This is a genomic window from Phycisphaerales bacterium AB-hyl4 (assembly GCA_041821185.1).
Classification (GTDB): Bacteria; Planctomycetota; Phycisphaerae; order Phycisphaerales; family Phycisphaeraceae; genus Natronomicrosphaera; species Natronomicrosphaera hydrolytica.
Genome location: JBGUBD010000003.1, coordinates 115,344 through 173,014, shown reverse-complemented (window position 1 = coordinate 173,014; position 57,671 = coordinate 115,344). Strand labels below are relative to the sequence as shown.

45 protein-coding genes (2 of these 45 cut by a window edge) are annotated in these 57,671 nt (G+C 64.5%); 12 read left to right on the top strand and 33 right to left on the bottom strand.

What is annotated here, in order from left to right; genetic code table 11:
* A protein-coding gene (gene mnmA / locus ACERK3_05365; GenBank protein ID MFA9477721.1) for a tRNA 2-thiouridine(34) synthase MnmA crosses the window boundary here: on the bottom strand, positions 1 to 1,105 show its 5' portion. The gene continues 83 nt to the left of window position 1, outside the view; only the first 1,105 of its 1,188 coding nucleotides appear in the window; it begins with the start codon at positions 1,103 to 1,105; the stop codon falls past the left edge of the window.
* Between the two features lie 137 nt (positions 1,106 to 1,242).
* Between mnmA and ACERK3_05360 the strand changes: the two genes are divergently transcribed.
* On the top strand, positions 1,243 to 3,075 hold the full coding sequence (locus tag ACERK3_05360; GenBank protein MFA9477720.1) for a hypothetical protein: 1,833 nt from the start codon (positions 1,243 to 1,245) through the stop codon (positions 3,073 to 3,075).
* Positions 3,076 to 3,094: 19 nt separating this feature from the next.
* Here the strand turns inward: ACERK3_05360 and ACERK3_05355 are convergent, their stop codons facing one another.
* Entirely contained in the window at positions 3,095 to 4,135 is a 1,041-nt protein-coding gene (locus tag ACERK3_05355) for a M28 family peptidase (GenBank protein ID MFA9477719.1), read from the bottom strand.
* A 175-nt stretch (positions 4,136 to 4,310) separates the two neighbouring features.
* On the opposite strand from ACERK3_05355, the gene ACERK3_05350 reads away from it, so the two are divergent.
* The gene (locus ACERK3_05350) at positions 4,311 to 5,672 is read left to right on the top strand and encodes a glycine--tRNA ligase (protein MFA9477718.1); all 1,362 of its coding nucleotides are present in this window, start codon (positions 4,311 to 4,313) and stop codon (positions 5,670 to 5,672) included.
* 15 nt (positions 5,673 to 5,687) lie between these two features.
* Here ACERK3_05350 and ACERK3_05345 read toward each other — a convergent pair whose 3' ends face one another.
* From ACERK3_05345 to thrC, 4 genes are all read right to left on the bottom strand, one after another.
* Positions 5,688 to 6,245 carry a hypothetical protein gene (locus ACERK3_05345; protein MFA9477717.1) on the bottom strand — a complete coding sequence of 186 codons (558 nt, stop codon included), beginning with the start codon at positions 6,243 to 6,245 and terminating at the stop codon, positions 5,688 to 5,690.
* A gap of 105 nt (positions 6,246 to 6,350) precedes the next feature.
* Positions 6,351 to 7,046 (bottom strand): CPBP family intramembrane glutamic endopeptidase, encoded by a 696-nt coding sequence (locus ACERK3_05340; GenBank protein MFA9477716.1) that lies wholly within the window; start codon positions 7,044 to 7,046, stop codon positions 6,351 to 6,353.
* A gap of 29 nt (positions 7,047 to 7,075) precedes the next feature.
* A complete protein-coding gene (gene proS / locus ACERK3_05335; GenBank protein MFA9477715.1) occupies positions 7,076 to 8,605 on the bottom strand; it encodes a proline--tRNA ligase in 1,530 nt (509 codons plus the stop codon).
* 94 nt (positions 8,606 to 8,699) lie between these two features.
* Complete coding sequence (thrC, locus tag ACERK3_05330; GenBank protein MFA9477714.1) at positions 8,700 to 10,187, bottom strand: threonine synthase; 1,488 nt, start codon at positions 10,185 to 10,187, stop codon at positions 8,700 to 8,702.
* A gap of 308 nt (positions 10,188 to 10,495) precedes the next feature.
* Here thrC and ACERK3_05325 point away from each other — a divergent pair, with 308 nt between their 5' ends.
* A complete protein-coding gene (locus tag ACERK3_05325; GenBank protein MFA9477713.1) occupies positions 10,496 to 10,831 on the top strand; it encodes a hypothetical protein in 336 nt (111 codons plus the stop codon).
* On the opposite strand, the gene ACERK3_05320 is transcribed toward ACERK3_05325, so the two are convergent.
* Positions 10,783 to 12,159 carry a hypothetical protein gene (locus ACERK3_05320; GenBank protein MFA9477712.1) on the bottom strand — a complete coding sequence of 459 codons (1,377 nt, stop codon included), beginning with the start codon at positions 12,157 to 12,159 and terminating at the stop codon, positions 10,783 to 10,785. The genes ACERK3_05325 and ACERK3_05320 overlap by 49 nt on opposite strands.
* Before the next feature lie 71 nt (positions 12,160 to 12,230).
* Between ACERK3_05320 and ACERK3_05315 the strand changes: the two genes are divergently transcribed.
* Positions 12,231 to 12,761, top strand: coding sequence for an HIT domain-containing protein (locus ACERK3_05315; protein MFA9477711.1), 531 nt, complete (start codon positions 12,231 to 12,233; stop codon positions 12,759 to 12,761).
* Positions 12,762 to 12,823: 62 nt separating this feature from the next.
* Here the strand turns inward: ACERK3_05315 and ACERK3_05310 are convergent, their stop codons facing one another.
* Together ACERK3_05310 and ACERK3_05305 are read right to left on the bottom strand one after the other, a co-directional pair.
* The gene (locus tag ACERK3_05310; protein MFA9477710.1) at positions 12,824 to 13,573 is read right to left on the bottom strand and encodes a glucosamine-6-phosphate deaminase; all 750 of its coding nucleotides are present in this window, start codon (positions 13,571 to 13,573) and stop codon (positions 12,824 to 12,826) included.
* A 47-nt stretch (positions 13,574 to 13,620) separates the two neighbouring features.
* Positions 13,621 to 14,673 (bottom strand): LacI family DNA-binding transcriptional regulator, encoded by a 1,053-nt coding sequence (locus ACERK3_05305; GenBank protein ID MFA9477709.1) that lies wholly within the window; start codon positions 14,671 to 14,673, stop codon positions 13,621 to 13,623.
* Between the two features lie 98 nt (positions 14,674 to 14,771).
* On the opposite strand from ACERK3_05305, the gene ACERK3_05300 reads away from it, so the two are divergent.
* Entirely contained in the window at positions 14,772 to 15,725 is a 954-nt protein-coding gene (locus tag ACERK3_05300) for an N-acetylglucosamine-6-phosphate deacetylase (protein ID MFA9477708.1), read from the top strand.
* A gap of 15 nt (positions 15,726 to 15,740) precedes the next feature.
* On the opposite strand, the gene tadA is transcribed toward ACERK3_05300, so the two are convergent.
* Positions 15,741 to 16,331: a tRNA adenosine(34) deaminase TadA gene (tadA, locus tag ACERK3_05295; GenBank protein ID MFA9477707.1), complete on the bottom strand. Its 591-nt coding sequence runs from the start codon at positions 16,329 to 16,331 to the stop codon at positions 15,741 to 15,743.
* 32 nt (positions 16,332 to 16,363) lie between these two features.
* Here tadA and ACERK3_05290 point away from each other — a divergent pair, with 32 nt between their 5' ends.
* Entirely contained in the window at positions 16,364 to 17,005 is a 642-nt protein-coding gene (locus tag ACERK3_05290; GenBank protein ID MFA9477706.1) for a Fe(2+)-trafficking protein, read from the top strand.
* A 3-nt stretch (positions 17,006 to 17,008) separates the two neighbouring features.
* The gene (locus tag ACERK3_05285; GenBank protein MFA9477705.1) at positions 17,009 to 18,025 is read left to right on the top strand and encodes a Gfo/Idh/MocA family protein; all 1,017 of its coding nucleotides are present in this window, start codon (positions 17,009 to 17,011) and stop codon (positions 18,023 to 18,025) included.
* Positions 18,026 to 18,079: 54 nt separating this feature from the next.
* On the opposite strand, the gene ACERK3_05280 is transcribed toward ACERK3_05285, so the two are convergent.
* Both ACERK3_05280 and ACERK3_05275 read right to left on the bottom strand, forming a co-directional pair.
* Entirely contained in the window at positions 18,080 to 21,505 is a 3,426-nt protein-coding gene (locus ACERK3_05280; protein ID MFA9477704.1) for a hypothetical protein, read from the bottom strand.
* Between the two features lie 92 nt (positions 21,506 to 21,597).
* Positions 21,598 to 22,197: a DUF6655 family protein gene (locus ACERK3_05275; GenBank protein ID MFA9477703.1), complete on the bottom strand. Its 600-nt coding sequence runs from the start codon at positions 22,195 to 22,197 to the stop codon at positions 21,598 to 21,600.
* A 283-nt stretch (positions 22,198 to 22,480) separates the two neighbouring features.
* Here ACERK3_05275 and ACERK3_05270 point away from each other — a divergent pair, with 283 nt between their 5' ends.
* Complete coding sequence (locus ACERK3_05270) at positions 22,481 to 23,188, top strand: HAD family hydrolase (GenBank protein ID MFA9477702.1); 708 nt, start codon at positions 22,481 to 22,483, stop codon at positions 23,186 to 23,188.
* Here ACERK3_05270 and ACERK3_05265 read toward each other — a convergent pair.
* From ACERK3_05265 to obgE, 5 genes are all read right to left on the bottom strand, one after another.
* Positions 23,162 to 24,307, bottom strand: a complete 1,146-nt coding sequence (locus ACERK3_05265; GenBank protein ID MFA9477701.1) for a GTPase — start codon at positions 24,305 to 24,307, stop codon at positions 23,162 to 23,164. The genes ACERK3_05270 and ACERK3_05265 overlap by 27 nt on opposite strands.
* Positions 24,304 to 24,777, bottom strand: coding sequence for a hypothetical protein (locus tag ACERK3_05260; protein MFA9477700.1), 474 nt, complete (start codon positions 24,775 to 24,777; stop codon positions 24,304 to 24,306). Before ACERK3_05260 ends, ACERK3_05265 begins: the two co-directional genes overlap by 4 nt.
* 66 nt (positions 24,778 to 24,843) lie before the next feature.
* A complete protein-coding gene (locus ACERK3_05255; protein MFA9477699.1) occupies positions 24,844 to 25,311 on the bottom strand; it encodes a hypothetical protein in 468 nt (155 codons plus the stop codon).
* Between the two features lie 139 nt (positions 25,312 to 25,450).
* Positions 25,451 to 26,227 (bottom strand): type III pantothenate kinase, encoded by a 777-nt coding sequence (locus ACERK3_05250; protein ID MFA9477698.1) that lies wholly within the window; start codon positions 26,225 to 26,227, stop codon positions 25,451 to 25,453.
* 99 nt (positions 26,228 to 26,326) lie between these two features.
* Positions 26,327 to 27,379: a GTPase ObgE gene (obgE, locus tag ACERK3_05245; protein MFA9477697.1), complete on the bottom strand. Its 1,053-nt coding sequence runs from the start codon at positions 27,377 to 27,379 to the stop codon at positions 26,327 to 26,329.
* Positions 27,380 to 27,550: 171 nt separating this feature from the next.
* On the opposite strand from obgE, the gene alaS reads away from it, so the two are divergent.
* Entirely contained in the window at positions 27,551 to 30,373 is a 2,823-nt protein-coding gene (gene alaS / locus ACERK3_05240; GenBank protein MFA9477696.1) for an alanine--tRNA ligase, read from the top strand.
* Between the two features lie 47 nt (positions 30,374 to 30,420).
* Entirely contained in the window at positions 30,421 to 31,653 is a 1,233-nt protein-coding gene (locus ACERK3_05235) for an LL-diaminopimelate aminotransferase (protein MFA9477695.1), read from the top strand.
* Positions 31,654 to 31,702: 49 nt separating this feature from the next.
* On the opposite strand, the gene cyaB is transcribed toward ACERK3_05235, so the two are convergent.
* From cyaB to ACERK3_05220, 3 genes are all read right to left on the bottom strand, one after another.
* Positions 31,703 to 32,320: a class IV adenylate cyclase gene (cyaB, locus tag ACERK3_05230; GenBank protein ID MFA9477694.1), complete on the bottom strand. Its 618-nt coding sequence runs from the start codon at positions 32,318 to 32,320 to the stop codon at positions 31,703 to 31,705.
* 124 nt (positions 32,321 to 32,444) lie between these two features.
* Positions 32,445 to 32,945, bottom strand: coding sequence for a hypothetical protein (locus tag ACERK3_05225; GenBank protein MFA9477693.1), 501 nt, complete (start codon positions 32,943 to 32,945; stop codon positions 32,445 to 32,447).
* Complete coding sequence (locus ACERK3_05220) at positions 32,942 to 34,882, bottom strand: HEAT repeat domain-containing protein (protein ID MFA9477692.1); 1,941 nt, start codon at positions 34,880 to 34,882, stop codon at positions 32,942 to 32,944. The genes ACERK3_05225 and ACERK3_05220 overlap by 4 nt, the downstream gene beginning before the upstream one ends.
* Before the next feature lie 305 nt (positions 34,883 to 35,187).
* Here ACERK3_05220 and ACERK3_05215 point away from each other — a divergent pair, with 305 nt between their 5' ends.
* Positions 35,188 to 35,685 carry a DUF2617 family protein gene (locus ACERK3_05215; protein ID MFA9477691.1) on the top strand — a complete coding sequence of 166 codons (498 nt, stop codon included), beginning with the start codon at positions 35,188 to 35,190 and terminating at the stop codon, positions 35,683 to 35,685.
* 122 nt (positions 35,686 to 35,807) lie between these two features.
* On the opposite strand, the gene typA is transcribed toward ACERK3_05215, so the two are convergent.
* Entirely contained in the window at positions 35,808 to 37,694 is a 1,887-nt protein-coding gene (gene typA, locus ACERK3_05210) for a translational GTPase TypA (GenBank protein MFA9477690.1), read from the bottom strand.
* A 436-nt stretch (positions 37,695 to 38,130) separates the two neighbouring features.
* On the opposite strand from typA, the gene ilvB reads away from it, so the two are divergent.
* Positions 38,131 to 39,933 (top strand): biosynthetic-type acetolactate synthase large subunit, encoded by a 1,803-nt coding sequence (ilvB, locus tag ACERK3_05205; GenBank protein MFA9477689.1) that lies wholly within the window; start codon positions 38,131 to 38,133, stop codon positions 39,931 to 39,933.
* 56 nt (positions 39,934 to 39,989) lie between these two features.
* On the opposite strand, the gene ACERK3_05200 is transcribed toward ilvB, so the two are convergent.
* The 12 genes from ACERK3_05200 to ACERK3_05145 all read right to left on the bottom strand — a co-directional run.
* Positions 39,990 to 41,474 carry an efflux transporter outer membrane subunit gene (locus tag ACERK3_05200; GenBank protein ID MFA9477688.1) on the bottom strand — a complete coding sequence of 495 codons (1,485 nt, stop codon included), beginning with the start codon at positions 41,472 to 41,474 and terminating at the stop codon, positions 39,990 to 39,992.
* Complete coding sequence (locus ACERK3_05195; GenBank protein MFA9477687.1) at positions 41,471 to 44,608, bottom strand: efflux RND transporter permease subunit; 3,138 nt, start codon at positions 44,606 to 44,608, stop codon at positions 41,471 to 41,473. The genes ACERK3_05200 and ACERK3_05195 overlap by 4 nt, the downstream gene beginning before the upstream one ends.
* Positions 44,609 to 44,672: 64 nt before the next feature.
* A complete protein-coding gene (locus ACERK3_05190; protein ID MFA9477686.1) occupies positions 44,673 to 45,836 on the bottom strand; it encodes an efflux RND transporter periplasmic adaptor subunit in 1,164 nt (387 codons plus the stop codon).
* A gap of 73 nt (positions 45,837 to 45,909) precedes the next feature.
* A complete protein-coding gene (locus tag ACERK3_05185) occupies positions 45,910 to 48,249 on the bottom strand; it encodes a beta-ketoacyl synthase N-terminal-like domain-containing protein (protein ID MFA9477685.1) in 2,340 nt (779 codons plus the stop codon).
* 187 nt (positions 48,250 to 48,436) lie between these two features.
* Positions 48,437 to 49,423, bottom strand: a complete 987-nt coding sequence (locus tag ACERK3_05180; GenBank protein MFA9477684.1) for a lysophospholipid acyltransferase family protein — start codon at positions 49,421 to 49,423, stop codon at positions 48,437 to 48,439.
* Between the two features lie 33 nt (positions 49,424 to 49,456).
* Complete coding sequence (locus ACERK3_05175; protein MFA9477683.1) at positions 49,457 to 50,197, bottom strand: outer membrane lipoprotein carrier protein LolA; 741 nt, start codon at positions 50,195 to 50,197, stop codon at positions 49,457 to 49,459.
* Positions 50,198 to 50,235: 38 nt separating this feature from the next.
* Entirely contained in the window at positions 50,236 to 51,003 is a 768-nt protein-coding gene (locus tag ACERK3_05170) for a phosphopantetheine-binding protein (protein ID MFA9477682.1), read from the bottom strand.
* A 252-nt stretch (positions 51,004 to 51,255) separates the two neighbouring features.
* Entirely contained in the window at positions 51,256 to 52,227 is a 972-nt protein-coding gene (locus ACERK3_05165; protein ID MFA9477681.1) for an alpha/beta hydrolase, read from the bottom strand.
* Between the two features lie 133 nt (positions 52,228 to 52,360).
* Positions 52,361 to 53,116, bottom strand: coding sequence for a polysaccharide deacetylase family protein (locus tag ACERK3_05160; protein MFA9477680.1), 756 nt, complete (start codon positions 53,114 to 53,116; stop codon positions 52,361 to 52,363).
* Positions 53,113 to 55,662, bottom strand: a complete 2,550-nt coding sequence (locus tag ACERK3_05155) for an RND family transporter (GenBank protein MFA9477679.1) — start codon at positions 55,660 to 55,662, stop codon at positions 53,113 to 53,115. The genes ACERK3_05160 and ACERK3_05155 overlap by 4 nt, the downstream gene beginning before the upstream one ends.
* A 7-nt stretch (positions 55,663 to 55,669) precedes the next feature.
* A complete protein-coding gene (locus ACERK3_05150) occupies positions 55,670 to 56,428 on the bottom strand; it encodes a hypothetical protein (GenBank protein MFA9477678.1) in 759 nt (252 codons plus the stop codon).
* Positions 56,425 to 57,671, bottom strand: partial view of a class I adenylate-forming enzyme family protein gene (locus ACERK3_05145; GenBank protein MFA9477677.1) — the 3' portion only. The gene runs 232 nt beyond the window's last position; 1,247 of the gene's 1,479 nt are visible here — the last part of the coding sequence; the start codon falls outside the window, past its right edge — the gene reads right to left on this strand; the stop codon is at positions 56,425 to 56,427. Before ACERK3_05145 ends, ACERK3_05150 begins: the two co-directional genes overlap by 4 nt.

Genomic DNA, 57,671 nt, shown 5'->3' with positions numbered 1-57,671 from the left:
CGTCGACAGGCTCGGTAAACCGCACCTCCAGCACATCTTCACCACTTCCGGGGGTCGCTCGCACCTCCGCCGACACGGGTTGGCTGTTGTAACGCACCTTCGCCTCACAAGGGCGCCAGTCGGTCGGCACATCATCAATCAGCCAGTTCGTGTCGCGAGCGGTGCAGCCGGTCGCGAGCAGGTCATCCTTCTGGCCGACGGTGATGGTATTGCCCTGCGGGTCGCGGTGCGTCACGTAGATCGGATACCCCAGTGCAATGCCCAGCCCTCGCCGCTGGCCGATGGTGTAATGCTGGTGGCCCGGGTGCCTGCCCACCTTGTTACCCTCGGCATCAAGCACGTCGCCTTCCTCCACCAGGTCGGGCGAGCGCCGCCGAACGAGCCTTGCATAATCGTTGTCCGGCACGAAGCAGATCTCCTGGCTGTCCGGCTTATCGAACACCGGCAGATCAAACTCCTCCGCCAACTGTCGCACTGCCGACTTCTCCAGGTCCCCAATGGGCAGCATCATGTGGTCGATGCGGTCGCGTGGCGAGCCGAACAACACATAGCTCTGATCCTTGTGATGATCCACCCCGCGCAGCAGCCGTGCCCGCCCCCCCGATAAAGCGCGCCCAATCCGAGCATAATGCCCCGATGCGATGTAATCCGCATCAATCGACTGCGCATAGTCGTAAAGCTTGCCGAACTTCAACCAGTCATTACATCGCACACACGGGTTCGGCGTCCGCCCCGCGTTGTACTCATCGACGAAGTAGTTGATGATCCGCCCGAAGTCTTTCTTGAAATTGAGCACATAAAACGGAATGTCGAGCATCGCCGCGACAAGTCGAGCGTCGGACGCATCGTTCACCGAGCAGCAGCCCTGCCGATTGGCCTTGGGCTGCTTGGTCGGATCGCAAGCGCCTTCGAACATGTTGTCGTACCCCTCCGCCGCCTCGACCGAGTCGTCGGACCCGAGGCGCATGAAGCAGCCGACGACCTCGTAGCCCTCCCGCTTGAGCAGGGCTGCGGTCACGGAGCTGTCCACGCCGCCGGACATGGCGACGAGCACCTTGCCGCGTCTGGGCGAGCCGGGCCGGGGATTTGGGGTCGACGAAGCCATAGTCGACCATTTTAGCCGATTGACACAGCCGCGGGCAGATATGATGATCGCTTAGGTAGGATGGCACGGCGTGTTCTCATTTAGCCGCGGTGCTTGCACCGCGCGTTCGGGCTCATTTTCACACGAGGATCCACATCATGATGCGACAGTACCTGCTCTGCTTGACGGTGGCAGCCACGATGGTGCTCAGCCTCACAGCCAGCCCGCGCGCCTTCGCCAACGCGGACGCGGCACTTCGCCTCGTCTCCGCCGATGCGGACGTCGCGGTTGTCGTGCCCAGCCTCGCCTCGCTCAACGAGCAGGTCGCCGAGCTTCGGCAGGCACTCAACCTGCCGTTTGAAGAGATGGACGACATCGTCGGCATGATGTTCCGTCAAGCCGGCATGAGCGACGGCGTCGACAACTCAGGGCCCATGGTGCTCTCGATTTTCAACCTCGGTCAGGCCATCGACACCGGCGGTCGGCCGGGCATGACTCTGCTCATCCCCGTGCGCAACTACCAGTCGTTCGTAGGCAACTTTGACGGCAACCCGCGCGACGACGTCGCCGTGCTCACCATGGCCGGCGGCCAGACCGCCTTCTCCCGACAGCTCGACAACTTCGCTGTGCTCAGCGATCAGCGCGAGCTCGCCGAGGCCTACACCGCCGACGGCGACCCCGCCGTGCTGCGGGCCCACGCCGGCAGTGTCGGCAGCAAATACCTCGACGAAGCCAGCCTCGCCGTCTACCTCAACCTCGACGCCATCGGCCCGGCGCTGATCAACCTCATCGAACAGGTCCCCGACATGCTCGGCGACGACTTCGCCATGATGACCGAGTTCGGCATGGACGAAGCCACCGTTGAAGCGTCCCGCGCCATGCAACAGCTCTACGCCGACGGCTCGCGATCCATGATCGAAAGCGTGCAGTCGATCGTCTTCGCCTTTGACCTGACCGAACGCGGCCTTGGCATGACGCAGACCTTCCAACTGCGCGACAACTCGCCGCTGCGAGAACTGTTCCCCGGCACACCCAGCGACGCCGCGAGCGAACTCGCCCGCCTGCCCGACCGCCCGTTCCTGTTCGCCACCGCCGTCGACGACCGCCCCATCCGCTTCAACCGCATGATCAAAGCCTTGCTCGGCGTCATGCCCGAAGAGCAGCTTGCCATGTTCGGCCCCGTCGAGCAGTCGATCGCGTTGCTCGACCAGACCCACGCCTATGCCTCCGCCTTCTACGTGCCCGACCAGGCCGCCATGATGGGCGGCGGCCTGCTGAACATGCTCAGCACCTACCGCGTCGAAGACACCGACGCCTACCTCGCCGCGTGGCGTAACACCATCGAACAGATGGACGAGCAGGAAGTCGACCTGCCCGAAGGCGTCGACGGCCAGCCCGCAGGCACGGTAAGCTTCCGCGGCACGTATACCGACGATGCCCTCCAGATCGACGGTGTGCAGATCGCCCAGTACCAGATTCAGTTTGACATGCCCGCCGAGCTTATGCAGCAGATGGACAACCCCTTCGCCGCCGGCATGGGCGCGATGTCGTACGGCGGGTACATCGCCGGCAAGGGCGATCACATCATCATGACCACCACCACCGACCCGCAGATCATGCGTGCCGCCCTCCGTGCACTCGATCAGCCGACCGGCATCGGCGCCGCCGGCGCGATCGCCGACATTCGCGACCACGCGATGCCCCCCAACGCCGCCGCCGAAAGCTACGTCAGTCTGCAAGGCATGGCACAGATGGGCAACCTGCTGCTGATGATGTTCGGCGGCGAGCCGATCGAAGTGCCCGCCGACGTTCCGCCCATCGCCATGGGCCTCGGCGTTGAAGACGACGGCGTCGCGTTGCGACTGTTCGTGCCCACCGGCGCGATGAAAGCCGTGGGCGACGCCGTCGAGCAACTCGCCCCGCTGTTCGGCGCCGTCGGCCCGATGATGCCCACGCAGCAACAGGATCGCGATCGCCGACCGCCCTATTAATGCCATCACCCACGCAGGCCTACCGCCGGGCCATCGCCTCGACCACACCCGCCAGCCCCGTCACCACGCGGGCCATGCGGTTGTAATCAAGCCGCTCGGCCGTGTCGCCGGGGCCGTGGTAATGCGGATCGCGAAATGGCAGCGTGTCCGTGACCATGAAGCCCGGGTAGCCGTGCTGCCAGAACGCCCAGTGATCTGACCAGCCCACGCCCGCGATCGCGCCCGGCAGCGCCGCGCCTTGCGACGGAAACGCTGCCGACGCCCGAAACGCGCCGACCGCCTCGCGCACCAGCCCCGCGTCGCGCGTTCGGCCGACGAAGGCAAGAAAATCGCCCTCGCTCGGATACACCCAACCGATCGCCCCCACGGGATACTGCTGACTGCTCGCCGACTCGTCGTAATAGCCGATGCCGTCCATCGACATCATCGCGATGATGTCATCGCCACGTCGGGCCATGTCGCGGGCATACTGGTAGCTGCCCATGTCCTCGGTCTGAAAGAAAGGCGGCTCCTCGTTGACAAACGAGATGAACCGCAACGTCACAGGCTGCGGCCGATCCTGAAAATGCCTCGCCAGTTCAATCAGCGCCGCCACACCGGAGGCGTTGTCGTTCGCGCCGGGCGAGCCTGGCACCGTATCGTAATGCGCCGCGACCACGACGATCCGCTCCGGCGTGTCCGTGCCCGGCACCTCGGCGATGATGTTCTCCACCGATTCACCGTCGACGGAGTAGGTATGGCGCTCCGGCGTATAGCCGACCTCGCGAAACGCGTCCGACACATACGCCGCCGCCTCGGCAAGCGAGCCCTCGGCGTTCATGTTCCGCTCGCCGATCCCCTCCGCCAGCGCACGCACATGCTCCGCGAGACGATCGCGCAGCTCGGCCTGCTCCGTCGTCAACTCCGGCAAGGGCCCCCGATGGCTCTGCCCCGGCATCCACATCATGTAAACTCCCGCCCCCGCCAAAATCGCCGCCAACACCAACAGCCGCACCATCGCACCCCGCGACACGAGTTTGAACCACCGACCACGCTGTACTTGTTCCCCGCTCTGATCCATCACTCTCCATTGTACCCCCGCCCCTGCCAAGGGCGGCACAACGCAAGCCACTCAGCCCGCCCCAACGCCCACACCGACCTGCTATCATGCCCCACTTATCGCAACCCGCCTCGAAGGACGTTCAACCATGCCCGAACCCGCCACCACCCCCGGTACTGCCCCGCAATCCAAGTCCATGGAGGACATCGTCGCCCTCTGCCGTCGCCGCGGCTTCGTCTTCCAAAGCTCCGAAATCTACGGCGGCATCAACGGCTTCTGGGACTACGGCCCCCTCGGCGTCCTGCTGAAAAAAAACCTCAAAGACGCATGGTGGAATGACATCATCACCTGCCCCGACGACGGTCCCGACGGCAAACCCCTCGACATGGTGGGCCTCGATGCCACCATCATTATGAACCCAAAGGTGTGGGTCGCCTCCGGCCACGTCGGCGGCTTCAGCGATCCCATGGTCGACTGCCGCGAATGCAAATCCCGCTTCCGCGCCGACCACATGGACGAATACCCCTGTCCGTTGAAGCCGAGTAAAAAAGCAGGTGGGTTTGAAAAGTGCAGCCTCACCGAAGCGCGTGAATTTAACCTGATGTTCGAAACATACGTCGGCGCGATTCGTAACGAAGACGCCAAGGCTTACCTTCGCCCTGAGACGGCGCAAGGCATCTTCGCTAACTTCGACAACGTCGTGAACACCAGCCGTGTCAAAGTTCCCTTCGGCATTGCGCAGATCGGCAAGGCCTTCCGCAACGAAGTCACGCCGCGCAATTTCACCTTCCGCTCGCGCGAGTTTGAGCAGATGGAGATCGAATTTTTCATTCGCCCCGACTCGGCTGAGGAGTGGTACAAGTTCTGGCGCGACACGCGCTACGCGTGGTGGAAAGCCATCGGCCTCGCCGGCGACAACCTCACCCTCCGCGAACACGACCGCGACGAACTCGCCCACTACGCGAAGGAAGGCGCCGGCACGAGCGACATCGAATATCGCTTCCCCTTCACCGCGCCCGGCTTCGGCGAGCTCGAAGGCGTCGCCCACCGCACGGACTACGACCTCCGCCAGCACGCGGAGCACTCGGGCCTCGGCGACAAACTCAAGTACTTCGACCAGGAGCGCAACGAACGCTACTTCCCGCATGTCATCGAACCCTCCGCCGGCGCGGACCGCGGTACGCTGGCCGTGCTTTGCGAAGCCTATACCCCGACGCCGGAGCGTAAGGGCAGCAAAGTGGTGATGAAGTTCCACCCGCGCCTCGCGCCGATCAAGGCGGCCGTGTTCCCGCTGGTGAACAAGGAAGGCATGCCCGAGGTTGCGGAGAAGCTGTACCGGCAGTTGCGGAAGAAGTACAGCATCGAGTTCGACGTGAAGCAGTCGATCGGCAAGCGCTACGCCCGCATGGACGAGGCAGGCACGCCCTACTGCTTCACCGTCGACGGCGACACGCTGACCGACAATACCGTCACCGTCCGCGACCGCGACACCGCATCACAAGACCGCATCGCGATCGACAAGGTCGAAGCGTTCCTGGCCGAGAAGATCGGCGGGTGAGAGCGGTAGTCCGGATCACCGACGCACCCGCTCCAACCACGCCCCCGGAAGGCCGTCAGGCCACCACCATGTCCACGCGTCGGGCTCCTGCTTGAAGCGGATGTATTGTCGGGCCCGCTCGTAATGACTCGCATCCCGCACCGGCTTGAAGTCGCCGCCATCCGCCCAGATACGGCCGGGCATTTCACAACGCACCGCCAACGAACTCATCGCCTTCGCGCGACCGATGATTCGTTTCGCCTCGGTCGCAACGATCGGCAACGCGACGAGCAGATGCGCGTGCATGCATCCCACCGCCGCTGCGACGATCGGATGCCCTTGCGTGTGCAGATAAGCGACCAACTGTTGCCCAAGCAATGAACGTAATGGCTGGGTGATAAAGATCGGCCGATGAAGCTTTGCGTTCAGATGTTCGCGCAGGCGGGCGTGTTCGTGCTTGGGTGGTGGATTTCGGTAATCGCCGGAGCTGTGTATGCGATGCCGGCGGGAGCGGAAGCCGCGCGGGTCGGCGGGGTTCCAGCTGCGTTTCGTGCCGAAGGTGACGTGACGCCATATCGTGCCCGGAGGTGGCATGGGGGCAGTATAGTCGATCGATCCGGACTTCCGCTGCGATCCAGTCCGGCGTGTGAGAAAAACACCCGACGCCGGACTGGAGCGCAGCGGAAGTCCGGATGCCTTTCACCCCCCAAAAATCATGATGTAGCCGATACCGAAAATGATCACATCGGCAAACAGGTGGCTGACATACGCCCCCCAGATGTCGCGATAGCGCAGGTAGATCCACGACCACGTCGCACCGCCGACGAAGACGCCCAGCGAAGCGATGACGGTGATGCCGAAATCGAAAAAGACCGACAGCGCGATGATGTGATGCAGCGTAAAAAACAACGCAGACAACCCCACCGCCACATAGCGCGACGCGATCGCTTCGCAGCGGGTGAATACGAACCATCGCCAGACATACTCTTCCAGCAACGAATTGATGGTGCACCAATAGACAGCCATGCCCAGGTAAAGCAGCGGCGAAGTGAGGCCGACTGCGATCGCCTGCTCGCGGACGATTGTTTCGTCAATGATGTGTCGGCCGATCAGCAGGTAACCCAGCCCGATGCCTGCGACGATGATCGACCCCGTCACCACCCCCGCCAACAGCCCCGCACGCGTAGGCCGAGGCATGCGGATTCGGCCCCGCTCAATCAGCAGGAACCATGCCAGGGGGAACAAGGCCAGCCATATCTTTGAGAACGTCCAAACGCCCTTGCCCACGGCCGTATCGGGCATGGCGATCATCGCAAGAAACACACCGATGCTCGGCATGGGCACGAGCAGCAGCAACGCGATCGCAGCGCGGCGAGCGGGAGCGTTCAAGGTCATGCGTCAATGCCCCCTCATCGTGCCATGGTTCAGTAAGACTTCGCCCACACAACGCGCTTCGGGCTCGGTTTGCCGGTAAAGATGCACCTTCCTTCGCCCTCTTCGCCGAGCGGGTCGGTGAAGGGGATGCAGCGGATCGTCACGCCGAGGTCTTTTTGCACCTTCGCTGCAACATCTTCATCGCCGCACCAGTGCGCCAGCGCGAAGCCGCCGTGGATCTCCGGCTGCTCCTTGTTCTTCGGCGTGAAGAACTTGTAAAACTTCTCACGATCCTTGAACCCACGCATATGCTCGTCACGATGCGCTTTCGCGCGATCGAACAACGCCTGCTGCATCTCGTCGAGATACTGCGTGAGCTGCTCGACAAACTGCTGACGGGGCACGCTCTGCTTTTCCTTCGGGCTCTTGTCCCGACGGGCCATGAACACCGCGTCGTCCGCCATATCGCGCGGGCCGACTTCCAGGCGGATCGGCACGCCCTTTTTCACCCACTCCCAGTTCTTGTCGCCGCCGCGCAGGTCGCGCGTGTCGACCTCGACCTCAATGCGTCGGCCGTGATAGTAAAGCTGCCGCAACTCGGTCGCGAGATTGTTGCAGTAGTCGATCACCTTCTGCGGGTCGTCGGCCTTGAAGGTGATGGGCAGGATGACCACGTGGGCCGGCGCGAGCTTGGGCGGGAGCACGAGGCCGTCGTCGTCAGCGTGGGCCATGATCAGCCCGCCGATGAGTCGAGTGGAGACGCCCCATGAAGTCGTCCACGCATGCTTGCGTTCGCCATCCGCGTCGAGAAACTCGATATCCTGCGCCTTAGCGAAGTTCTGGCCGAGGAAATGCGACGTCCCCGCCTGCAACGCCTTGCGGTCCTGCATCATCGGCTCGAACGTATACGTATCCACCGCGCCCGGGAACTTTTCGCCTTCACTTTTCTTGCCCTTGATCACCGGCAACGCCATCCAGTTCTCTGCGAAGTCGACGTAGACGTCGAGCATCTTCAACGTTTCTTCGACCGCTTCTTCCTTTGTCGCGTGAGCCGTGTGACCTTCCTGCCAGAGAAACTCACTGGTGCGCAGGAACAGCCGTGTGCGGAGCTCCCAACGGACGACGTTGGCCCACTGGTTAATCAGCAGCGGCAGATCGCGATAGCTTTCGACCCATCGGCTAAACGCGTCGCCGATGATCATCTCGCTCGTCGGCCGAACGATCAAAGGCTCGTCCAGCTTCGCGTCGGGATCAGGGATCAGTCCGCCGTCAGCGCCTTCGATGAGACGATGATGCGTGACGACCGCGCACTCTTTCGCGAAGCCCTCGACGTGCTCAGCTTCCTTCTCAAGAAAGCTCTTGGGGATGAACAGCGGGAAATAGGCATTGCGATGGCCGGTCGCTTTGAACATGTCGTCGAGCGTGCGCTGGATGTTTTCCCAGAGCGCGTAGCCCCATGGCTTGATCACCATGCAGCCGCGCACCGGCGACGACTCGGCCATGTCCGCGGCGCGGACGACCTGCTGATACCACTCGGGGTAGTTTTCTTGACGGGTGGGCGTGATTGCGGTTTTAGCCATGGTTCGTCAACGGTTGTTGTCGTGTTTCGTGTCTGACCCGCAGGGCCGACTGACGGCGCGAGCGCCCTGCGGGGCGGCCGCGAAACGTGGGGGATCAATATTCGGTTACTGGCAGATGCGGGTGCGGGTCGCCGCCGTCGGGGCGGGGTGGAACCTCGTCCGCTCCAACGGCCTTGATGATCGCTTCCAGATCGTCCGGCACGGGAATCGGTGGATTCGCCAGTCGGCCGGTGACTTTTTTGCGTGGCGCCGTGTCCTGAATGGCTTTCACGTCGAGGCCGGTGTGATAGGTCACGGTGGCGTCGGGGTCTTTGAGCACGTGGCCGGTGAGGATGCACACGACGCGCTCATCGCGGCTGATGACGCCTTCCTCGATGAGTTGGCGTGCCCCGGCGACGGAGGCGGCACTGGCCGGCTCGCAGCCGAAGCCGTATCGGCCGACGAGGGCCTTGTGTTCGAGGATGGTTTCGTCGTCGACTTCGCGAACGACGCCGTTCATGATGTCCAGCGAGCGTAGCGCCTTGGGCAGGTTCACGGGGTGGCCGATCTCGATGGCGCTGGCGATGGTGTGGGCATGAACGTCGGCGGCATCCATCTCCGAGAAAAACTGACGCACCTTTTCACGATCGTATCGGCCGCCGTTCCACGTCAGGCCATGCTCGTTGACGAGCTTATGCAGCGGATTCGCGCCCGCAGCCTGGATCACAGCCAGACGGGGGATCTGCGTGATGAGGCCGAGCTCTTTGAGTTCGCTGAACGCTTTGCCGAACGCCGCGCAGTTGCCCAGGTTGCCCCCGGGCACGACGATCCAGTCGGGAACCTGCCAATCGAGCGCTTCTAGCACGCGAAACATGATGCTCTTCTGGCCTTCGAGGCGGAAGGGGTTGACACTGTTCATCAGGTAGATGCCCAGGTCGGGATGTTCGACGGTGATCTGTCGCACACGGCGGAGGCAGGCGTCGAAGTCGCCTTGCACCTGAAGCGTGCGAGCGCCGTATTCGAGTGCTTGCGAGAGCTTGCCGTAGGCGATCTTGCCCGAGCCGATGAAGACGATGCCGGTCATCTCCGACAGCGACGCGAACATGGCAAGGCTGGCGGAGGTATTGCCCGTGCTGGCACAGGCGACGCGCTTGGCGCCGACGAGCCGAGCGTGGGTGAACGCGGCGGTCATGCCGTTGTCTTTGAACGAGCCGGAGGGGTTGAGGCCCTCGTACTGGAGGAAGAGGTTGCCTGGCTTGTGGTTGATCTGCTTCGCGAGCAGTTGGGCGTCCTGGAGGTTCGTCCGTCCTTCGCCGATGGTGACGATGTTGTCTGTGTCGCGGTAGAAGGGCATCAGTTCGCGGAAGCGCCAGACACCGGAGAAGTCGAGTCGGCCCTGGCCGTGCTCGCCCTTGGTCATCCAGCGCTTTTCGAACATGCCGAACGATCGTGGCGGGCGTGCCTTATCCCAGTTGTAGCGGATATCAAGCAGGGACTGCCTGTTCTGCTTCGCACAGACGGGGCAGGCGACGTGGACTTCGCCCACGTCGAAGGTGGCCTGGCAGTCGGGATCGAGGCATTGCTGGTATGCGGTATCGCTCATTCGTGGCTCGTGGGTTCGGCGTTTAGAGCGGGAATTGTAGCAGGAAGCCGGGGCGGTTGAGATGGCAGAGCGAGCTTCAGTCGGCTGATGGGTTCAGCCCATCTAACAACGTCGCAAAAGCAGGTAGCGTCATGGACTCGACCAGGCCAGGCAGGGGCAATCCCCACCCAAGGGTACATAGAAACCGTAGCGCTGAACGCGGGTCGTACTCGATGGTCATCGTTCAGCGAATGGCCATACTAGGCGGTACTAGACGACGGCGGAGCCGTTGCCGACCTTCAACCAACTTGTGCGAAGGACCGCACACCATGATTTGCTCCAAAAATAAAGCCCGGGTCACCTCCATTCGTCCAACCTGTCGAACGCCAACGCCTGCCCAAGCCACGCATCCACCCAACGATGACGCTGAGCATCCCTCGGCCGAAGCGCCAGTTCGCAGCGATGTGGTGGCCAAGGTCAAGCGACAGTTGCAACTGGGCACGTACGACGAGGAATCGAAAATTGACGCGATCCTCGACCGTCTCATTGCGGACGTCGTGGCCGCGGACGATCCGCCGCGTTCAACGCCGCCTCAAGATGCGCCGTCGAGTGATCGTCAACTCGACAACGCCGAGCGCAGTTCGCTCAACCGCGCTGGCGGGTAGAGCGCAAAACACCAATCACGTCGGCCAGTCAGTTGGGCGTTGATCACTCCCTGCCTTGCATCCGCAAGTCGCTGATCAGCTCTTGCCAGCAACGCCGGATGTTCCGCAAGCAATTGGTCGTTAGTCGCATGCAACCGCTCGAAGGCGTGCCGTCTCCGTTTGCGATTGCGATCACGATCCATCTCCCGCAGCAAGTCGCGTTTCGCCCGCACCGTCGGCCCATCCACACCAAGCACGCGATCCACGTTGTGCGGCACGTAATGCCGAAACCACACAGCCTTCGCCAGTTCGTCCTGGCCCGCCACCGGTACATCGTCAAACGGCAGATAGACATCCGCACTCACCACCGCCCGCGGTGCAAGCGGGCCGCCCTGCCACGACTCCCACCATCGTTCCATCGCCAGATCGTAAACGCCGCCGCCTTTGCCATGAATAAACACATCGCAGCCGATCGAACGCATCACCGCCGTCAGCAGCAGCGCCCGTGGAAGCAATCGCACCGCCTCGCGATTGATCGGCTCACCACGCTCGTCCACCAGCATCGGCGTGCTGTCACCAAGGTCTACAAACACCCGCCCGCGCGGCCGACCCCACTGCACAGACCACACCGGCAGTTCGACCAGTTCGCGCATCGCTGTCAGTTCCGTCAGCCCTGCCCCAAACGTACGCCGTACTGCCGTGTTGTACGCCCGCACACACCGCCACGCGTCGGCCACCATCTGTTGAATCAACTTTGCATACCCCGGCACGTCCGCCAAATCGCTGACAAACAGCACCGGCACATCCCCGCCCAGCCACGGCCGCATCAGCCGCACCGTCACCACCGCCAACTGCTCGGCAAGTGTGCGACAATTCGGCAGGCCTTCAAACGCCTCGATGATCGGCACCAATCGTTCATCATCCGCTTCCATCAGCACGCGCCGCACCGCCGCGGCATCCGCCGCAGGCTGCTCGCCGGTCGGCACGTCCGAGCGATGCGATGCGAGGCGAAGCGATCGCGTCTCGATCCGCCGACCCACCTTTCGAGGTAATTCCAATGTGAGCGCTTCATGTGCATCCTGGTCGACAATCAGATGCAGCGGCGACGCGTTGAACCGCCGACACGCTGCCATCATCGCCAGGTCTTTCGCGAGGATGCCCGGATGCCACAGCCAAGCCTGATGCCCCGTGCCGATGATCCGCCCCGGCGGGTCAGACAGTTTCCCCGTGCCGAGTCGGTCAGCGTGCTCAGCAACGCGCCGCGCGATCGCCGCGCGGTCCGCCGCGACGTCCGCCGACGGATTGCCCACCGCCCATGCATGCAATGCTGGTTCAACATACGTACGCATCGGCCCGCCAGTGTACCGGCCGCCCGGCCCGGGCGCTCGCTCGTCACGCGCACCTGCGGTACCCTGTCATCATGCGCAACGAAAACCTCTGGGCGCCTTGGCGCATCGATTACATCCGCGGCCTGAGCGACGCGAAAGACGCCGACCCCGCCGCCGACGCCGACTGCTTCCTCTGCGACGCCGCGGCCGACGGCCACGACACCGCTGCGCTCGCCGACCGCCTCATCCTGCTCCGCGATGAGCGCGGCCTGCTCATGCTCAACCGCTACCCCTACACCAACGGCCATCTGCTGATCGCCCCGCTCGACCACGTGCCCGAACTCAGCGATATGACCGCCGACCAGCGCACCGGCCTGATGGAGCTGACCGAACTGGCCACCCGCCTGCTCAAGACGGTGCTCAATCCGCAGGGCGTCAACCTCGGCATGAACCTCGGCCGATGCGCCGGTGCCGGCGTGCCAGGCCACGCCCACATGCACGTCGTCCCGCGATGGAACGGCGATGTGAATTTCATGAACGCCGTCGCCGGCGTCCGAGTCATCCCGCAAGACCTCGCCTCGGCTTACGACGATCTCAAGACCGCCCTCCCGAGCCTGACTTGATCACGCCTGATCGCGCCCGGCCGCATCAAGCCACGTCGCACTGCCGCCGCTGCCATCATCAATCACGACCGCGCCGCGGAGCTGAGCTTCGAAGCCGCCGGCTCATCAAGGTACAGCCAGACGCGATCGTGCATTTGCAGACAGGTCGCCGGGTCTTTGGGCGACACCGGGTTCTCCACCGACGCCTGCACCGCCTGCGCCTTCCGCTCGTCCGGTACGCTCACGATGATCGACTTGCTCTTGAGGATCTGCTTGATCGACATCGAAATCGCATGCGTCGGTACATCGTCAAACGTGGGGAACCAGCCTTCGCCAAGCTGCTGCTTACGGCAAGCCTCGTCCAACGCCACGACCAGGTAAGGCGACTCCGTCTCAAAGTCGGCCGGCGGATCGTTAAACGCCATATGCCCGTTCTCGCCGATGCCCACGAATGCCACATCAATCGGATGCTCGGCAATGATCGCACCGACGCGCTTGGTCTCCGCCTCCGCGTCCTCTTCACCGTTGAGATAGTGGAACGCCTTCAACGGCAGCGGCAGCCTGCTGACAAAGCGCTGCCAGAGGTAAAGACGGAAGCTCGCCGGATGCGTCAGCGGCATGCCCACGTACTCGTCCAAGTGAAACGCCGTCACCTTATGCCAGGGCAGGTCAGCCTTGGCAAGGTGTTCGAGCATCTCGAACTGGCTTGCGCCCGTGGCGACGATGATGTTCGCCTCGCCGCGCTGTTCGATCGCTTCGCGGATCAGCGGAATGCCTTGCTCCGCAGCACGTCGGCCGAGTTCCTGCTTGGTGGGGCTGATGTCGATCTGCATGATGTTGTCTCCTGATTGCGGGTGTAGGTAATTGATAATGGGTTCGATCACGGCTGGCCTGGATGCTGCGCCGAACCGCCGGCCGACGGCCGCCAGACGAAACGCATCGCCAAACTCGTACGCGTCGGCGGCGCGTCAGGTGCGTCGAGCCGACGAAACAGCTTTTCTTCAATGAGGCTAACCAGTTCCGGTTCACGCCGATCAACACTGGCCAGCGGCGGATCGAGAAAACCGGCCATATGTGCATCATTCGCTCCGACCACCGCCACGTCATCGGGCACGCGCAGGCCCCGACCCCGCAGCCAGGCGATCGCGCCCACCGCCAGTTCGTCACTCGTCGCGAGCACGGCGTCAAAGCCCACGTTCGCCCGTCCCGCCTCCCGCGCATCGAGTGCTTCGATCGCCAGTTGGCCGAAGTTGTCGGCATGGCGTTCGTCGACATCCAGCACGGCGTCCGGCGCGGGCGTGAGGCCGTGACGTCGCAGTTGATCGAGAAACGTCGACGCCTTGCCGAGGTTCGCATGCCGCGCGACCAGATACACCGGCCGACGTCGGCCCGTGGCAACCAGATGGTCGACCGCCTCGCGGATCGCGACATAACGATCGTGAACAATATTGTCCGTTCCCAGCGATGTCTCGGTCGGCTGGACGACCACCGCCGCCTTGAACGCTTGTATCGCCTGCTGCACGTCGCGCGACGCCGCGATCGTGTCGTCACTCTCCAACACGACGCCATCTATGCCGCGAACGGCAAAGTCCTTCAACGCCTCGGCGACCTGCTCCGCCGAAGCAAAGTGGTCAGCAAGGTACGTTGAATAATCATTCACCTGAAGCATCCGCGCGATCCGCCTTGCCATGAACTCACGGCCGGACGGCGAGCCGAGCCACCACAACACACCAATGGTCCGCGTCGCCTCGCCACGCAACGCGCGGGCCAGCGGATTCGTGCGATATCCCAGCGCCGCAGCCGCCTCCAGCACGCGCTGTCGGGTCGCCTCAGCAAGGCGGACATTGCTCGACCGCCCCGGCCGCAGCGCCGCCGAAGCCGCGGAGGGTGACACACCCGCTCGCCTTGCGACATCTTGTAAAGTTGACCGCATAAAGGTGATGCTACCTTGTATCAAATCGTGATGCAAGGTAGCATTATGTACTGATCCAGCACTAACAGCCGCCGATACGCAACCGAGGACTGACCGCCATGCCCGACGCCAACGACACCTCCGCCGGCTACATCGACCTCCAGGTCAACGGTTACGCCGGCGTCGACTTCAACCACGACTCGCTTACCCCCGCAAGCCTGCGTCACGCCTGCGAGCGCATGCGGGCCGACGGCGTCGAAGCCTGCCTGGCCACCATCATCACCGCCCAGCCCGATGCCATCGCCCGCCGGCTCGCTCGGCTCGCTCAATGGCGCGAGCAAGACGAACTGATCAAGTCCGTCATCCGCGGCCTGCACATCGAAGGCCCCGCCCTGAACCCGGCCGACGGCTTTCGTGGGGCCCACGACCTCCAGGCCATTCAACCCGCCAGCGTCGACCTGTTCATGCCCCTGCTCGAAGCCGGCGGCGGACTCGTCCGCATGGTCACCCTCGCGCCGGAATACGACCCCGGCATGGCCACCATCCGCCGACTTTCGCGAGAAGGCTGCCTCGTCTCGGCGGGCCATTGCGATGCATCGCTCGACCAGCTTCGCGAAGCCATCGACGCCGGCCTTCGGCTATACACGCACCTGGGCAACGGCTGCCCGATGAACATGCACCGTCACGACAACATCATTCAACGCTGCCTCCACCTCCGCGACGCGCTGACCATCTGCTTCATCGCCGACGGCGTGCATGTGCCCTACGTCGCGCTGGCGAACTACCTCGCGCTGACCGGCGACGAAGGCGCGGTCGTCGTCACCGATGCGATGGCCGCCGCCGGCCTCGGCCCCGGCAACTACACGCTTGGGCATTGGGAGATCGAAGTCGGCGAAGACCTCGCCGCCTGGGCGCCGGGCCGGGCACACCTCGTCGGCTCGGCGATGACGATGCGTCAAGCCCACGCAAACCTGCACGAACACCTCGGCCTCGACGCGCAGCAGATAACTCGACTCACGCGCACCAACGCCGGCCTGCTGCTCGATGAAATCGAAGCAGCGAACGTTAAATAAGGACCGTCACGCTCGTCATCCCAACCCGCCCGGCCGTGGCTTGGGCGGCTTTTCGCGCCCGCGCCGGGCTTGAAAAAAACGCTGCAACATCGCGGCACAGTCTTCCGCCAGCAGGCCGCCACGCACCATCAGCCGATGGTTGAAACGTGTGTCGGTGCACAGATGGTAGAGCGTATCGACGCAGCCCATTTTCGGGTCGGTGCAGCCGTAGACGAGTCGGCCCATGCGGGCGTTGACCAGCGCCCCGGCACACATGGGGCACGGCTCAAGCGTGACGTAGAGGGTGCATTCGTCCATCCGCCACGTACCAAGCTGCTGCGCCGCGGCGCGCATCGCGAGCAGCTCCGCGTGGGCGGTCGGGTCCGCGTCGCTTTCCCGCCGATTGTGGGCCCGCGCCAGCACGACGTCGCCTTGCACGATGACCGCCCCGACCGGCACTTCGCCCATCGCGGCGGCGCGGTCGGCCTCCGTGAGCGCGAGGCGCATCATCGCTTCGTCATGGTCGGGATTGGCGGGAATAAGGTCAACCACAGTGCGGGCAAGTGTAACGGCTGGCCCCGGCTGCTGAAACGAGCCAGCCAAAGCGATCGCAATCGCGGTTTTCAACTCGCGTCCATTCCGCCTATGCTACGGGCACTATGGCAACACTCGAAGAACGTATCGCACAATGGGAACAGATGGCCCGCGAGGCGCCGGATGACATGGCCTTTTTCAGCCTCGGCAGCGCGTATCGCGAGGCCGAGCGATTCGAAGACGCCGACCGCGCCTTCGCCAAGGCCATCGAGATGAACGACGGCATGTCGCGCGCCTACCAGCTTCGCGGCCAGGTGCTCATCAAGCTCGGTCGGGAGGAAGAAGCCGGCGACCTGCTCACCACCGGCTACAAAGTCGCCGCCGAGCGCGGCGACGTCATGCCTCAGCGCGCTATCGGCTCCATGCTCGAAAAGCTCGGCAAGCCGCTGCCGGAAGTTCAAAGCGCCGAAGAGCGCAAGGCCGAGGTCGAATCCGACGACACCGTCCTCGACCGCCGCACCGGCCAACCGCAGCAACGCCTCCCCGACCCGCCCATGCGCGGCCCCGTGGGCAAGTTCATCTACGACCACTTCGGCCAGGAAACCTGGCGCACCTGGATCGGCCAGGGCACGAAGGTCATCAACGAACTCCGCCTCGATTTCTCCAACCCGCAGCACCAAGACGTCTACGAACAGTACATGCTCGAATGGCTCCAGGTCACACGCGAGGAAGTCGACGAATACGCAAAGCAGGCTGAACAGGAATAACCCATGCCCCAGGTCGCACTCGTCGGCGGTGCTCACATTCACACGCCCAACTTCGTGAAAAAGCTCGCAGAGACCGAACACATTGTCACGCGGTACGTGTGGGATCCCGACCGCCGGATCGCCGAAGCTCGGCAGGATGTCACGGGCGGCGATGTCGTCGGCGACGTCGACACCATCTGGGCAGACAAGAGCGTCGACGCGGTGGTCATCTGCTCCCAGACCGACCTGCATGAAGAACTGGTGCTCGCCGCAGCGCGAGCGGGCAAGCATATGTTCGTCGAAAAGCCGTTGGGCATGGATGGCACGGACGCCTGGCAGATGGCCAAAGCCATCAACGACGCCGATGTCATCTTCCAAACAGGCTACTTCATGCGAGGCAACCCGCAGATCCAGTACCTCCGCCAGTTGCTGCAGGAGGGCACGCTCGGCAGGATCACGCGCTATCGTCTGAGCAACTGCCACAGCGGCTCGCTACGCGGCCTGTTCGACACCGACTGGCGCTGGATGGCCGACCCTGACCGAGCCGGCTGCGGCGCGTTCGGCGACCTCGGCACGCACGCGCTCGACCTGCTGCTCTGGCTCACCGAAGACGACGCGGTCGAGTCATGCACCGGCCACGTCGACGTCGCGGCCGCCCGCTATGGCAACCAGTGCGACGAGTTCGGCGAAGGCATGCTCCGCTTCCGCTCCGGCGCGATCGCCACCCTCGCGGGCGGGTGGGTTGATGTCGCGAACCCCAACAGCCTCGAAATCTCCGGCACGGAAGGCCACGCCCGCATCACGCACGGCGAACTCTTCCTCACCACCAGCAACCTGCCCGACGCCGACGGCAAATCACCCTGGACCACCGATCTGCCCGATGCCTGGCCACATGCGTTCGACCTGTTCCTCCAGGCGATCAACGGTGACGACAATGTCCCGCTCGTCCGCGCGGACGAGGCAGCATTGCGGTCGAGCATTATGACCGCGATCTACCAGGCAGCCGAGCAGCAGACATGGGTCACGCCGAAAGTGGGATGAGCCGATTCGCGGATCGATGATTGACGATGGTCGCCTGCACGCCGACCTCGATCTTCAGTCGGCCTGCCGCTGGTGGGGCGTCTCGCGAATGCCCAGTACACGCCGTACCGCATCAAACACACCGCGGAACGGTACGACCTGTGGCGTATCCGGGTTGTTGATCCGCCCCGTCAATCGCACTGTCGTCGCGTCGGCCTGCAACGCGGTGAACGCCTCGTTGAGCACCTCAAGCACCTCCACGTCCGGCAGCGGCGCCAGCGACAACGACGCCACCCCACGGAATCGGCTGTCGAGCCCTTCCCACATATCCATCGCCCGCCCGCTCAGCCGAATCGCCGCACCGCGGTTGTGATACAGAAACCGCTCGATAAGCACAGTCCCTTCCTCAAAGCGGAACGTGCCTTGCCCTCGGCCTTCCGGCTCTCGGCCGATCAACGCGATGTTCAACACGTCATACAGCACGGAGATAAGCGGAATCGTGCCGATGTCGGAATCGCGCAACGTTACCGACCCCGTGCCGAACACATTCTGCCAATCATGCACGGGCGTCGACAGCGATACGTCCGCACTCAGTCGGCCGAGCAGCGGCGCTTCGTCCGGCCGAAGCGTTTCGCTGATCATCTCCATATCCAGATCCGTCAGCCAACCCGACGCGAACACAAACTGCTCGCCCCGATGATCGCTCACCCGCCCCCATGCACCGATCTGTCCGCCCATCGCTTCGAACATCAGGTTCTGCAACACCAGCCGATCGCGATCGATGTACACCGTCGCCCGGCCGTCGCCGATCGGCAGGTCCTGCAACCTCGCCTCCGACGCGGAGGACACCAACTCCAGTTGCAACGGCCCCAGCGCCCGCCCGCTATGCGTCGGCGCAACCGTGATCGACCCGCTCAACGACCCCGACATCCGCCGCAGCACAGGCAGCCACAACTCCAGCGCCTGCGGCTGAAGGTCGTCCCATCGCACGTCCAGGCGGGCCGTGTTCCAGATGTCGTGCAGGTCGACCTGCCCCTCGCCGCCGATCGTTCCTTCAAGCGTCTGGCCCGACAATGAATGCAGACGCAACATCGTGCCATCCAGCCCCGCGTCCAATTGCACCTGCCCGATCGCCAGCCCGGCACTCGCCAGGTCCAGCGCCAGTTCCACCGACGCGTCGCCGACCTGCTGCGCCGCGTCGACTTCGCCCCGCACGCGGCCGTTCACCCACGCGTTCAGCCGACCGTGTGGCACCGCCTGTACCGGCCAGTCGTCAAAGCTCAATCCAAACCGCAGTCGGCTCGGCTGAGCCAGATCCACCATCACCTCCCCACGCACGCGCCCATCGCCCTGCTCCAACAACAAATCACGAACCGACGCACGACCGTGACGCAACACCAGCCGCCCCGTCACACGCTCCGCTGCCAGCGGCGCACGCGCCAGATCGCGCACCATAAACTCGCCATCCACGCGCATCCGGTTCAGCCCACGCTCGATGTCCTCCGCCTCAAGTGACACATCCATCCGTCCCACTTCCACGTCAAGCGCGGGATCAACCAATCCGTCAGCCAACGTCAAATCAACGTCCGCCGCGTCGACAAACACGCGCGCCCGCCGTTCGTCCATGCCATACATCGCCCGCACCTGCCACTGCCCGCCAAGCCATTCGACCGCGTCCAACTCGAACGCCGCCGCCTCCTCATCCGCGCGAGCCCGCACTTGCAGCTCAATGTCGCCAAGCTCGTCATGGTGTACCTTCAGCCCCTCGGCCAGCAGCCGACCCTCCGCCCGCACGTTCAACGGCTGCACCGTGCCCCGCGCCACCAACTCACCCACCACATTGCTCGCCTCCACCAGCGGCAATCCGTTATCGCCCAGGTGTATCGGCATCTGCCGTAGACGCAGCGTCGCCTGCAACGGCTCAGGCTCGGCGAACGCGTAAAACCCGCTCGCCTCCAACGCCATCCCCAGCGTCTCCACCTCCACCTGCCGCAACTCCGCCCGCTCCGCATCGCCTCCCACCACCAACCGCAAACGCGACACCGGCGGCGCGGGCGCAGGCAACGGCAACGACTCGCCCACGAACTCAGCCGACCACTCGCCATCCACCCAGTCGAACACACCATCGCCCGCCAGTCGCGTGGCCGCGCCGGGCTCGCCCAACTCAAACTGCGTCAGCCGCACCGATCGCTCATCCGTCGCGAAGCCAGCGGTCAGCTCGGCCAGGCGATAACGCTCGCCGCGCAACTCGTATCGCATCTCCCGCGAACGGATCGTGCCCAGCAGGTCGGCGTATGTTTCGCCCGATGCGTTAAGTTCAATCACACCATCCCAGTCGCCGAATTCGCTATGCCCGCGTGTGCCGACCGTCGCCTGTACGACGCGCCGCGCCGGTCCGCGACGCGAAAGCTGCACGTCCAGCTCGCCGCCATGCGTCACGCCATTGGGAAACGCAAGCCGGTCCCAGGTCGCGCCAAGCTCGCCGGTAAGTGTTTGCAGGTCGATCTGCCCGCGCACGAGCGCCCGGCCGTCAAAGCCCGTGAAGCGCACGTCCTGTAATTGCACATCCGTTTCGGTGACCAGCAGCCGACCGCCGACCATGTACACCGGTTCGGGCATCGCGGGGTGGTCGAGGCTCATCGCCAGCGACGTCGGCTCAAGCACGATCGTCGGCGTGTCCGTTCGGCCGAGCAGTTGCGCACTGCCGCTAAGCCGCGCCGCCGCGATCGACGCTTCGCTCAGATGCAACGTGCCCCGCACCTCGTCGCTCGTAACGCGCCCACGCCATACGCCCGCCAGCCGCGAATTCGTCGGCTCGCCGATCAGGTCATCAACCAGCGCCCGCTCCGGTGCGAAATCGAAGCTCACCTCATGCGAAAACGGCGCCGCTCGCGAAAACCGCGCCGACACATCGCCCACACGCGGAATGTCCACGTCCAGCACATACGCCAGCGGCGGCCGACGCTCGCCCGTAATGCGAACCCCCTCCAACTCAACAACATCATGCTCCAGCCGATCCAGCACCAGCCGAGCGTTGCGCAGCTCAAGCTCAGGAAGCGGCAACGGCCCGATCGGATCGCGCGGCGCATCGGGGTCGCCCGCCAGGTTCGCCGCCAGCACCTCCTGCACCTGCTGAAGATTCCACACCCCGTCCTGTCGCTGCACCAGGTGCACGACCGGCTCTTCAATGAACAAGCTGTCCACGTTCACACTGCGCAACAGAACGATGCGCAACAACGCCGTGTGCTTCAACCGCAGCACCGACGCTTCCAGAAACGGGTCCTGATCCAACGGCAGCGACACGCGAATGCCCTCGGCCTCGGCGTGCCCCGACCACCGCGCCCGCAGGCGGTCGATTTCCACCTCCAGCCCGAGCGCTTCCTGCAACTGCGCCACCACCACCCGCCGCGGCAGATCGCTGACGAGCACGGCCTGCACCGCCACCGCCACCACGACCACCGGGGCGACGAGCACCAGCAGCACAATCACGAGTCGTCGCATACTTCAACAGCCTTCTGACTTCGCTCGCCAAACCGCCGTCGCCGGCCGGGGGATTGCAATCGCAGACCAGTACAACACTGCAAACACGCAAACTACTCCTCCGGCTCCACCGGCGGGATGTCGCCCGTCGTACGCGGCCCCACGCCGAAGAACCACCAGTCCTCACGCTCCGCCTGGCCGAGGAATGGACCGGAACTGGCAACCACCTCTCCGGTATCGCCCCAGTACGCCACAAACGCCACACTCGCGAAACTGCGCTGGCGTGTGTTTTTCAAAATCGCCAACTCCGGCGTCACAATCGAGCCCGTAGCCACTTCGTCCACACCCGTCCCACCCGCGGGAATCAACACTGGCGGCAGGCCCAGCAGATAATCGTAGCGGTCAACCCCAACCCCGTGCGTTCGAACTTCAAGAACAATCTGCCCCTCTTCACGCGACTCTGCCAGCCGTACGCCATTGAGCAGTAGATGCGACCGCAGTTCGCCTATGACGAGCGGTTTGTCGATCGAAGCGAAAAAGCGGTCCTCAATGTAAACCTGTCGATCTCGCAACGCCGCCGCAGACAGCTGCTGCACAGCACGCGATGCCGCCTCCGACAAGAGAAACTGCTCCGTCGCCGTCCGCGGCGGATCAGTCACACGCACCGCAGCGCACCCGCCCAGCGTCGGCCCGATCAGCACAAGCAGCAGCATGCTCCAGAGAGGCCCGGACCGCGGCCATCGATCGCTAACATGCAAACTGTGGGGCAAAACAAACACTCCCGACGACTCAGATCCGCCCGGCGATACGAACCGGGACGCTCCCCACTATACGCCATGCCGAGTCAGGGATCACCCCTAACCCCATGCATTTAAATAACGGAACCGCCTTCCCACCTGTGGCGGAGCGACTTCAGTCGCTCCGCTCCCCGTCCCCAATACGCCCCAACTCACCTTTCAAACCTCATCCCGACACCCCCCACGCTAAAATGACCGCATGCAACCGCACCACCTGATCCTCTTCGACATCGACGGCACACTACTCAACGCCCGCGGCGCAGGCGGACGCTCCATGCAGGCCGTCGCCGACCGACTCTTCGGCAACGAATTCACCTTCAACGGCATGAGCTTCTCCGGTAAGCTCGACCCCGCCATCTTCGCCGAGGCCGCGCATCGCAACCAGCTCGACGATCACGAAACCCACCACGACGCCTTCCGCGAAGCCTACCTCGAACAGCTCAAAGCCGACCTCGCACGCGACGGTCACCTCACCGTCAACACCCTCCCCGGCGTGCACGAATTGATCGACCACCTCCACCAACGCCAACGCGAACGCGGCGATGTCATCCTCGGCCTGCTCACCGGCAACTACGCAGAAGCCGCGCCACTCAAGCTTGCCGCCGCTCGCATCAACCTCGACTGCTTCAAAATCAACGCCTTCGGCGACGAAGGCCAAACCCGCCCCGACCTCGTCGCACTCGCCATGACACGCTACACCCAAACGCTCGGCCACCCGCCCGACCCGCAACGCATCATCGTCATCGGCGACACACCCCACGACATCGACTGCGCCAAGGCCCACCGCTGCATCGCCTTCGCCGTCGCCACCGGCCGATTCAACGCCCAAACCCTCCGCGACCACGGCGCGGACATCGTCGTCCCCGACTTCGCCGACCCCTCACCCCTGCTCCAACTGCTCCCGTAACGCCGGCGTAAACGCCCAGGGCCCATCCACCGCCAAGCCCCCCAATCCCAACACCTCCACCACCCGCCGCTCCAACGCCGACACCCCATCCCCCGTCTCCGCACTGATCCGCACCACGTCCCCCGCCTCCTCCCGATCCTCATCAAGGCAGCGCGGCTTCAGCCGCGCTGCCCCCACGCCCCTGTCCACCGCTCCCTCCGCCCCTTCCTGATCCACCTTATTCACCACCCACACATCCGGCTCGCGCGGCAGTTCCTCCCCCCCAGGCCAATCCCCGTCGACCTCCCGCATCGCTACCAGCACATCCGCGTCCCGCACCACATTCCACGCCAGCCCGATCGCCGACTGCTCCACCTCATCCGCACTGCTCCGCAGCCCCGGCGTATCAAACCAACGCACCGCGACGAATGAGTTTCGAGTTGGCTCGTTCTGCCTCAACTCGAAACTCGAAACTCGAAACTCGAAACCAATCTCCACCACCCCCGCCACCCAGTCGCGCGTCGTGCCCGGCAGGTCCGCCACCACGCTCATCGCCCGCCCCGCCAGCCGATTCGTCAGCGTACTCTTGCCAACGTTCGGCCGACCCACCACCACAACCGTCGGCGGATCAACCAGCCGATCCAGCACATCACTCCGCTTCAAAATCGCCGCCGCCGACTCACGATCATCCCCCAACATGTCTTGCCACCGCCGCCACAACCTCGGCTGCATGAGCAGCAACTCCACCGCCGCAGGGCTCGCCGCTCGCGCCATCATCGCCAGCGCCGCCGCCTCAACGTCACACGCCGCTTCCGGGTACAGCGCACGCGCGTCAGGCTCCGCCTCATACCGCGCCCCCATCGCCACCAGCCGAGCGATCAACTGCTCCACCACCCGCACCCCGCCATGCGGCATCAACTGCGCCCAGTCGTCTGCGAGGCAGACCGCGAGCCCTTCGTCGATCTGCTCGAACCGCACCAGCCGTACACGCCCGGCCTGCCAGTCCGATTGCCCCGTCAACCGACGCAACAGCGCGACCGCCTGTTCGCCATGCAATTGAATAATGCCCACCGCCCCGGGCTGGTTGGCCGTGGTGAGCGTGACAGTCACGTCGCCGATGGTCTTCGTGGTTGTGCTCATGCGGACTTGGGGGTCTGGTCTTTCGCGTAACGGCCGGGGTCGAGCGGGTCGCCGGTGGGCATATTGATCACCTGCACGATCAGCGCGGCAAACGTAATGAGGCTCGCCGGCATCAGCGACCCCGCCGCGATCGCCAACCCCATGCCCGCAACACCCATCACCGCCATCGGCACAAGCAACACCAGGTTGCCTCGCAGATAGCCTTCCGCCGCCACCGCGCCATCATCCAGCCGCCCGCGCTCGTACAACCGCCGCCGCACAAGGTAGCCCCCCACCGCCAGCACGATCAACAGCACCGCCCCCACTGCGTACAGCCCCCACGGGTGGCCCTCCGCCGGCTCCGGTGCAGGGCGATAGCTTACAAACCACACCGCCCCCATCCCGAAAAACAGCTGCACCACCAGCAGCCCCACCCACACGATTCGCACGATCCGTACCGCCCTCTCCGACGACAGCGATTCGCCTGCCATCACACACTCCCGGCCATCGGCGTTACGCAGCCTGCCGTGTAACGATAGCGACCCGCCCCGCCCCTGTCAGTCCCCGGTTCGCGCGAACTCCGGCGGATGCGGACGCATCGGCTCGCCCGTCGGAAAATTCACCGCCTGCAACAATATCGCCACCACCGCCACCAGCCCCGGCAGCAGCGGCCGATCGCTGATAAACATCATCACCAGCGCCGTCACCCCCGCCCCCTCCAACATGGCCAGCAGCACGATGTTGCCATTCACATACCCCGACGGCGCAACCGCATCGCCCTGCCACTTCGCCTTGTAAAACTGGTTGCGGGCGAAATACGCCGTCGGTGCAAGGACCACCAGCACCGCCACCGCCATCAGCACGAAAAGCCAATCCGCCCCGCCCGCCGGCGCCAGCTCATCCCCCGCCGTCAGCTTCACCCCCAGCAGCACCGCCCCCACCGTCAACTGCCCCAGCAGCAGCGCCGCCCAGATGATCCGCAAGTTCATCAACGCGCCGCGCTGCTCTTTCGTCAACTCATGCATCGACATCTCCCCAAGCCGCGGGCTGAGAAACGAAGTGTCGAAGCCCCGGATCAGTCAGAATCGCTGACTGCTGATTGCTAATCGATCCCCACGTCGCCGCAATCAGCGATAAGAAATCAGCAATCGGCAATTCAACGCCCTACTTCTGCTCCTGCTCCATCGCCACACGAAGTGTCACCGCCAGCCCGTTAAGCGTCAGGTCCGGCACCACCCGGTCCACCAGGTCATATTCACGAAACAGCAGATTCGCATCCCCCCCGCTGGCGATCACCGCCGGGAACCCCCCCGCCTTTTCCGCGTATCGCTCGACCAGTTCCCGCACCATGCCGCGCAGCCCGTGAAACACCCCGACGCGCATCGCTTCGACCGTGTTATGCCCCATCACACCTGTTGGCTTGTCGAACTCCACCTCCGGCAACTGCGCCGCCCGCTGGTGCAGCGAGTCGAGCATGAGCTGCGCTCCCGGCGCGATCGCTCCCCCATGAAACGTGCCCGCCCCATCGACAAAGTCCACCGTGATCGCCGTACCCGCATCAACCACCACGCACGCCTGCTTGAGCACGTCGTACGCAGCCGCCGCGTTCAGCAGCCGATCTTCCCCCACGATCGCTTCGCGGTCGAGTTGCCTGCCGATCGGGATCGGCATATCGCGCTCCACACGCAACACCTGCCGGTTCAGGTGCTTTGCAATCTGCGCTTCGATGCGCTGCGTCCCGGCCGGGTTCACTGACGACATCAGCACCACCGCCTGCTTGTTCTCGCGCAGCGGGGTGAACGCGTGCTCCATCGCTTCGCCCAGGTCGCCGTCACGCCGGTTCTCCAGCGTAGCCGACTCGACCAGCTTGTTATCAACGAACGCGCCCACGCGCGTTCGCGTGTTGCCGATGCTCACTGCAAGAAAGTTCAACGTCGCCATCAACACTCCCCGATAGTCATCTCGTCATCACGAACCAACAACGCCCCCGCCCCGACTAAAGCCCACGGATGCAGCGCAGCGAATCCGTGGGACATTACATCAATCCTCACCCGACTCCGCACGCGGCCAGCCATCAAGACGGTCCGCCGCCGATCCGCCCAACGCCGACCAGCAGGCCTCCAACAACGCATTGATCCCATCGCCGGTCGCGGAGCTGATGGGCATCACCTTCGCACCCAACACCGACTCGATCAACTCCACCGCCGTCGCCTGGTCCTCCGCCGCTTCGCCAGCGAGATCCATCTTACTCAATGCCACGATCTCCGGCTTGGCCGCCAGCGCCGGCGCATACGCCTCAAGCTCCCGACGGATCACACGGTAATTCTGCACCGGGTCCGAACCATCCATCGGCTCAAGCTCGATCAGATGCACCAGCACACGCGTCCGCTCGATATGACGCAAAAATCGCGTGCCTAACCCATGCCCCTCGTGCGCCTTTTCAATCAGCCCCGGCACGTCCGCCACCACCATCCGCCGACCACCCGACAGCTCCGCAATCCCCAACTGCGGCTGCAGCGTCGTAAACGGATAGTCCGCGATCTTCGGCCGAGCCCGACTCAACGTCGACAACAGCGTGCTCTTGCCCGCGTTCGGCTTGCCCACCAGCCCCACGTCCGCAATCGCCTTCAGCTCCAGCCGAAGCGAATGCTCCACCGCAGGCTCGCCCGGCGTCGACTGCCTCGGCGTCTGGTTCGTCGAGCTCTTGAAACGCTCGTTGCCATACCCCCCCTTACCACCTTCCGCGATCACGAACCGCTTGCCCACAGCGTCCAGGTCCACCAGCAGCTCGCCCGACGCATCGTCATACACCAGCGTGCCCGGCGGTACGTGCACCAGCAGGTCTTCTCCATTGCGCCCGTGCTGCTGCTTCGACGTGCCCGGCTGACCGCTCTCCGCATGCCAGTGATGCCGACCCGCAAAATCCAGCAGCGTGGTCACGTTCGGGTCCGCCACCAGAATCACCGACCCGCCATCCCCACCGTCGCCGCCGTCAGGCCCGCCCTTCGGGACGTACTTCTCCCGCCGAAAGCTGACGCACCCGTCGCCGCCCTTGCCCGACCGCACATGAATTGTCGCAGTATCAACCAGCATGCCGCGCAGTGTATACCGTTTAGCCGCGAAGCGCAGCGGAGCGCGGATTCTCCTCCCCCGATTACAAAGACCCTCCACTGCGTTTCGCGGCTAACCAGCGACGCTGCTATACTCCCCGACTACGATTCACCGACCAGAAAACCTCGAAAAAAGAGGGTTGGGAAGCCTGCCATGCCCGCCAGCAGCGACATCCGTCAACAATACATCGACTACTTCCGCGACAAGCACAAGCACACCTTCGTGCCCTCATCCCCCGTCGTCCCCCACGACGACCCCACGCTGCTGTTCACCAACGCCGGCATGAACCAGTTCAAGGACGCCTTCCTCGGCACGGGCACGTCCGGCGGCCGCGACTACACCCGCGCCGTCAACACCCAGAAGTGCATCCGCGCCGGCGGCAAACACAACGACCTCGAAGACGTCGGCAAGGACACCTACCACCACACCTTCTTCGAAATGCTCGGCAACTGGAGCTTCGGCGACTACTTCAAACGCGAAGCCATCGCCTGGGCATGGGACCTGCTCACCAACGTCTGGGGCCTCGACAAATCCCGCCTCCACGCCACCGTCTTCGCCGGCGACGAACGCGAAGACCTCGACCGCGACGAAGAGGCCGCCGCCCTCTGGAAATCCGAAACCGATATCGACCACGCCAACATCCACCTCGGCGACAAAAAAGACAACTTCTGGGAAATGGGCGATACCGGCCCCTGCGGCCCCTGCTCCGAAATCCACATCGACCTCACCCCCGACAAGACCGGCGGACCGCTCGTCAACAAAGACGACCCCCGCGTGATCGAAATCTGGAACCTCGTCTTCATCCAGTACAACCGCAACGCCGCCGGCCTGCTCACCCCGCTGCCTCAAAAGCACGTCGACACCGGCATGGGCTTCGAACGCCTCTGTGCCGTGCTCCAGGGCAAGTCGAGCAACTACGACACCGACGTCTTCACCCCCATCTTCAAAGCCATCAGCGACGTCACCGGTGCGCCCGCCTATGGCAGCAAGATGGACGACCCGGTCGACATGGCCCACCGCGTCATCGCCGACCACATCCGTTGCCTCACCTTCGCACTCACCGACGGCGCCCTGCCGAGCAACGAAGGCCGCGGCTACGTCCTTCGCCGCATCCTCCGCCGCGCGTTCCGCCACGGCCGACAAACCCTCGACCAGCGCGAGCCGTTCCTCTACAAGCTCGTCCCCGCCGTGGTCGACACGATGCGAGAAGCCTTCCCCGAACTGGCCAAAAACCCACAGCACGTGGCCGACGTGATCAAAGACGAAGAGCAGAGCTTCGCCCGCACAATCGACCGCGGCATCGCTCTCTTTGAAGATGCAGCGCAGCGCGGCGGCGACCGCATCCGCGCCGACGACGCCTTCATGCTCTACGACACGTACGGCTTCCCGCTCGACCTTACACAGGTCATGGCCGAGGAACGCGGCCTCGCCGTCGACGTCAAGGGCTTCAACAAACTCATGGAAGAAGCCCGCACGCGCAGCCGCGCCGGCAGCGCAGGCGGAACCGATGCTCGACAATCTCTCATCGAAATCGTCCAGCAACAGAAACTCCCCGCCACCATCTTCACCGGCTACGACCGCACACGCGACACCGTCACCACCGCCTGCCGCGTGTTCGGCCACCAGAACGCCAACGGTTATGAAACCCTCGATCAACTCACCAGCGGCATGCACGGCGCGGTCGTCATCGAGTCCACCCCCTTCTACGCCGAGTCCGGTGGACAGGTCGGCGACACCGGTCTCATCACCATCGACGACACGGACGTCCGCTTCCGCGTCGAAGACACCGTCCGCGTCGGCGACGCCATCTTCCACCTCGGCGAAATGGAAGAAGGCACGCTCAAGGCAGGCGACAAGCTCACGCTTCACCTCGTCGTCAACGAAGATCGCCGCCGCAAGATCATGGGCAATCACACCGGCACGCACCTGATGAACCTCGCGTTGCGCAAGCACGTCTCGTCCACCGCCGACCAACGCGGCTCACTGGTCGACGATGAAAAGACACGTTTCGACTACGCGCACAACGCCGCGCTCACCGACGACCAGGCCGACGCCGTCGAGCAACACGTTCGCGAGCAGATCAAAGCCGAGCTGACCGTGCACACCGACTACGCTCCGCAGGAAGAGGCGATGAAGATCAACGGCCTGCGAGCCGTGTTCGGCGAAAAGTATCCGCCGAAGGTTCGCGTCGTCTCCGTCGGTCCGGCAGTCGGCGATCTGCTCGCCCAGCCGGACAATGCCGACTGGCCGAAGTATTCGATCGAGTTCTGCGGCGGGACGCACCTGCGAAATTCCGCCGAGCTAGGCGACTTCGCCCTGATCAGCGAAGAAGCGGTCGCCAAGGGTGTCCGCCGCGTCACCGCCGTCACCGGCCAGGCCGCCGCCGACGCGCGACGTGAAGGCGAGCGTCTGCAACGCGAACTTGAAGCGATGCGCGACACCAGTGACGACGCCTCCCAACATCGCGACCGCAATGACATCAGCGAGATCATGCAGGAAATCAACGGCGCAACGCTGCCGCTGGCCTTGCGTCGTCGCCTCACCGCCGACCTTGCCGAGGTGCAGCAGAAGCTCAAGGAGCTCGACAAGCAGCGTGCCCAGGCCCAGTCACAGACCATCGCCGACGATGCCCGCAAGGTGGCCGACGAAGCGGACGACAGCGTCATCGTCGCGAAGTTTGACGGTGCGGACGGCACGGCCCTTCGCACCGCGATGGACGTCATCCGCAAGAAGCGCCCCAACGCCGCGCTGCTGCTGGCTGGTATTGAAAACGGCAAGGTCGCGCTGGTCGCGGCCGTGCCTGAGCCGTGCATCAAGCAGGGCCTGAAGGCCGGCGACTGGGTGCGCGAAGTCGCAAAGGTGGTCGGCGGCGGCGGCGGCGGCCGACCCGACATGGCCCAGGCCGGCGGCAAAGACCCGTCCAAGATCGAAGCGGCACTCGACACGGCACGCCAGTTTGCCGCGAGCAAGATGTAACCACAACGAAACGCAGATTTTTCCACGAATACGAGCACGAGTCAGACATGCGAATTAACGACAACTACCTCAAACTTAAAGCCGGCTACCTCTTCCCGGAAATCGCGCGACGCGTCAGCGCCTTCGCTCACGCCAACCCCGACGCCCAGATCATCAAACTCGGCATCGGCGACGTCACCGAGCCGCTGCCGGAAGTCTGCCGCGAAGCCATGCACGCCGCCATCGACGACATGGGCGACCCCTCCCGCTTCCACGGCTACGGCCCCGAGCAGGGCTACGCCTGGCTGCGCGAAAAAATCGCCCAGCTCGACTATCAGACTCGCGGATGCAAGATCGACGCTGACGAAATCTTCGTCTCCGACGGCAGCAAATGCGACACCGGCAACATCCTCGACATCCTTGGCAAGGGCAACACCATCGCCGTGCTCGACCCGGTCTATCCCGTCTACGTCGACACGAACGTCATGGCTGGCAACACCGGCGCCGCCAGTGACGACGGCAAGTACGACGGCCTCGTCTACCTGCCCGTCACCGCGGACAACGATTTCACGCCCGAGCTGCCGAAGCAGAAGGTCGACATCATCTACCTCTGCTACCCCAACAACCCCACCGGGGCCGTCGCGAGCAAGGCCGCCCTCAAGCAGTGGGTCGACTACGCCCGCGACAACGAGGCGATCATCCTCTTCGACGCGGCCTATGAAGCGTTCATCACCGACCCCGACATCCCGCACTCGATTTACGAGATCGAAGGCGCTCGCGATGTCGCGATCGAGTTCCGCTCCTTCTCCAAGAACGCTGGCTTCACCGGCACGCGATGCGCCTTCACCGTCGTGCCCAAATCGCTCACCGGCAAGGCAAGCGACGGCAGCGACGTCGAAGTGCACAAGCTCTGGAACCGTCGGCAGTCGACCAAGTTCAACGGCGTGAGCTACATTGTCCAGCGCGGCGCGGAAGCCGTCTATACCGACGTCGGCCGACAGCAGGTGGGCGAACTCGTCAGCTTCTATCTCGAAAACGCCCGCCTCATCCGCGAAGCCCTCTCCGCGCAGGGCATGAACGTCTACGGCGGCGTCAACGCCCCGTACGTCTGGATCAAAGCCCCCAACGGCATGACCAGCTGGGACCTGTTCGACAAGCTGCTCAACGAAGCCCACGTCGTCGGCACGCCCGGCTCGGGCTTCGGCGCCGCGGGCGAAGGCTACTTCCGCATCAGCGCGTTCAACAGCCGAGCGAACGTGGAGGCCGCCCTCGACCGCATCACCAGTAACCTGGCGGTGTGACGTACGGCAAACGAAGGCGTGAGGTTAACGAGGCTCGCCCCCTCGCGGATCAGTCCGCGGCAGCGGCGACGATCTTGTCCACCGACTCGGTCGGCCCGGTCGAGCCGTTGAAGCGGATGGCCTGTTCCTGCATCTGGTTTTCGCGGATGTAGGTCATCAGCATCGCGATGTAGCTGGCGCGGATCAACGGCGCTTCCTTGAGCCCCAACTGCTCGCGCACCGCCAGCACCGCTTCCTCGCTGCCGCCTTCGATCTCGATGAACTCGCCCAGGTATGGCAGCACGTCGATCTCGACGTGGCAATCGTTCAAATGCCACCGCTGCCGACGCTTCTCGAAGCTGAGCACCGGCGCGTAGCCCAGCGCCCGCAGCAGCGTGGCGGCCTGGCCTGGGTCGGACACATTGACTTCGCATTCGCTTCGGCTTTTCAGTCGGCCGTGGGCGCGCGGGCCCTTGTGAGTAATGGTCACGGTCCGTTGGCCGTCGGCGGCGACTTCCGTGCGAATGCGCAGCCCCTGGTCGGAGCTTTTCAAGCCGCGTTGGGGGGTGTCAAAATAGGTGTTAATCTCAAGCCACTCGGCGTCCACGCCGGCGTTCAGCTCTTTAAGCCGACTCTCTACCGCGGCGCGGTCGATCAGTCGCATTTTTGCTTCAATTTCAACGTTCAATGGGCCTTCTCCATGTGACATATTCAATTCTATGCACTCGATCATCGTCGACGCATGCGGGAACAGCGTCACGATTGCCGCGGGCCCATCACAACGTCCATTGGACCCGGTATCGCCCCCAATATCAAGGCGCGTCCGACAGGCGACGCTCATGCACCGGCGTTGCGGCCGAGCTTTCCAGGCTGTCGAACAGAGCCGACCGGATCGCCAGCAGTCGGCGGATGATCGCCGCCCGGCGGTGCTGTGACCGCCTGGCCAGGTACTGCCGGGCGTGGTGGCCCAGCGTGCGTCGCGAGAGCATCAGCGTCAATGGCGAAGGCAGCCTTTCATGCCGGGCGATCCGCACCAGCAGCCACTGCTCGCGCAAGGTAAGCCCCATGTGGCTGGCGGTACGGTAAAACACCCACCACGGCCGAGGCTGCTCGTTGCGCTGCTTCCACCAGTTCCATACCCAGACAATCGCCAGGATGAACAGCAGCACCGAGCCGGAGAGAATCACCCAGCCGACGGAAATGGTCGAATCACCCCAGTGATCGCGCACCGCCCGTAACGGCATCGGCAGCTCGCCGCCCGTGCCCGTCGCCTGGGCCAGCAGCATAGAAGGCGTAATGACAGTGCTCATCATGCAGACGCCTTCCCCTTCGTGCCAGCCTCGCCCGCGTCGGACTTGCCATCCGCGCCTTGCTGAGTGGTGAGCCTCTCGATCAGGTCGCGGATGACCGTGTCGGCCCGCTGGCGAATCTGCTCCTCCGGATCGTGCAGCGACATCTCCGCCACCTTGCGAGCCACCGACAACAACCCCATATCCTTAATCAGCCAGAGCGCCGACACACGATGCTCCGCCCGATCGTCGTTGAGCATGCGCGTGAGCGCTTGCAACGCCTCACGCGTCCGCGACTGCATCAGCGCCCGGATCGCGTTGGCCCGCGGCCGATTCGCTTCGTCCTCCGCCATGGTCATCAGGCGATCGAGCTGCTTTTCATCGTCGACCTGCTCCATCTGCTCGAGCGCCTCGATCGCATTGGCACGCACTCGGCTGTCCGGGTGGTCAAGCGCCTGCTCCACCGACTCGACGGAAACCTCGCTCTCGGTCGTGCCCAGCGCCCGCACTGCCGCGGAGGCGATGTGTTCATCCTTGTCGGTTGCCAGCCGTTTCAGCGCGGCCTCGAAGAACGAGCCCTGATTGAGCTGTTCGATCATCGACAACGCTCGGAGGCGCATCGCGCGATCTTCGCGTTTGAGCTTTTCGCCGATCATGCGGTGGAAGTTCGCGTCGATTTTCATCAGCGCCTGCGCCGCAGCTGTCCGTCGCGCGGGCTCAAGCTTTGGCCAGAGTGCCCACAACCGAGCAAAGCCCAGCGGCGAAAGGTGCACGCCAGCCAGCTTCCGCACGCTTTCATGCGGACTGTTGACCAACCGTGTCAACAACCGAGGCAGTTCGGGATAGCCCGTGGCGATCAGATGTCGTATCGCAATGCGAGCCAGCGCCGGCTCCGGGTCGTCGCAAAAGGCTACGAATCGCTGCGTCATCGACTGCGCCAGTTCCGCATCGTCGCGGTACTGCCTGGCCATCGTCAGCAGTCGGCGCAACACCGCCAGCCGCGTGGCCGCGTCCGGGGCGTTGCACAACCCCGCCAGACTAGCCAACCGCTGCTTCTCGTCAGCAGGCAGAGCATCCAACCAGGTGGGAAGCCCACGCAAAGCCGACGTGTCGAACTCACGCTGCCGTGACGCATCAGGCCACAGCGACTCAATATTCTTCACCCGCGCCAACGGCCGACGCACACCCGGCAGCAGCAGCAGGTGGTAGTGCACCAGCACATCGCTCATCATGCCCGCGTCGTTGCAGCAGCGCAGCCCGTCCATCGCCGCGTCGGCTTGCGAGGCGAAGCCGAGCATCGGCAGCAGCGCCCGCCGCGCCGCCGGGTGCTCCGCCCGTCGCAGCAGCGTACTCATCGCAGCGCCGGCCGGCGACTTGATGTCCACCACCGCCTGGCATGCCTCGTCCATCGGCCGCGGCAGCAGCCACGCCATCGCCAGCAGCACCGACGACTCGCGATGCCGCGGAAACCGCTTGACCGCATCCGTGATCGCTGTCTGAAGATAAGCCGCTGCCTCGGCATCCAGCGTGGGCAGTCGTTCGGGCTTCGGATCGCTCGCCGCTAGTTCCGCCAGGCGAAGCAGACAACTGCCCGCCGACGCCAGCAGCCCCTCCGCGCCATGGCGGAGTTGCTCACTCACAAGGTAGGCCAACCGTGTATTCCGCGACCGCTGAACCAGCGTGATCACGTTCTCCGGCCCGTGCCCCTGCCGTCGGCTCGCCGCCTCGCGAAGCGGACGGAACAGCCGTGGCACCTGCTCAACCACCTGCGCCTGAATGTCCACCGGCAGCCGGTGGTATTGCATCACCAGCCCCAGCATGCCCTCAGGCTGGGCGCGTTCAACCAGCATCGGGACCATCCGCCGAATGGCGGCCTGGTCTGCCGTCGCCAGCGCCGCCGCCATGGCACGGTCCACACTCGGGTCGGCGATCCCGCGAAGATGGTGGTAAAGAGCGTCCATAAAGAAGTAACGGTTACCGCGGCCGGCCCGCCCGGACCGACAGCGCACTGCAAATCTTTATCGGCTCATCCACCCTACCTGCTGTAAATGGAACCAGGTCAGGCAAAACATGGGAAGAAATCGCGAAAATCCACCATTTTTTACTTTCAACTCAGCCTCAGCCCGATATAATCCGGTCTGACCCCGCAAGGCTCCCCACAAATTGTGGCCCGTCCCAACGCTGGCGACGACGTCACTCAGTAAACAATCAGAGGTTTGTAATGAGCATTGGACACAAGTCCTCCAATACGCAGGTTTTGCGGCTTATGGTATACCGCCGCGCCCTTCACCCCGAACTATTCGATCTCCAAGCCCGCCGGACCGACCGGCACGGCGATTATGAGATCGAAGCCTGGGCCACCCCCGGCGGCCACGTCGCTCGGTTCCAGACCGGCGGCCAGGTTCTCACCGAAACCGTCCTCGACGCAGGCGACCACCTGCCCGAGACCGGCCTGGTCCACGCCTTGCCCTGCCTCGGCGAAAAAGACTACGAACTCGAGCCCGATGGCAAGATCGGCTACGTCACCACCATCCAGACCGAGTCGCTCACCGACAACCTCTACAACGCCACCCTGCGCGAAATGGAGGACTTCGTCCGTGAGACCGGCTCCCTCAGCCACAGCTGGAACGACCATGCCGGCGTCCCCTGCCTCACCGCACTCGACGTACAGAAGTACAAACGAGAGTTTCACATTCAGAGCTACCACCTGTTCGGCAGCAATGGCATGGTTCTCCGGACCCAGTCGATCTTCGAAATTATCTAAGATCGCAACGCGACCCCTCACAACCGCAACTAAATGAAGAAGCCCACGGCGTCACGCCGTGGGCTTCTTTTATTCAAACATGTTTTGATCTTAACCTTGTATCCACCAAGCCCCCGCCCTTATCACGCCTCGGCCAGGCTCTTCGCCCGCCGCTGGTCGCGACGACGGTCCGACTCCTTGATCAGCTTCTTGCGAATGCGGATCGACTCCGGCGTCACCTCCACCAACTCGTCTTCGTCGATGTATTCCAGGCACGCTTCCAGCGACATCTTCCGCGCCGGCCGAACCTGTGCCGCATCGTCCTTACCCGACGCGCGAACGTTGCTGAGCTTCTTGCCCTTGACCGCGTTCACCACCAGGTCGTTCTCGCGGTTGTGCTCGCCGATGACTTGGCCTTCGTAGACCTGATCGCCCGGGCTGACAAAAAAGAACCCGCGGTCGTACAGCGCATCCAACGCGTAAGCCGTCACCTGACCCGCTTCCGAGCTGATGAGCACGCCCTGCGATCGCTCGGCTCCGGGAATCTCACCACGCAGCGGCTCATACCGCAGCAGCACGTGGTGCATGATCGCTCGACCCTGCGTCGCGGTCAGCATTCGGCTGCGAAGCCCCATCAACCCACGAGCGGGAATGGTGAACTCCATGTGCGCGAAGCCGCTCGTACCCGCCTTCGCATCCATCTTCAACAGCTCCGCCCGTCGATCGCCCACCAGCGACATCACGCTGCTCTGGCACTCGCTTGGACAGTCGACCACCAGCAGTTCGACCGGCTCATGCGTCTTGCCATCAACCTCTTTCGTGATCACGCGCGGCTTGCCGATCGCCAACTCAAACCCTTCGCGGCGCATGTTCTCAATCACCACGCCAATGTGCATCAGCCCACGGCCCGACACGCGGAACTGCTCCGGCGTCTCGCCCTGCTCCACACGCAACGCCACGTTCGAACGCAGCTCCTTCTCCAGCCGCGCCGCGATCTGCCGACTCGTCACGTACTGGCCTTCACGACCGGCGAACGGCGAGTCGTTCACACGAAATGTCATGTGCAGCGTCGGCTCGTCAATCTCAATCACCGGCAACGCCTCCGGCGACTCCGCACACGCGATCGTGTTGCCAATGTCGATCGGGTCCAGGCCTACGATGGCACAGATGTCGCCCGCCACCACGTGATCCACATCAACTCGGCCGAGCCCGCTGAACTGCAATGTCTTCAAAATGCGCTGCTGTGTGTGCTTGCCCGCACGGTCGATCACCGTCACCTGCATACCCGGCTTCAACGTGCCTGCAAACACACGCCCGATCGCGATGCGACCCACATAATCGCTGTAGTCCAACGACGTCACCAACATCTGCGGCGGGGCCGTCGCGTCCGCCTCCTCCGGCGAGGGGGCGGGCACCTGCTCGATGATCGCGTCGTAAAGCACCTTCATGTTCTCGCCACGTTCGTCAACATCGCGCGACGCCCAGCCTTCCTTCGCCGACGCGTAGATCACCGGAAAGTCCAGCGACTCGTCGTCGGCTTCCAATTCCACCAACAGGTCGAACACTTCGTTGACCACGTCGTCCGGCCGAGCGTCCGGCCGATCGATCTTGTTCACCACCACAACCGGCTTGAGCTTGTGCTCCAACGCCTTGCCCAGCACGAACCGCGTCTGCGGCATCGGCCCTTCAAATGCATCGACCACAAGCAGCACGCCGTCCGCCATCTTCAGCACGCGCTCCACCTCGCCGCCGAAGTCGGCGTGGCCCGGCGTGTCGATCAGGTTGATCTTGTACTTCTCGCCGTCAGGCGTGGTGTACGCCACGGCACAGTTCTTTGCGAGAATCGTGATCCCACGCTCCCGCTCCAGGTCGTTCGAGTCCATGACCAGGCCATGCTGCCCGCCGGCGAGCTTGTCCAGATCCTCGTTGCGGAACATGCCCGACTGGTAAAGAAGTTGGTCTACGAGTGTGGTTTTGCCATGGTCGACGTGGGCGATAATGGCGACGTTGCGCAGATGGTCAGCGGACATACAATGGTCTCACGGGCCGGCGTCAGCCGGTCTTAGGTGTCAGTAGCAGGATGCGATTCGGGGGATTGCCATCCAGAGGCAAGTCGGGCATTATACCACACCACGGCCGATCGGGAAGGGCCCACTTGCCAACCGTCGACAGATCCCTTCCCAAACCCCGATTTACCGTTGCTTCCGCCTCCATCAGTCGATATACTTTTACGACATGCGTGCTCAGAATGCCCCCCAGTTCGCCTCGCTCGTGGTCGCCCGGCCGATGCTGTCGGTTGTTGGCGTCGGCGTCGCCGTTAGCTGAGCGGACGACCCGCACGTCTCCTGACAGCCAACCCGCACGCCCGATTTAACCGAACATTCACACACCGAACATCGCCCCCGGACCACACGCGCCGCATGCCCCCGGCCGCCGCCGCGTGTCGACCACACAGGACGCTGACCAATGCAACCGACCACCAACAACCTCACCGCACACGACGTCACCGCCCCCCACGGCACGCTCACCGACAAATACGTCGGCATGACCGGCGCACAGATCTTCCACGAAATGATGCGCGAACATGAAGTCAAACACATGTTCGGCTATCCCGGCGGCGCGATCCTCCCCGTCTTCGACGCTATCCACGAATCCAAGCAGTTCCACTTCGTCCTCTCACGACACGAACAGGGCGCCGGCCACATGGCCGAGGGCTACGCCCGCGCCTCCGGCAAGGTCGGCGTTGTCCTCGTCACCTCCGGCCCCGGCGCGACCAACACCGTCACCGCCCTCCAAGATGCCCTGATGGACGGCACGCCCATCATCGTCTTCTCCGGCCAGGTCGCCACCAGCGCCATCGGCACCGACGCCTTCCAGGAAGCCGACGTCACCGGCATCACACGCCCCTGCACCAAGTGGAACGTGCTCGTCAAAAACGTCCGCGACCTCCCCCGCGCCATCAACCAGGCCTTCCACATTGCCACCACCGGTCGGCCCGGCCCCGTGCTCGTCGACCTGCCCAAAGACGTCACCGCCGCTGTGCTCAACGAGCCGGTCTACGACCAGCCTCACCTGCCCGGCTACCACATCCGCGAAGCCGGCACGTCCAGCGAAATCGAACGCGCCGCGGAACTGATCAACAACGCCCAGCGACCCCTGCTCTACGTCGGCCAGGGCGCGATCCTCTCCAATGCCTACAACGTGCTCGGCGAGTGTGCCCGCAAAGCCGGCATCCCCGTCACCACCACGCTGCACGGCCTCGGTGCGTTCGACGAAACCGACGACCTCAGCCTTCACATGGTCGGCATGCACGGCTCGGCCTACGCCAACTGGGCCATGCGCGACGCCGACGTCATCATCTCCGTCGGCGCACGCTTTGACGACCGCGTCACCGGCAACCCCAAGAAGTTCGCGCCCGGCGCACGCGCCGCCGAACGCGAAGGCCGCGGCGGTCTCATCCACTTCGACATCGCCCCGGAGAACATCAACAAAGCCATCCCCGTCACCATCGGCGTGGAAGGCGACGCCCGCAAAAACCTTGAGCTGCTCCTGCCGCTGCTCACATCGCCCGACCGTAAGCCGTGGCTCGACCAGCTCACCACGTGGAAGAACGATCACCCGTTCCGCTACAACGCCGACGAGCGTGAGTTCCACATGAAGCCCCAGGCCGTCATCGAAGAACTCTACAAGCAGACCGGCGGCGACGCCGTGCTCACCACCGGCGTCGGCCAGCACCAGATGTGGGCCGCCCAGTTCTACAAGTTCAAGCATCCACGCCAGTGGATCACCTCCGGCGGCCTGGGCACGATGGGCTACGGCGTGCCCGCCAGTGTCGGCGCGAAGCTCGCCGTCGACGCCCTGCTCGACGGCAAGCCCGTCATCAATATCGATGGCGACGGCAGCTTCTGCATGACCGCGATGGAAATGGTCACCGCTGCCCAATACAAAATCGCCGCCAAGACCATCATCCTCAACAACGACTTCCAGGGCATGGTCAAGCAGTGGCAGGACTTGTTCTACGAAGAACGCTACAGCCACACGCAAATGCACAACCCCGACTTTGTCGCACTGACCAACGCGATGAACTGCAAGGGCTTCCGCGTCACGAACCTGGCCGACCTGCCCAAGGTCATGGCCGAGTTCCTCGCCCACGACGGCCCGGCCGTGCTCGACGCGCTCGTTGAAAAACACGAGCACGTCTACCCCATGCTCCCCGCCGGCAAGACCGCCGACGACATGGTCCTCGGCCCCCCCGGCGGCTGGGCATAAAACCCTCCGAAAAACACACCCCCACAAAGCTCACGGATGGTCATCCGTGGGCTTTTTTATTCATCATCCACGGCCCAACCGCCACCCAGCGCCTTATACAGCGCCCCAAGCTCGACCATCACCGCCGTCTGCCGCTGCGCCTGCTGCCGACGTGCCTCCGCCAGCTCGCGCTCCGCATCCAGCACCGCGAGAAAGTCGCTCAACCCCTGCTCGTACAGCCGCAGCGCAAGCTCGGCCGACTGCTCCGTAGACGCCACCACGTCGGCCGTCCGCCGCGCCCCACGATCGCTTTGCACGTACCGCGCCGCCGCTGCCTCCACTTCCTCCAACGCCAGTAACACCGCCTGCTCCAGCCGCACCCACGCCGCGTCGCGCCGCACCTCTTCGCCCAGCAACTCCGCCCGCAATCGCCCGCCCTCGAACAACGGCAGCGATAGCGAAGGCCCGATCGCAAACACACCGCTGCCCGCGTCGATCAACATATTCGCCGCATCACTCTCCAGCCCCGCACTGCCGATGACGAACAACCGCGGATACAGTGCCGCCGTCGCCACGCCCACCTCCGCCGTCGCCGCTGCCAGCTCGCGCTCCGCCTGCCGCAGGTCCGGCCGACGCCGCAGCAATTCCGACGGCACGCCCATCGGCGCCGCGACCGGCTCCCATGCCACCGGCTCCGTCTCAAGCAGCTCATCCAGCAACGCCGTCGGCGACTCACCCAACAACACCGCCAACCGATACGCCCCCGCCTGCAACTGCGACCGCACCGTCGGCAAGTCCGCCTCCACACGCTCCACCTGCGACTGCGCTCGCGTCACATCCAACCGCGGCGACAACCCCGCCGCATGCCGCCGTTCGACCAGTTCCAACGTCCGCCGCTGTAATCGAAGCGTTTCCTGCAACGTCGCCCACTCGCGTTGCGTACCGCGCAGCTCAACGTAATTCCGCACCACCTCGCCCACCACGGTGAGCAACGTGCCGTGTCCACCTTCCACCGCCGCATCAACCTGGGCATCCACCGCCTCGACCCGTCGGCGCGTCCCGCCGAACACATCCACCTCCCACGACGCATCAAAGCCGACGCTGAACAGGTTCGCCGTCTGCGAACCGCCGCCCGCCTGACCGCCCGACCCCGGCGTGTCGGGTGTCGGCGCCTGGCCCGGCCGCGGCGCGGTTTCGCTTTCACGAAATCGCCGATAGTCCGCCCCCGCCTCAACGCTCGGCCAACGCGATCCCGCCACCGCCTGCCGTTGCGCCCGCGCCTCACGCACGCGCAGCCGCGCCAGTTCGATGTCATGATTCCCCGCCACCGCCCGCTCGACCATCTCGCTCAACTGCGGATCGCCAAACACCGCCCACCACGCAACGCTCGGCGACGCCATCGGCCCCGCCACCGCCTCACCCTCATCCCCAACCACCGCTGCATCACCCGACCACGCCGTCGGCATCTCCACCGTCGGCTGCTCATAGCTCGGCCCGACCGTGCAGCCGCCCGCTAACAACGCCACCCACGCAAACGCCCATACAAACGCGACACGTTTCACGTCGCACCTCCCGTTGCAACCGGCGTCGGCGTTGGCTCCACCCACACCCCGCGCACCCGCCGCGCCAGCACATACACCGCAGGCGTAAACAAAATCGCCAATATCATCGACCCACCCACGCCCCCGGCCAGCACAATCGCCAGCGACGGCCAGAACGCACCACCAACAAAAATCAGCAACGGCACAAACCCGCCGATCGTCGTCAACGTCGTCGATATCAAATGCCGCGAACAATCCACCACACGCTCCGCCACCGCATCCACATCCCCCGCGTGCGCCTGCGGATGTTTGCGGATCGCGTTAAGCACCACGATGCTGTTGTTAAACGCCACCCCGATCAACCCCATCGCCCCGAGCATCGTGTTGAAGCTGAATGACAGACCCCACACCCACGTCACCCCCACCGACAGCCCTACGCTCAACATCGCCACCGTAATCAGCAGCAGCGCCAGCAACACACTGCGAAACGTGAGCACCAACGTCGTGATCGCCATCGCGATCAGCACCGGCGCGTACTGCATCAGGTTGCCTACCGCCTGGTCCTGCTGCTCCGCATCACCGCCCAGTTCAAGCCAGTAGCCGTCGGGCAAGGTAAAGTCGCTCGCATCGAGCATCTTCCGCACATCGTTCGCCACATCAATCGACAGCGCCCCCGCTCGCGTGTACCCCTGCACCGAGTTGAACCGCTGCCCGTTGTACCTTGTCACCGTCGGCAGCTCAGGCCGCAACCGCAGCTCGCCCAACGCCGACAGCGGCACCCACCCCTCACCCTGCGGATGCAAAAATCGCATCGACGACAACCTCGACATCTCCCGCCGATGCGCGTCGTCATAGCGAACATACACCGGCATCTGCTCGATCTGCTCGATCACGCTCCCTGCCGCGATCCCCTCAAGCGAGCCTTCAAGCTGGCGGGCAAGGTCATCCAACGTCAGCCCCGCGAGCATCGCTTCATCCTCATCCGCATCAAGCCACAGCTTCGGCCGACCACGCGGCAAACTGACCTGTGTGTGCACAACCTCCGCATGTGACTGCAACATCAGCCGCAGTTGATCGCCAAGCGTTTGCAACACGGCGATGCTCGGGCCGTGGATGCGCAGTTCCACCTCCGCCTCGCTCGGCGGCCCCTGGCCGAACGCATCCACCACCACCTGCGCCTCGGGGAAGTGGTCGTTCAACGCGGCCTGCAGCGCGGGCACGAGTCGAGCGGTGTCCGCGTCGGATCGACTGGTGACGATCGCCTGCCCGAAATGTCGCGCGCCGTCGTAGCCATAGATCACGTTGTAAAACACCGGCGGATAACCGCCGCCGATCATCCAATCAACGTCCGCCACACCCGCGTCGTCGCGCATCACCGCTTCCATACGCTGCGCGACCTCGGCGGTACGCTCAAGCGACGCATCATCGCTCAGCCAGAAGCGCACATGAAACATGTCACGATCGACCGGAGGGAAAAACGCAGTTCCCATACTCGGCATCAGCGCGAAGCCCGCTACTGGCAACAGACACGCCAGGCCGATGCCGATCGCCGGCGTCGCAAACGCATGCTGCAATCCCGCACGGTAGCGATCCGTCAGCCAGTCACTGCGCACCCCGTCACGCCACCACCGCTTATCCGCACGTGCCGCCGCCTTCGCACCAAGCAGCGCCGCCAACGCCGGGATCACCGTAAAGGCGAGCAGAAACGACGACGCCAGCGCCAGCATCACCGCAATGGCGATCGGGCTGACAAAATCGCCCGCCGGCCCCGGCAGCAGCGCGATCGGCGCAAACGCGAGCATCGTCGTCAACGTCGACGAAAGCAGCGGGAAAAACAGATACTCCACCGTCTCGCGCACCGCCGCCCGCGCCGCCATGCCCGCTTCAAGGCGTTTGCGCACCTCGTCCGTCATCACGATCGCGTTGTCGATCAGCAGCCCCGTTGCGATGATCATGCCGAACATCGACATCTGCTGCAGCGTCCCGCCGAGCACGAGCAGGCCGAACAACGTCAGCCCCGCCGACATCGGCAGCGCCGCGCCCACCAGCAGCGAAAACCGGGCGCCCATCAACACAAGAATCACCAGCATCACCACGCCCGCGCCCGCGAGCAGGTTCCAACCAAGTTGCCCCAACCGCTCGGCCGTGTACGTACTCTGATCGAAACGAATATCAACCCCAACCCCGTCACCCACTTCAACACGAAACCGCTCGACCGCAGCGCGGGCCGCGCGGGCCCATCGGTCTGTCTGTTGATCGCTCCCCATGCGCGCCGCCACCAGCACCGCCCGCTCGCCGTTCGCCAGCGCGATTGTCTCCGGCGGATCACGCCACGTCCGCCGTACATCCGCCACATCACCCACCCGCAGCACGCTGCCCGCCTCACCGTCGCGCACCGCCACGTTGCGAACGCGCTGCACCGAGTCCAGCTCGCCCGTGACTTCCAGTTGAATGTCCGACCGCCCCGACCGAGCGATGCCCGCCGGCTGCTTCACGTCCGCATCAATCAACCGCTGCGCCAGCGCACCAGGCGTCAGCCCCGCCAACGCCAACGCCTCATCATCCACCACCACCGTAATCTGCTCGCTCGGCTCACCCGCCAACCGAACCAGTTCCGTCCCCGGCACCGCCCGCAACCGGTCCGCCAACACCTCCGCTTGCCGACGCAACACCCCCATCGCCGGCTCGCCTTCCCGCCACGTCAACGCAACAATCAACGTCTCCGCCACCGCGCCCCGCTGATCTTCCAACTGCGGCCGACTCGCCTCGGCAGGCAGCTCACGCTGCACCTCCGCCAGCCGATCGCGCATCTTGCTGAACACCTGCTCGTTCTGTCCCTCGCCAACCCAGTCATGCAACACCACCGCCACCAGCGACAACCCGTCGCTCGACGTCGACACAAACTCACGAATCTCCGGCACCTCCCGCAGCACCCGTTCCACCGGCTCGGTCACCAGCGCCTCGACCCGCTGCGCCGAATAGCCCGGCGACTGCGTAATCACCAGCGGAAACCGATTCACCATCCGCGGGTCTTCCAGCCGCGGCAGCGCCAGCAACGCCGACACCCCCGCCACCGCGACCACCACAATCGACAACCACAGCAGATGCCGGTTGCGAATGAACAACGTCGCCAGCGAATGATCTTCCAACGCCATCGCCCCGCTCCTCAACACCGCAAGCCACGTCCGGCATCATCGCACCAGCCCCAGCCGCGTCCGCCTACGGCTCGTCCGCCACCCGCACCACCTGCCCCGGCGTCAATCGATGCAACCCATCCGCCACCACACGCTGACCCTCCGCCAACGCCCCCCTCACGAACGCGCGTTCGCCATCCTGATACAGCAACTCCACGTCCCGCCGTGACACCCGCGCCGCTCCGCCATCCGTCTCAACCACATAGCAAGCCCACAACCCGCGTGCCCCCTCCGTCAGCGCCGACAACGGCAGCCAATACCCTGCCCCCGCCACCTGTCGCTCAACGCTCAGCACCGCCGTGTCCCCGCGACGCAAATCGTTCAACTCGCCATCGAGCACGAGCAGCACATCCACCATCCGCGTCGCCCGCTCGCGCACCGGCAGCAGCGACCGCACCTCGGCCGCCACCGTCTCGCCATTCACCTGCACCGACACCACATCGCCCGCCGCATACCGCCGTACCGCATCCCCCGCCAGCCCCACACGCACGCGAGGCCAATGCCGGTCCAGCAGCTCAAACACGGCCGCCCCCTCACTCGCCACCTGCCCCTCGTCCACCATCCGCCTCGCCACCACCGCATCAAACGGCGACACCAGTTCGCTCTTCCTTAAATCAACTTCCAACGTCGTCAGCGACGCCTCCGCCCGCGCCTCCGCCGCTTCCGCCGTCGCCAGTTCGCTCCGCGCCTCATCCACCTCGCGCGACGACACCGCGTCATGCTCTGCCGCCTCCGTCGTCCGCTCGTACGTCTGCTCCGCCAGCTCCGTGCGTGCTCGCGCCTCGCGCAACGATGCCTCCAACTCATGCCGGCGAGCTTCCAGCCGGGCCGTGTCCAGTCGAGCCAGCACCTGCCCACGCTCGACCGTATCGCCTTCGTCTACCAACAACTCCGCCATCATGCCCGACAGTTCAAAACCCACCGCACTCTGGCGGGCCGGCTCGACCTGCCCGACAAACTGCCGCACCACCTCGTACCCCTCCGCCGCTTCCACCGCCACCACGCGCACCGACATCGCCCGCACCGGCGCTGCCGCCGCTTCGTCACCCGCTCCCGTGCTGATCAAAATCACAACCACCACCACCGCCAGCAACACCACCGCAACCGCCAGGCTCACCACCGTCACCACCCACGGCCGAGCCGACCACCACCTCCGCCTGCCCTGCTTGCCCTCGCCTTCGGCCGCCATCGCCCCTCCTTAAACGGCACGCCCCAACCAGACCGCGTCAGCGCCTGCGCTCCATAGCCGCCCGGTCGACCCGTCACCGCCGCACCCGCACCGCCGACATCGACCCGGCGTAATCGCTGCACAGCACCGCGAAGTCGTCCGCCGACTCATTGCCTGTCGCCGCGTTCAACGTCCCGCCCGTCGGCAGCCCGCCGCGCAACGCAGGCAGCTTGCCAGCCAGCAATGCCGCCGCGATCGCCGCGAACGGCCCGACGCTGAACATCTCGCCGAAATGCCCATACACACTGCTCACCGTCGCGTCCGCGCGAGCCGACGCCACCGCCGACGCCTCCGCTCTGCCGATCCACGTACTGTTCGCACTACTGATCACCTGCCGCGGCCCGCCCAGCCGATCCAGCAACTGACCCCACCGCCCCACAAACCCGCGCGCATCCCGCGGCGAGTGATATCCCGTCGTCGAGCTTTCAATCACGCCATACGTCTTCGCCCCCCGACGCTCGGCCGACGCCTGGCTCTCGATCATCAACGTCACCGCACCATTGCCCAGCACAAACCCATGCTCCGCATCAAACGGCGAGCACATCGTCTGATCGCCCGCATGCAATCCGCAATGCCGATAAGCATCACGCACAATATCCGTCGCTTCTTCCGCAGCGCAAATCATCGCCCGGTCCCACTGCCCCTGCTCAATGCGCAGCGCCGCCAGGTGCAGCGCATCCAGCCCCGCCGTCCGCGAGCCGATGATCGTCTGGCAAGGCCCGGTCAGCTTGAACATCAAACTCAAGTGCGCCGCCGCCGCGTTCGGCACCCCCTCGGCAAACAGCACCGCGTTCGCCGCTTCAATGCCTTCCTCCACCACCTGCCGGTAGTAGTCGGCACAGTAGCTCGCCGAGCCATGCGATGAGCCCGCGATCGCGGCGTCCTGCTCGCCAAACCCTTCGCCGTCTTCCAACCCCGCATCGCTGCACGCCAGCTTCGCCGAGCACAGCGCAAGCTTCACGTAGTCGCTCATCCGCCTCGCCCGCGGCGTCTGCAACATCTCCCGCACCGCCGCCTCGTCCACCATCGCCGACTGTCCCACCGGCGCTCCCGCCTCTGCCGACACGCGCGGCATCAACGCCTCATGCCCAATCGCATTCGGCAGCAGCACGCCAATGCCCGTCACCACCGGCCGCCGACCCGCATCACTCCCACGCGTCATTACCGTCGGCGCTTCCACCGCCGCCGCTTCCGCCGTCGGCGGCGCAAACACCACGCATGTATTCGCCCCACCAAACCCAAGCGAAAGGTTGATCGCGTACCGCAACGGCTTCGGCTCGGCATGATGCCGCGCGAAACGCAAATCCGGATACTCCAGATCCGCCACCTCAACATTATCCGTCGGCGGCACGTACCCATCATTCAAAGCGCACAACGTCAGTATGCACTCCACCGTCCCCGCGCCGCCAAGCGTATGACCAAGCCAACTCTTAAACGCCACCACCGGCACGTCCGACAACGTTTCCTCAAACACCTGCTTCAGCGCCGCATACTCGCCACGCTCGTTGTCCGGCGTGCCCGTCGCGTGCGCTGTCACCAGATCAATATCCGCAGGCGATAGCTCCGCCGACGCGAGCGCCTCGCGTATCGCTCGCACCGCGCCGCGCCCTTCCGGATGCGGCTGCGTCAGGTGATGCGCGTCCGCCGACTCGCCGAACCCGACCACTCGGCCGATCGGCTTCGCGCGACGCCGCCGCGCATCATCCGCCCGCTCCAGCACCACCGCGCCGTAACCTTCCCCAAGCTTCATCCCCTGTCGACCACGACCGAACGGCCGCGGCGGTCCCTCCGCCACCAATCGCAAACTGTTGAACCCCGCGTAGGCATACTCGCTGATCGGGTCGTACCCCCCCGCCACAACCATATCCAACTCGCCCGTCTGCAACAGCGTCACCGCCAGCGCGATGCTGCTCAACCCCGACGAGCAGGCCGAGCACGTTGTGGTCGCGATCCCCGTCAAGCCAAACGCTTCCGCCGCATCGTTGAGCACCGCGGCCGCTTGAAAATCATGCAAGGGCGTAAAGTCGTTCGCGCGAAAAAACGCGCCCCCCGCCCGCATCCCATGCAACGTCGTGCCGAACACCAGCCCGCACCGCTCGCCCGCGTAAGGCGACGCCCCCTCGCCGCCGAGCCCTGCCTCTTTCAACGCGTCCGCGATCGCATGGCGGAGGTAGCGCACCTCGCGCGGCCGACCATCGTCCTCGCCCGGCAACGCCGGCGCCTGCCCGCCATCGCGCGGCTCGCTCGGCTGCTGCTCCAGCGCAGTCAACGGACCAAGGCCGCTTTCGCCCTGACATATCCGCTGCCACGTGGTCTGACGATCCAGCCCCAGGGCGCTCACCAATCCGCTACCTGTAATGACGACGTCACGCAAAACGCTGTTTCCTCATCTACCCGCTCAACCTCAAAACGATGCCAGCTTACCTTGCCCCCGCCATGGCATACAAACCAAAACCCGCCATCGCAAACACTTACTGCCCCCGATCCCAAGTCCCCACCTCAAATCCCCCCCACCCGAAGCCCACGGATTCGATCCGTGGGTCTCCCCCCTCACTCTCCCCTCACCCCTCCGCCCCCACCCGCGACGTCACTCCTCCCGCTTGATCCTCCATCCACGCCGGGTGCAGCATCAGCCACTGCTCCGGGTGCGCCCGCACCTGCTTTTCAATCACCTTCGTGAGTTGAAGCATCGCCGGCCCCGGCACTTCGTCGCGCGGCCGATCGCGCTCCGCATCCACCACGATCGGCGACTCAATCACCAGCCTCACCTTCCCACTCGGCAAACGAATCGCAAACACCGGCACGATCGGCGCCCCAGTCATCACCGCCAACTTGATCGGCCCCAGCGGCATCAACAGATGCCCACCCATAAAAGGCACCGCCACCCCATGCTGCCCCGGCATCGTTCGATCCGCCTGGATCAACACCACCTCGTCGTTCAAAAGCGCATCGCGCACCTGCAACCACGCGCTCCACCCCTGATCCACCACCGCTTCGATCAACCCCAGCTTTTCATGCAGGCGATGGCGGATCGCATCGAACGCGCCCAGGTTGTCATGCTGAAACGCAACATGCACTCTCGGCTCAAGCGAGCGTACCGCCGCCGCTCCAACTTCAAACGAGCCCATGTGAGCCGTGGCGATGATCGCGCCGCGCTTCAGCTTGCGAATCTCATGAAAATGGTCTTCGCCTTCCACCGCATCGATCTGTGCTTCGAGTTGCTCGCGCGACAGCCCCCCCGCTCGGCCGATGTCGTGGATGAACATGTAAAAATGTTCCAGCACCCGATCCGTCAGCGCCCGCCGATCCGCCTCGCTCGCGTCAGGCCCCAGCAGCCAGTGCGTGTTCTTCCGAATCCCGCCGCGCAGGTAGTCCACGAAAAAATGCCGCGACAGCATCATCCAGAACGGCCGCGACCACCGCACGAGCAGCGGCGTCCGTCGCGCGAAAAAGAAAAAGAAGTTCAGCCAGAACGAAATCGCCCGAGACTCGTGATAAGCCCTGCCCGGCTGCTTCGCCTCCGCTTCGAGCGTGTGCATCTGCGTCATCACGCCCCCCCAGCCATCATCATCCGGATTGGATCAATCACGCGAGCCACCCTCCATCGGACGCACCACTTCCACGTCCGTCGGCAGCTCCAGCGTAAACGTGTCCTCCCCAAGCTCCACGTTCGGCTCAACCTCGACAAACCGATACTCCGTCCACTGCGACGCGTCCGTCACCAGCCGAAGCCGAAGCAACTGCCCCGTCTCACGATCCAACAGCATGGCCATCGATTCAAACTCTTCCGTGATCGCCTCATCGCGTGGCGTCAACCGCAACCCAAGCAGCCCCGCCACATCATCCCCCGCAAGATCCTCAAACACCTCGCCCGGCTCCACCTCCGCCAGGCAAAACGTCTCCACCAAGGTCGTCAACCGCAGCATCAGCCCACCGCCGAATTGCTCCGCTCGCTCTTCAAGCGCATAAACCTCAACCCGCCGCTCCTCCGGCTGATAGATCTGCACCTCCCCGTCACGCACCAGCGTCGTGCTCGGCGAAGGCGCTTGCGTCTCCCAACGCACGCGATCCCCCGACACATACACCACGCCTTCCGACACCAACGGCCGACGCAGCAACGGCGTGCTGCGGTGGCGCTCGAACCGCCCGCGAAGGCTCGTCACCTCCCCAGCCAGCGCGTCCAACGCCACCAGTTCATCCCACAACTCAGCGGAAACCTCCCCAGGCCGATCGGGTACATCATCACCCAACGCCATCGACGTCGCCAATGACAGCGACGACGACAACAACACCAACAGCATCAACAAGCGAGGCAGGCACATCCGTTCACCTCCGCGCGAACGCAACAGCGTCGGCAACATCAACCCTGCGACGCGCCGCGCTTCAGCGCCACCCGTCCCTCGGCCACAACCTCGCCGTCCACCTCGGCCCGCACTTCGAAATGCTGCATCGGGTCCACCGTTCCCGTCAGTCGGCTGTGCAGCACCAGCGTCGCCGGCGGCGCAACCGCACGACGAAAACGAACGTCCACATGCGCAAGCTGACCATCCCGCGCTTCGCCGTCCGCCTCAACACCCACCAGCCCCGAAAGCTGCGCCAGCGCCTCGCTGATCAACACGCCCGGCACGATCGGCCGCTGCGGAAAGTGGCCCGCGAAAAACGACTCATCCCCCGTCAACTGCCACTCACCCTGTCCCTGCTCCATCGGCGTCAACTCAGTCAGCCGTGAGACAAACCGGAACGGCTCGCCATGCGGCAACCCCGCCAGCCGTTGCTCCAGGTCCACCGGCCGCGCATCGCCCGACGCAGGCCCGTCCGACGCCGACGCCGCGGTCGTCGCCTCGCCGCCGCTGCCGTCGCCGATCTGGTCGTGATTCTGCAGGAACGCCACCAGCGTGCCGACGTTCTTGAACGCCTGCGGCCCCTTGTCCGCATCGGTCAGCTTGACGCCGAACTCCTTCTCTACGCTGGTCACAAGCATGACCATGTCCAGCGAATCCAGCTCGAAGTCGCCGCCCATCAAAGGCGTGTCGTCTTCGATCTTCGCGTCCGGCCCAAGCCGCAGGTCGCGACGCAGAATCGTCCGCACACGTTCGCCAAGTTCCGATTTCAGATGAGCTTCCGTCATAAAACACACGCCTTGAATGCGTCAAGCAAGCTCATGCCTCAAGCTTCAAGCCTCGGACGATTCCCGGCCGTCCCGGAATCGCCACGAAACCATCGCTCCACTTGCAGCACGAACCACTGTGATTTCGAACTGATAGCCGCTCCAAACCATGAAAGGCACTACATTTAATGCCGCGCAGCTACCCAGGATCAGGCCAGTTTACATCCCCCGCCGAATGCTGACAAGCCAAGCGGCGATTCCCGCGCCCGCTCATTACTGCCGGTTACGCTGATCCTGCTGCAACGCCATGTCGCTGGCCGTCCGCTGCGGCGGTACGGGAAGCGGATGCTCGTACTGCGCGTTCACCCAGGCCGTCAGGTCATTCAGCACCGGCTCGCCCCAACGCACCGGCACTGCGAACGAGCCAAGCACCATGATGTGACACAGGTTCTCGTACGTGATTGTCTCCGCCGGGGCACCGACCGCATCCATCTGCTGCGCCATCCGGATCATCGTCTCCAGCGGCACGCGATCGTCCTTCGCGCCATGCACCAGCAGCGTCGGCGGCGCATCGCCCGCCACATAGTTGATCGGCTGCGATCGCGGGTACGCATCCTTCGCCCCGAACACCTCCACGAACGCATCGTTATCGTCCATGTAAGGGAACGAGTAAGGCCCCGCCATCCCCACAAACCCGCGAATCCAACTCCGGTCCCCCCCGACCTCACGCAGGTAGCGGTCGTTGAGCGCCACCATCGAGCCGATGTGCGCTCCAGCCGAATGACCCATCAGGAAGATGCCATCCGGATCACCGCCGAATGCCTCGACGTTCTCATACGTCCAGACCAGCGCCTGCGCCGCGTCTTCGATGAAATCCGGAAACCGGGCCGTCGGGAATCGGCGGTAGTTCGGCACGACCGCCACAATGCCCCGCGAGGTGAGCGCATCGCCCACGAAGCGGTACATGTCCTTGTCCGGGTAGCCGTCGCTCCAGTCGCCGCCGTGAATGAACACGACGACGGGGTAAGGCGGCTCGCCCATGGTTGGCGTGTACACGTCCAAGTGGTGCCGATCGAGCGGGCCGTACACCACGTCGCCCTCATGCGTGTAAGCACCAGTGCGGGCGAGCAGGTTCGTCCCATGCAACGCCATCATGCCCACCGTGTCGCAGCCGACAAGGGCCACGCCACAAAGCATCAGCAACAGCGCACGGGCACTTCGCAATATCCGGGTGGAGATTCTCATCCTGGCAGAGACTCTCATCACAACAACAAGTTCAAAATCATCGCCCCCCCGTGAAATGCCTTCCCGACCGGGTCACAGGCAAGGCGTCAGTATAACAACCTTGGCTCTTCATCGAAGAATAGTCCGGCACACTTCAGTTCGCCAACGCGGATTCGGATACATAGCCCGGTAAATTGATCAGCCGATCCAGCCGCTCCAGTTCCAGCCCCTGCCCGCGCAGGCCGACGACCAGCGGCTCGATCGCGTCGACCGTCGGCCGAATGTCGCGACTGCGGTTATGGCCGTCCGTCCCATCATGCAACGTCAGGATGTCGCCGTTTCGGCTCGGCCCCACCAGGCGGTCGAGGATCTGCTGCGTCTTGCAAGGCCAACCATCGCGACCACGTCGGCTCCATGTCACCATCGAGTAACCAGCGCTCTGCACAGCGCATGAAATAAAAAGCTGCTTAAACCCCATCGGCGGGCGGAACAGCGTCGGCCGCTTGCCGATGGCATCTTCAATCACCCGCTCCGTCCGCCTCAGTTGATCCAGCCAGTAGTAGTAGCCGCGGCACATCCCATGGTAAGCATGGTCGTACGTATGGTTGCCGATCAAGTGCCCCGCCGCGTCGATCCGCCGCAGCACGTCCACGTGCCGCTTTGCATGAGCGCCGATGACGAAGAAGGCCGCCTTCGCATTCACCCGATCCAGCGCGTCGAGAATCGCCGGCGTCGCTTCCGCGTGCGGACCATCGTCAAACGTCAACGCCACGCGCGGCGGCCCGTCGCGAGGCCCACGGTAAATCACCGGCACGATCAGTCGGCTACTCGGGTAAAACGCCCCATACATCAGCGCACCAAACGCCGCAGCGCCAACGCCGGCCATCGCCCATGGCAGAACATCACTCATCCGGTCGGCTTCTCCTCGCGCCGATGCGTCACGATCAGCAACGGCATCAACAAAAACAGCGACGCAAACCAGCACGCCACCATGCCCGTCGCCAGCACCAGCCCCAGCGACTGGATCGCCGGCGTGCTGGTCAGCAGCAGTGAGCCGAACGCCAGCAGCGTCGTCACGCTCGTCATCGTAATGGCGTGGCAGCTTGCCGCGAACTGTTCGAGCATCGCCTTGCCTCGACCATGGTACCGCCGTGCGATGCTCATGAGGAATATGCCATCATCCACCCCGATGCCTGCCAGCAGCGGAATCGCCAGCAGGTTGATCGGGTTCAGCCGCGTGCCGGTCACTTGCATCATCACCGCCACCGTCACCAGGCAAAACACCGCCGGGATCATCGTCAACGCCACCCGCCCCGGCCGACGAAACACCACCAGCAGCCACACCACCACCACCGCCCCCGCGACCGACAGCAACACCGGCAGCTCCGCCTGAATCGTCGCCCGCACCTGCTCGCCCACCACGTCCATCCCCGTGACCGTCACACCCGCCATCCCCGCCAACGCCGTCTGCACTGCGAGGATCGCCTCCCGCCGTTCGACCGGGTCGGCGATCTCCCGCTCAAACCGCACGAGCGTCAACGCCCGCGGCCGACCCACCGGCTCATCACCACCCCCCGCGAACACGCCGCGCGGCAGCAGCAGCTCCGCCACCTCCGGTGACGCCGACAACAACGCCACGCCCGGCGACGCACCGCCTTCAAGCAGCCGCGCCAAAAACGTCTCGTAGTCGGCATAAACCGTCGGCTCAAAAATGCTCGCATCGACCGCCGCGCGAAAGTCGGCCAACACCCGCTCCGCGTCAATCGACGCCACACGCTCGCGCCGTGCCTCCGCCTCCGCCGGGTCCGGCAGCAACATCGCCACACTCATCGGCGGCGCGATGCCCGCCTCGCGCATCGCCGACGTCATCAACCGTCGATCCACCTCATGCGCCCGCGCCACCAGCGTCGGCCAACGCTCCGCCTCCAGGTAGACCGGCACCGACTCCATCGCCGACGGAAAATGCTCAGCGATCTCCGCCTGCGCTTCCAACGCCGGGTTCGGCCGCGGCTGCAATACCGTCAGGTCCGTCTCAAACGTCGGCAACCCCGCCAACGCGACCCACACCACACCACCAACCCCCAACGCCGACGCCACCGCCATACATCCCACCGCCCGCCGCGCGATCCATCGCACCATCGGCTGCAACCGCAAACGCATGCTCAGCCGATCGTCCTCCCGCCGACGATCGCAAACCTGCAACATCGCAGGCAACACCAGCATCGCCCCGAGAAACGCACCCCCAAGCCCCAGTGCGCCGATGATCGCGAAGTCCTGCAACGCCGGCACGCGCGAGCTGGCGATGGCGATGAACCCGATCATCGACGTCACGAACGCCGCGCCCAACGCCGGTGCCAGCGACAGGCTCATCTGCGCCGCCTCCCGCGGCCGATGCCCGTCGCCGCGATGCGTGTGGTAATGCGACAGATAATGAATGCAGTAGTCCACCCCCAGCCCGGCAAGGATCGCGCCCGACGAAGCCGTCACCGGCGTCAGCCTCGTCGACAACAGCGCATACACGCCAAAGCCCGTGAGGATGCCCCCGGCCACCGGCAGAAACGTCAACGGAAAATTCCACGGACTGCGATACGCCACCAGAAAAAGCAACTGCAACAGGATCACCGAGCACACGACGCTGAAAATCATGTCGCCGCGGATCACACGCTCGCTCAGCTCGGCGATCGGATACCCGCCGGCGAACTGCACCTCCAACCCGCTCGGCTCGGCCACCTCAACCGCATGCTGCACCCGCTGCATGAACTCGCGCGTAAACGCCAGATCCCCCGCCGGCTCGGTCGCACGCACTTCAATCAACAGCGTTCGCCCGTCGCGCCCAATGTACGGCCCGCCCGCATCATCTTCGCCCATCGCGAACCGCGCCTGCATCGGCCGCAACGCATCAGCGAGCAACTCAAACAACCGCAGCGGATCGCGCAACACCCGCTCGCTCACCGCGTCCGCCGCCGGGTCCGCCGCCGCGATCAACCCCTCGTTGCGACGAATCTGCGAGCGAATCCCCTCCCCCGTCAACCGCTGCTGCAATCGTGCGAACTGCTCATCATCGAGATAATGCAATCCCTCCGCCGCGATCGCCTCCTGCAACGCCTCGCCCACCGCGTCGCCAGGCTCATACGCCAGCGATACCACCATCCCCGCCAGCGCCGCATCCCCCGCCACCGCTGCACGAAACCGCTCGGCAAACGCAATCATCGCCTCGGCTGGCGACCCCACCTCATCCCCCGCCCGCACCAGCACCAGCAGCCGATCCGCCGCGCTGAAATCATCCAGCACACTCACCATCGCCTGCGACGCCGGATCGTCCGCCGCGAACAACGGCTTCAGCGACGGCTCCGCCTCCAGCCGCAACACCGACACCACCGCCAGCGCCGCGATCGCCGCAGCAACAAGCAGCGTCACCCACGGCCGACGCATCGGAATCGACAACACGCGTCGCATCGGCGGATCAGTCCAATCGGTTGGCTCGGGCAGGCGGTTCAAACACCCCGGTCGGCAGGTCGCCGTTCAACTCCACATCATGCGATCGCAGCGTCGCGTTCCACTGCCCCTCCGCGCCGATGCGCATCGGAAACACCAGCCCATCCATCACGCGATACTCACTGAACAGCACGCGCTGCACAAACGTGTCCGTCTCGTCATACACATCAATCCGCATCACGGTCAGCGTCGCCCCGTCAATCTCCGCTCGACCATGCCACCCGCCCGTTTCGCCATCGCCTCCCCCCAACGGCCAGCGCACCACCATCGGCTCACCTCCGCCGCCAGCCTCGATCAACTGCGACGTCTCCGGGTCGGGCGTCATGAAAAACGCCTGAAACCAGTCCACTTCATGCGCCTGCGGATGAGCGAACTGCTCGTCAATCTCGTCCACCTGCTCGGCTGTCCACAACCACGTCCCCTCCGGCGAGCGCACCAGGTCCATCACCTCGCGATGAAACCGCCACGCCTGCAACCGCATCCGGTCGGGCCGCTCCGCCACCATCGCCCCCTCCAGTGTGACCGTGCCGCCCTCCGGCCGACGGATCGTCAGATCAAACGCCGACGAAACATTCTCAATCGCCGCATTGCGCTGCTCGATCACACGCAACGCTTCGCGAAAATCATCCCACTCATGCGTCGGCAACGGTGCTCGCGGCTGGCAGCCCGCCCCCACGCATACCACCATCACCAGCACTGCCGACGCAACACGCTTCCAATCGTTCATGAACAAAGCAGCGCCTCCCGCAACACCTTACCCGTCGCCGATCGCGGCAGGCTCTCACGCACCTCGTACACCCGCGGCAGCTTGTGACCGCTCAGTCGGCCACGAGCAAACTGACGCAATTCGTTCGTATCAACCCGCATCCCCGCACGCGGCACGACCACCGCCTTCAGCCGATTCATCGTCTCGGTCATCCGCATCGGCAACACCACCGCCTCCGCCACCGCCTCATGCGCCGCCAGCACCGCCTCGACCTCGGCCGGGTTCACCTTCCGCCCATCAATATCAATCAACAGATTCAATCGACCGGCCAACGTCAACCGACCGCGATCGTCCAGCCATCCGACGTCGTTCGTCATGAAATACCCGTCGACAAGCTCATCGCTCGGCTGATCAACATAACACGACATCATCCCCCCCGACGCAACCGCCACGCGACCCTGCTCGCCCGCACCCAACGGCCGATTCAAACTCGGCGTCTCGCGATCGAGCACAACCAACGTCGCGCCCGGCAACGCCCGCCCCACGCTCGTCGGATCAAAGCCCGGCTCATCAGGGTCGTTGAACGAAACCGAGCCGATCTCCGTCGACCCATACAACTGCCCCAGCCGAACACCAAGCCGACCTTGCCATGCCTCATACACACCCGTCGGCAGCGGCCCGCCCGCCGAGTACGCCCGGCGAATCGCAAGCCCGCCCGCCCCCGCCCGCGCGTGCGCCTGCGCCAGCGCTTCGAAGATGAACGGCACCGACGGAAAGATCGTCGCTTCGCCCGCGAGCAACCGTGCAAGCACACGCTCGGCATCAAAGCTGGCGACAAGCTCAACTCGCGTGCCCGCCACCAGCGGCGCGAGCAAACCATGCTCAAGCCCATACGAGTGATGCACCGGAATCGTCAGCAGCACCGTGTCATCCGCTTGAAACCCGATACCCCGGGCACAACTCTCGCCCACCGCGCCAAGCGACCCCGTACCGCGCTGCACGATCTTCGGCCGACCCGTCGTACCCGAACTCGACAGCAACACCGCCCCATCACCTTGATGCCGCGACCACACCGCTTGCGCATCCGCCGCCGTCGCATCGATCAGCTCATCGCGATCGACGCAGCGCAGCCCGTGCATCGCCGCGTGTTCAACAAACGCCTCCGTGCCGATCGCGGCCTCGGCGTTCGTTCGCGTCGCCGCCGCGGCGATCTCGCTGCCCGCGCAATCCGGCGCCATCGCCATCGCCCGCCGATCCGCCAGCA

What these genes read in the sequence shown, in the direction of transcription:
- ACERK3_05360 (MFA9477720.1), top strand. Translation starts at nt 1,243, where the DNA reads ATGATGCGACAGTACCTGCTCTGCTTGACGGTGGCAGCCACGATGGTG.
- ACERK3_05355 (MFA9477719.1), bottom strand. Translation starts at nt 4,135, where the DNA reads ATGGATCAGAGCGGGGAACAAGTACAGCGTGGTCGGTGGTTCAAACTC.
- ACERK3_05350 (MFA9477718.1), top strand. Translation starts at nt 4,311, where the DNA reads ATGGAGGACATCGTCGCCCTCTGCCGTCGCCGCGGCTTCGTCTTCCAA.
- ACERK3_05345 (MFA9477717.1), bottom strand. Translation starts at nt 6,245, where the DNA reads ATGCCACCTCCGGGCACGATATGGCGTCACGTCACCTTCGGCACGAAA.
- ACERK3_05340 (MFA9477716.1), bottom strand. Translation starts at nt 7,046, where the DNA reads ATGACCTTGAACGCTCCCGCTCGCCGCGCTGCGATCGCGTTGCTGCTG.
- proS (MFA9477715.1), bottom strand. Translation starts at nt 8,605, where the DNA reads ATGGCTAAAACCGCAATCACGCCCACCCGTCAAGAAAACTACCCCGAG.
- thrC (MFA9477714.1), bottom strand. Translation starts at nt 10,187, where the DNA reads ATGAGCGATACCGCATACCAGCAATGCCTCGATCCCGACTGCCAGGCC.
- ACERK3_05325 (MFA9477713.1), top strand. Translation starts at nt 10,496, where the DNA reads ATGATTTGCTCCAAAAATAAAGCCCGGGTCACCTCCATTCGTCCAACC.
- ACERK3_05320 (MFA9477712.1), bottom strand. Translation starts at nt 12,159, where the DNA reads ATGCGTACGTATGTTGAACCAGCATTGCATGCATGGGCGGTGGGCAAT.
- ACERK3_05315 (MFA9477711.1), top strand. Translation starts at nt 12,231, where the DNA reads ATGCGCAACGAAAACCTCTGGGCGCCTTGGCGCATCGATTACATCCGC.
- ACERK3_05310 (MFA9477710.1), bottom strand. Translation starts at nt 13,573, where the DNA reads ATGCAGATCGACATCAGCCCCACCAAGCAGGAACTCGGCCGACGTGCT.
- ACERK3_05305 (MFA9477709.1), bottom strand. Translation starts at nt 14,673, where the DNA reads ATGCGGTCAACTTTACAAGATGTCGCAAGGCGAGCGGGTGTGTCACCC.
- ACERK3_05300 (MFA9477708.1), top strand. Translation starts at nt 14,772, where the DNA reads ATGCCCGACGCCAACGACACCTCCGCCGGCTACATCGACCTCCAGGTC.
- ACERK3_05290 (MFA9477706.1), top strand. Translation starts at nt 16,364, where the DNA reads ATGGCAACACTCGAAGAACGTATCGCACAATGGGAACAGATGGCCCGC.
- ACERK3_05285 (MFA9477705.1), top strand. Translation starts at nt 17,009, where the DNA reads ATGCCCCAGGTCGCACTCGTCGGCGGTGCTCACATTCACACGCCCAAC.
- ACERK3_05280 (MFA9477704.1), bottom strand. Translation starts at nt 21,505, where the DNA reads ATGCGACGACTCGTGATTGTGCTGCTGGTGCTCGTCGCCCCGGTGGTC.
- ACERK3_05275 (MFA9477703.1), bottom strand. Translation starts at nt 22,197, where the DNA reads ATGCTGCTGCTTGTGCTGATCGGGCCGACGCTGGGCGGGTGCGCTGCG.
- ACERK3_05270 (MFA9477702.1), top strand. Translation starts at nt 22,481, where the DNA reads ATGCAACCGCACCACCTGATCCTCTTCGACATCGACGGCACACTACTC.
- ACERK3_05265 (MFA9477701.1), bottom strand. Translation starts at nt 24,307, where the DNA reads ATGAGCACAACCACGAAGACCATCGGCGACGTGACTGTCACGCTCACC.
- ACERK3_05260 (MFA9477700.1), bottom strand. Translation starts at nt 24,777, where the DNA reads ATGGCAGGCGAATCGCTGTCGTCGGAGAGGGCGGTACGGATCGTGCGA.
- ACERK3_05255 (MFA9477699.1), bottom strand. Translation starts at nt 25,311, where the DNA reads ATGCATGAGTTGACGAAAGAGCAGCGCGGCGCGTTGATGAACTTGCGG.
- ACERK3_05250 (MFA9477698.1), bottom strand. Translation starts at nt 26,227, where the DNA reads ATGGCGACGTTGAACTTTCTTGCAGTGAGCATCGGCAACACGCGAACG.
- obgE (MFA9477697.1), bottom strand. Translation starts at nt 27,379, where the DNA reads ATGCTGGTTGATACTGCGACAATTCATGTGCGGTCGGGCAAGGGCGGC.
- alaS (MFA9477696.1), top strand. Translation starts at nt 27,551, where the DNA reads ATGCCCGCCAGCAGCGACATCCGTCAACAATACATCGACTACTTCCGC.
- ACERK3_05235 (MFA9477695.1), top strand. Translation starts at nt 30,421, where the DNA reads ATGCGAATTAACGACAACTACCTCAAACTTAAAGCCGGCTACCTCTTC.
- ACERK3_05225 (MFA9477693.1), bottom strand. Translation starts at nt 32,945, where the DNA reads ATGATGAGCACTGTCATTACGCCTTCTATGCTGCTGGCCCAGGCGACG.
- ACERK3_05220 (MFA9477692.1), bottom strand. Translation starts at nt 34,882, where the DNA reads ATGGACGCTCTTTACCACCATCTTCGCGGGATCGCCGACCCGAGTGTG.
- ACERK3_05215 (MFA9477691.1), top strand. Translation starts at nt 35,188, where the DNA reads ATGGTATACCGCCGCGCCCTTCACCCCGAACTATTCGATCTCCAAGCC.
- typA (MFA9477690.1), bottom strand. Translation starts at nt 37,694, where the DNA reads ATGTCCGCTGACCATCTGCGCAACGTCGCCATTATCGCCCACGTCGAC.
- ilvB (MFA9477689.1), top strand. Translation starts at nt 38,131, where the DNA reads ATGCAACCGACCACCAACAACCTCACCGCACACGACGTCACCGCCCCC.
- ACERK3_05195 (MFA9477687.1), bottom strand. Translation starts at nt 44,608, where the DNA reads ATGGCGTTGGAAGATCATTCGCTGGCGACGTTGTTCATTCGCAACCGG.
- ACERK3_05190 (MFA9477686.1), bottom strand. Translation starts at nt 45,836, where the DNA reads ATGGCGGCCGAAGGCGAGGGCAAGCAGGGCAGGCGGAGGTGGTGGTCG.
- ACERK3_05180 (MFA9477684.1), bottom strand. Translation starts at nt 49,423, where the DNA reads ATGACGCAGATGCACACGCTCGAAGCGGAGGCGAAGCAGCCGGGCAGG.
- ACERK3_05175 (MFA9477683.1), bottom strand. Translation starts at nt 50,197, where the DNA reads ATGTGCCTGCCTCGCTTGTTGATGCTGTTGGTGTTGTTGTCGTCGTCG.
- ACERK3_05170 (MFA9477682.1), bottom strand. Translation starts at nt 51,003, where the DNA reads ATGACGGAAGCTCATCTGAAATCGGAACTTGGCGAACGTGTGCGGACG.
- ACERK3_05165 (MFA9477681.1), bottom strand. Translation starts at nt 52,227, where the DNA reads ATGAGAATCTCCACCCGGATATTGCGAAGTGCCCGTGCGCTGTTGCTG.
- ACERK3_05160 (MFA9477680.1), bottom strand. Translation starts at nt 53,116, where the DNA reads ATGAGTGATGTTCTGCCATGGGCGATGGCCGGCGTTGGCGCTGCGGCG.
- ACERK3_05155 (MFA9477679.1), bottom strand. Translation starts at nt 55,662, where the DNA reads ATGCGACGCGTGTTGTCGATTCCGATGCGTCGGCCGTGGGTGACGCTG.
- ACERK3_05150 (MFA9477678.1), bottom strand. Translation starts at nt 56,428, where the DNA reads ATGAACGATTGGAAGCGTGTTGCGTCGGCAGTGCTGGTGATGGTGGTA.